This is a genomic window from Streptomyces sp. CBMA29, from assembly GCF_014596445.1.
Lineage (GTDB): Bacteria > Actinomycetota > Actinomycetes > Streptomycetales > Streptomycetaceae > Actinacidiphila.
In genome coordinates, this window is the sequence record NZ_MECL01000124.1 from 1 (window position 1) to 56,152 (window position 56,152).

The 56,152-nt window shown below is 70.9% G+C and carries 53 protein-coding genes and 1 pseudogene (1 of these 54 cut by a window edge); 35 read left to right on the forward strand and 19 right to left on the reverse strand.

What is annotated here, in order from left to right; genetic code table 11:
• The 5 genes and pseudogenes from BGM09_RS17205 to BGM09_RS17225 form a co-directional block, all read left to right on the forward strand.
• Positions 1–273 (forward strand): annotated as a pseudogene (locus BGM09_RS17205) (hypothetical protein); the annotation flags it as partial.
• Positions 274–361: 88 nt separating this feature from the next.
• Positions 362–1,099: a PadR family transcriptional regulator gene (locus BGM09_RS17210; RefSeq protein WP_188282488.1), complete on the forward strand. Its 738-nt coding sequence runs from the start codon at positions 362–364 to the stop codon at positions 1,097–1,099.
• A 150-nt stretch (positions 1,100–1,249) separates the two neighbouring features.
• Positions 1,250–2,008, forward strand: coding sequence for an ABC transporter ATP-binding protein (locus tag BGM09_RS17215; protein WP_188282489.1), 759 nt, complete (start codon positions 1,250–1,252; stop codon positions 2,006–2,008).
• Between the two features lie 128 nt (positions 2,009–2,136).
• Complete coding sequence (locus tag BGM09_RS17220) at positions 2,137–4,932, forward strand: FtsX-like permease family protein (RefSeq protein WP_188282595.1); 2,796 nt, start codon at positions 2,137–2,139, stop codon at positions 4,930–4,932.
• Between the two features lie 108 nt (positions 4,933–5,040).
• On the forward strand, positions 5,041–5,634 hold the full coding sequence (locus BGM09_RS17225) for a bacterial proteasome activator family protein (protein ID WP_188282490.1): 594 nt from the start codon (positions 5,041–5,043) through the stop codon (positions 5,632–5,634).
• A 56-nt stretch (positions 5,635–5,690) separates the two neighbouring features.
• Here the strand turns inward: BGM09_RS17225 and BGM09_RS17230 are convergent, their stop codons facing one another.
• On the reverse strand, positions 5,691–7,412 hold the full coding sequence (locus BGM09_RS17230) for a protein kinase domain-containing protein (protein ID WP_188282491.1): 1,722 nt from the start codon (positions 7,410–7,412) through the stop codon (positions 5,691–5,693).
• Positions 7,413–7,771: 359 nt separating this feature from the next.
• On the opposite strand from BGM09_RS17230, the gene BGM09_RS17235 reads away from it, so the two are divergent.
• Positions 7,772–9,289, forward strand: coding sequence for a protein kinase domain-containing protein (locus tag BGM09_RS17235; protein ID WP_223187163.1), 1,518 nt, complete (start codon positions 7,772–7,774; stop codon positions 9,287–9,289).
• 263 nt (positions 9,290–9,552) lie between these two features.
• Here BGM09_RS17235 and BGM09_RS17240 read toward each other — a convergent pair whose 3' ends face one another.
• On the reverse strand, positions 9,553–10,593 hold the full coding sequence (locus BGM09_RS17240; protein WP_188282493.1) for a phosphotransferase: 1,041 nt from the start codon (positions 10,591–10,593) through the stop codon (positions 9,553–9,555).
• 59 nt (positions 10,594–10,652) lie between these two features.
• Positions 10,653–11,312 (reverse strand): response regulator, encoded by a 660-nt coding sequence (locus BGM09_RS17245; RefSeq protein WP_188282596.1) that lies wholly within the window; start codon positions 11,310–11,312, stop codon positions 10,653–10,655.
• A gap of 427 nt (positions 11,313–11,739) precedes the next feature.
• Here BGM09_RS17245 and pdhA point away from each other — a divergent pair, with 427 nt between their 5' ends.
• From pdhA to BGM09_RS17275, 6 genes are all read left to right on the forward strand, one after another.
• On the forward strand, positions 11,740–13,002 hold the full coding sequence (gene pdhA, locus BGM09_RS17250) for a pyruvate dehydrogenase (acetyl-transferring) E1 component subunit alpha (protein ID WP_188282494.1): 1,263 nt from the start codon (positions 11,740–11,742) through the stop codon (positions 13,000–13,002).
• 1 nt (position 13,003) lies between these two features.
• A complete protein-coding gene (locus BGM09_RS17255) occupies positions 13,004–13,978 on the forward strand; it encodes an alpha-ketoacid dehydrogenase subunit beta (protein WP_188282495.1) in 975 nt (324 codons plus the stop codon).
• A 10-nt stretch (positions 13,979–13,988) separates the two neighbouring features.
• The gene (locus BGM09_RS17260; RefSeq protein WP_411158323.1) at positions 13,989–15,395 is read left to right on the forward strand and encodes a dihydrolipoamide acetyltransferase family protein; all 1,407 of its coding nucleotides are present in this window, start codon (positions 13,989–13,991) and stop codon (positions 15,393–15,395) included.
• A gap of 99 nt (positions 15,396–15,494) precedes the next feature.
• Positions 15,495–15,689 carry a hypothetical protein gene (locus BGM09_RS17265; protein WP_188282496.1) on the forward strand — a complete coding sequence of 65 codons (195 nt, stop codon included), beginning with the start codon at positions 15,495–15,497 and terminating at the stop codon, positions 15,687–15,689.
• 96 nt (positions 15,690–15,785) lie between these two features.
• The gene (locus tag BGM09_RS17270; protein WP_188282497.1) at positions 15,786–16,946 is read left to right on the forward strand and encodes an AAA family ATPase; all 1,161 of its coding nucleotides are present in this window, start codon (positions 15,786–15,788) and stop codon (positions 16,944–16,946) included.
• Positions 16,943–17,551, forward strand: coding sequence for a DUF4276 family protein (locus BGM09_RS17275; RefSeq protein WP_188282498.1), 609 nt, complete (start codon positions 16,943–16,945; stop codon positions 17,549–17,551). The genes BGM09_RS17270 and BGM09_RS17275 overlap by 4 nt, the downstream gene beginning before the upstream one ends.
• Before the next feature lie 6 nt (positions 17,552–17,557).
• Here BGM09_RS17275 and BGM09_RS17280 read toward each other — a convergent pair whose 3' ends face one another.
• Together BGM09_RS17280 and BGM09_RS17285 are read right to left on the reverse strand one after the other, a co-directional pair.
• Positions 17,558–18,313, reverse strand: coding sequence for a 2-phosphosulfolactate phosphatase (locus BGM09_RS17280; RefSeq protein ID WP_188282598.1), 756 nt, complete (start codon positions 18,311–18,313; stop codon positions 17,558–17,560).
• Between the two features lie 51 nt (positions 18,314–18,364).
• Positions 18,365–18,802, reverse strand: a complete 438-nt coding sequence (locus BGM09_RS17285) for an ATP-binding protein (RefSeq protein ID WP_411158324.1) — start codon at positions 18,800–18,802, stop codon at positions 18,365–18,367.
• Positions 18,803–19,016: 214 nt separating this feature from the next.
• Between BGM09_RS17285 and BGM09_RS17290 the strand changes: the two genes are divergently transcribed.
• Together BGM09_RS17290 and BGM09_RS17295 are read left to right on the forward strand one after the other, a co-directional pair.
• On the forward strand, positions 19,017–19,895 hold the full coding sequence (locus tag BGM09_RS17290; RefSeq protein WP_188282500.1) for a helix-turn-helix domain-containing protein: 879 nt from the start codon (positions 19,017–19,019) through the stop codon (positions 19,893–19,895).
• Positions 19,892–20,083, forward strand: a complete 192-nt coding sequence (locus BGM09_RS17295; RefSeq protein WP_188282501.1) for a DUF397 domain-containing protein — start codon at positions 19,892–19,894, stop codon at positions 20,081–20,083. Before BGM09_RS17290 ends, BGM09_RS17295 begins: the two co-directional genes overlap by 4 nt.
• A 309-nt stretch (positions 20,084–20,392) precedes the next feature.
• On the opposite strand, the gene BGM09_RS17300 is transcribed toward BGM09_RS17295, so the two are convergent.
• Entirely contained in the window at positions 20,393–20,611 is a 219-nt protein-coding gene (locus BGM09_RS17300; protein WP_188282502.1) for a Clp protease N-terminal domain-containing protein, read from the reverse strand.
• Between the two features lie 2 nt (positions 20,612–20,613).
• Positions 20,614–20,856, reverse strand: coding sequence for a hypothetical protein (locus BGM09_RS17305; protein WP_188282503.1), 243 nt, complete (start codon positions 20,854–20,856; stop codon positions 20,614–20,616).
• A gap of 709 nt (positions 20,857–21,565) precedes the next feature.
• On the opposite strand from BGM09_RS17305, the gene BGM09_RS17310 reads away from it, so the two are divergent.
• Positions 21,566–22,306 carry an MHYT domain-containing protein gene (locus BGM09_RS17310; RefSeq protein ID WP_317452745.1) on the forward strand — a complete coding sequence of 247 codons (741 nt, stop codon included), beginning with the start codon at positions 21,566–21,568 and terminating at the stop codon, positions 22,304–22,306.
• Positions 22,307–22,359: 53 nt separating this feature from the next.
• On the forward strand, positions 22,360–22,893 hold the full coding sequence (locus BGM09_RS17315) for a hypothetical protein (protein WP_188282505.1): 534 nt from the start codon (positions 22,360–22,362) through the stop codon (positions 22,891–22,893).
• Between the two features lie 244 nt (positions 22,894–23,137).
• On the opposite strand, the gene BGM09_RS17320 is transcribed toward BGM09_RS17315, so the two are convergent.
• The gene (locus tag BGM09_RS17320) at positions 23,138–24,487 is read right to left on the reverse strand and encodes a Fic family protein (protein ID WP_188282506.1); all 1,350 of its coding nucleotides are present in this window, start codon (positions 24,485–24,487) and stop codon (positions 23,138–23,140) included.
• 193 nt (positions 24,488–24,680) lie between these two features.
• Complete coding sequence (locus BGM09_RS17325) at positions 24,681–25,337, reverse strand: class I SAM-dependent methyltransferase (protein WP_188282507.1); 657 nt, start codon at positions 25,335–25,337, stop codon at positions 24,681–24,683.
• A gap of 111 nt (positions 25,338–25,448) precedes the next feature.
• Here BGM09_RS17325 and BGM09_RS17330 point away from each other — a divergent pair, with 111 nt between their 5' ends.
• Positions 25,449–26,129 carry a GntR family transcriptional regulator gene (locus BGM09_RS17330; RefSeq protein WP_188282508.1) on the forward strand — a complete coding sequence of 227 codons (681 nt, stop codon included), beginning with the start codon at positions 25,449–25,451 and terminating at the stop codon, positions 26,127–26,129.
• Positions 26,126–27,460: an MFS transporter gene (locus tag BGM09_RS17335; protein WP_188282509.1), complete on the forward strand. Its 1,335-nt coding sequence runs from the start codon at positions 26,126–26,128 to the stop codon at positions 27,458–27,460. Before BGM09_RS17330 ends, BGM09_RS17335 begins: the two co-directional genes overlap by 4 nt.
• Positions 27,461–27,727: 267 nt before the next feature.
• Here BGM09_RS17335 and BGM09_RS17340 read toward each other — a convergent pair whose 3' ends face one another.
• Positions 27,728–28,552, reverse strand: coding sequence for a maleylpyruvate isomerase family mycothiol-dependent enzyme (locus BGM09_RS17340; RefSeq protein ID WP_188282510.1), 825 nt, complete (start codon positions 28,550–28,552; stop codon positions 27,728–27,730).
• A gap of 133 nt (positions 28,553–28,685) precedes the next feature.
• Between BGM09_RS17340 and BGM09_RS17345 the strand changes: the two genes are divergently transcribed.
• The gene (locus BGM09_RS17345) at positions 28,686–29,489 is read left to right on the forward strand and encodes a carbon-nitrogen family hydrolase (protein WP_188282511.1); all 804 of its coding nucleotides are present in this window, start codon (positions 28,686–28,688) and stop codon (positions 29,487–29,489) included.
• Between the two features lie 176 nt (positions 29,490–29,665).
• On the opposite strand, the gene BGM09_RS17350 is transcribed toward BGM09_RS17345, so the two are convergent.
• On the reverse strand, positions 29,666–30,160 hold the full coding sequence (locus tag BGM09_RS17350) for an LURP-one-related/scramblase family protein (RefSeq protein WP_188282512.1): 495 nt from the start codon (positions 30,158–30,160) through the stop codon (positions 29,666–29,668).
• A 39-nt stretch (positions 30,161–30,199) separates the two neighbouring features.
• On the opposite strand from BGM09_RS17350, the gene BGM09_RS17355 reads away from it, so the two are divergent.
• Together BGM09_RS17355 and BGM09_RS17360 are read left to right on the forward strand one after the other, a co-directional pair.
• Positions 30,200–32,026, forward strand: a complete 1,827-nt coding sequence (locus tag BGM09_RS17355) for an NHL domain-containing thioredoxin family protein (protein WP_188282513.1) — start codon at positions 30,200–30,202, stop codon at positions 32,024–32,026.
• Between the two features lie 131 nt (positions 32,027–32,157).
• Positions 32,158–35,280, forward strand: a complete 3,123-nt coding sequence (locus tag BGM09_RS17360; protein ID WP_188282514.1) for a VCBS repeat-containing protein — start codon at positions 32,158–32,160, stop codon at positions 35,278–35,280.
• A 48-nt stretch (positions 35,281–35,328) separates the two neighbouring features.
• On the opposite strand, the gene BGM09_RS17365 is transcribed toward BGM09_RS17360, so the two are convergent.
• The 3 genes from BGM09_RS17365 to BGM09_RS17375 all read right to left on the reverse strand — a co-directional run bounded on the left by BGM09_RS17365 (position 35,329) and on the right by BGM09_RS17375 (position 39,136).
• A complete protein-coding gene (locus tag BGM09_RS17365; RefSeq protein WP_188282515.1) occupies positions 35,329–35,565 on the reverse strand; it encodes a hypothetical protein in 237 nt (78 codons plus the stop codon).
• A 146-nt stretch (positions 35,566–35,711) separates the two neighbouring features.
• A complete protein-coding gene (locus BGM09_RS17370; RefSeq protein ID WP_188282516.1) occupies positions 35,712–37,004 on the reverse strand; it encodes a M18 family aminopeptidase in 1,293 nt (430 codons plus the stop codon).
• Positions 37,005–37,309: 305 nt separating this feature from the next.
• Positions 37,310–39,136, reverse strand: a complete 1,827-nt coding sequence (locus BGM09_RS17375; RefSeq protein ID WP_188282517.1) for an acyl-CoA dehydrogenase — start codon at positions 39,134–39,136, stop codon at positions 37,310–37,312.
• Positions 39,137–39,295: 159 nt separating this feature from the next.
• Between BGM09_RS17375 and BGM09_RS17380 the strand changes: the two genes are divergently transcribed.
• The 9 genes from BGM09_RS17380 to BGM09_RS17415 all read left to right on the forward strand — a co-directional run bounded on the left by BGM09_RS17380 (position 39,296) and on the right by BGM09_RS17415 (position 45,403).
• On the forward strand, positions 39,296–39,739 hold the full coding sequence (locus BGM09_RS17380; protein ID WP_188282518.1) for an SseB family protein: 444 nt from the start codon (positions 39,296–39,298) through the stop codon (positions 39,737–39,739).
• Between the two features lie 102 nt (positions 39,740–39,841).
• Positions 39,842–40,804, forward strand: coding sequence for a pirin family protein (locus BGM09_RS17385; protein WP_188282519.1), 963 nt, complete (start codon positions 39,842–39,844; stop codon positions 40,802–40,804).
• A 131-nt stretch (positions 40,805–40,935) separates the two neighbouring features.
• Positions 40,936–41,151, forward strand: coding sequence for a hypothetical protein (locus tag BGM09_RS37765; protein WP_317452746.1), 216 nt, complete (start codon positions 40,936–40,938; stop codon positions 41,149–41,151).
• Positions 41,135–41,659, forward strand: coding sequence for a DUF6879 family protein (locus BGM09_RS17390; RefSeq protein WP_188282520.1), 525 nt, complete (start codon positions 41,135–41,137; stop codon positions 41,657–41,659). The genes BGM09_RS37765 and BGM09_RS17390 overlap by 17 nt, the downstream gene beginning before the upstream one ends.
• 99 nt (positions 41,660–41,758) lie before the next feature.
• Entirely contained in the window at positions 41,759–42,229 is a 471-nt protein-coding gene (locus tag BGM09_RS17395) for a DUF5753 domain-containing protein (protein WP_188282521.1), read from the forward strand.
• A 91-nt stretch (positions 42,230–42,320) separates the two neighbouring features.
• On the forward strand, positions 42,321–42,458 hold the full coding sequence (locus BGM09_RS17400; RefSeq protein WP_188282522.1) for a hypothetical protein: 138 nt from the start codon (positions 42,321–42,323) through the stop codon (positions 42,456–42,458).
• Between the two features lie 14 nt (positions 42,459–42,472).
• Positions 42,473–43,660 carry a cupin domain-containing protein gene (locus BGM09_RS17405; RefSeq protein WP_188282523.1) on the forward strand — a complete coding sequence of 396 codons (1,188 nt, stop codon included), beginning with the start codon at positions 42,473–42,475 and terminating at the stop codon, positions 43,658–43,660.
• Between the two features lie 29 nt (positions 43,661–43,689).
• Complete coding sequence (locus BGM09_RS17410) at positions 43,690–44,562, forward strand: aldo/keto reductase (RefSeq protein ID WP_411158326.1); 873 nt, start codon at positions 43,690–43,692, stop codon at positions 44,560–44,562.
• The gene (locus BGM09_RS17415; protein WP_188282525.1) at positions 44,543–45,403 is read left to right on the forward strand and encodes a hypothetical protein; all 861 of its coding nucleotides are present in this window, start codon (positions 44,543–44,545) and stop codon (positions 45,401–45,403) included. Before BGM09_RS17410 ends, BGM09_RS17415 begins: the two co-directional genes overlap by 20 nt.
• Before the next feature lie 14 nt (positions 45,404–45,417).
• On the opposite strand, the gene BGM09_RS17420 is transcribed toward BGM09_RS17415, so the two are convergent.
• Both BGM09_RS17420 and BGM09_RS17425 read right to left on the reverse strand, forming a co-directional pair.
• Positions 45,418–45,609, reverse strand: coding sequence for a hypothetical protein (locus BGM09_RS17420; protein ID WP_188282526.1), 192 nt, complete (start codon positions 45,607–45,609; stop codon positions 45,418–45,420).
• 11 nt (positions 45,610–45,620) lie between these two features.
• Positions 45,621–46,472, reverse strand: a complete 852-nt coding sequence (locus BGM09_RS17425; protein ID WP_188282527.1) for a helix-turn-helix domain-containing protein — start codon at positions 46,470–46,472, stop codon at positions 45,621–45,623.
• A 215-nt stretch (positions 46,473–46,687) separates the two neighbouring features.
• On the opposite strand from BGM09_RS17425, the gene BGM09_RS17430 reads away from it, so the two are divergent.
• The gene (locus tag BGM09_RS17430) at positions 46,688–47,143 is read left to right on the forward strand and encodes an ATP-binding protein (RefSeq protein ID WP_188282528.1); all 456 of its coding nucleotides are present in this window, start codon (positions 46,688–46,690) and stop codon (positions 47,141–47,143) included.
• On the opposite strand, the gene BGM09_RS17435 is transcribed toward BGM09_RS17430, so the two are convergent.
• Both BGM09_RS17435 and BGM09_RS17440 read right to left on the reverse strand, forming a co-directional pair.
• Positions 47,094–48,269 (reverse strand): acyltransferase family protein, encoded by a 1,176-nt coding sequence (locus BGM09_RS17435; protein WP_188282529.1) that lies wholly within the window; start codon positions 48,267–48,269, stop codon positions 47,094–47,096. The two genes, BGM09_RS17430 and BGM09_RS17435, sit on opposite strands and share 50 nt — an antisense overlap.
• 231 nt (positions 48,270–48,500) lie before the next feature.
• On the reverse strand, positions 48,501–50,642 hold the full coding sequence (locus tag BGM09_RS17440; protein ID WP_188282530.1) for a SpoIIE family protein phosphatase: 2,142 nt from the start codon (positions 50,640–50,642) through the stop codon (positions 48,501–48,503).
• A 161-nt stretch (positions 50,643–50,803) separates the two neighbouring features.
• Here BGM09_RS17440 and aspS point away from each other — a divergent pair, with 161 nt between their 5' ends.
• The 4 genes from aspS to BGM09_RS17460 all read left to right on the forward strand — a co-directional run bounded on the left by aspS (position 50,804) and on the right by BGM09_RS17460 (position 55,030).
• Entirely contained in the window at positions 50,804–52,591 is a 1,788-nt protein-coding gene (aspS, locus tag BGM09_RS17445; protein WP_188282531.1) for an aspartate--tRNA ligase, read from the forward strand.
• 297 nt (positions 52,592–52,888) lie between these two features.
• Positions 52,889–53,422: a SigE family RNA polymerase sigma factor gene (locus BGM09_RS17450; RefSeq protein WP_188282532.1), complete on the forward strand. Its 534-nt coding sequence runs from the start codon at positions 52,889–52,891 to the stop codon at positions 53,420–53,422.
• Positions 53,412–54,191 (forward strand): hypothetical protein, encoded by a 780-nt coding sequence (locus BGM09_RS17455; protein WP_188282533.1) that lies wholly within the window; start codon positions 53,412–53,414, stop codon positions 54,189–54,191. Before BGM09_RS17450 ends, BGM09_RS17455 begins: the two co-directional genes overlap by 11 nt.
• Before the next feature lie 29 nt (positions 54,192–54,220).
• Entirely contained in the window at positions 54,221–55,030 is an 810-nt protein-coding gene (locus BGM09_RS17460; RefSeq protein ID WP_188282534.1) for a hypothetical protein, read from the forward strand.
• A gap of 31 nt (positions 55,031–55,061) precedes the next feature.
• Here BGM09_RS17460 and metG read toward each other — a convergent pair whose 3' ends face one another.
• Positions 55,062–56,152: the 3' portion of a methionine--tRNA ligase gene (gene metG, locus BGM09_RS17465; protein WP_188282535.1), read on the reverse strand. The gene runs 643 nt beyond the window's last position; the window shows 1,091 of its 1,734 coding nt (coding positions 644–1,734); its start codon lies beyond the right edge, outside the window; the stop codon is at positions 55,062–55,064.

A 56,152-nucleotide genomic window follows, 5' to 3' on the forward strand; every position in this document is an offset into this window, starting at 1 on the left:
GCCGCCAAGCCGCCGCTCACTCCGCCCGTACGGTCCGCCTACGGCGCCGCGCGCTCCGCGCCCTCCCTGGTCCCCGACGCCGGACCCGCCCAGGCCCCGCCCCGGCCGTCGGCGCCCGCCGGCCCCGACGCCGCCCGCACCCAGGCCCGCGCGCAGACTCCCGCCGTCTACGAGCCCGCCCGCCGCGTCCTGCGCATCCTCCCCTTCGGCGCCGGTCTCGCCCTCGTCGGCCTGGGTCTCGGCTTCCTGGGCCTGCGCCTGCGCCGCGACTGACCCCGCGCGCCTTTTTTCCCGTTAAGCCCGTTCGGTCGGGTCGGGGCGGCCTTGAAAGGCGGCCCCATACTCGGTATACATACTCGGTATGTCGATCCGTCACGGCCTGCTGGCCCTCCTGGAGCGGGGGCCGCGCTACGGCTTCCAGCTCAGAACAGAGTTCGAGTCCCGCACCGGTTCCACCTGGCCGCTGAACGTGGGGCAGGTGTACACGACGCTGGCGCGGCTGGAGCGCGACGGGCTGGTGGTGCCGGCGGGCGAGGACGACGCCGGACACGCGCTGTACGCCATTACGGAGGGCGGGCGGGGTGAGCTGCGGGAGTGGTTCGCCCGGCCCGTGGACCGGACGAATCCGCCGCGGAACGAACTGGCGATCAAGCTGGCCATGGCGGTCGGGTCGCCGGAGGTGGACGTGCGGGCCGTCATCCAGGCGCAGCGCGCGCACACCATCCGGGCGATGCAGGACTACACCCGGCTGAAGGGCCAGGCGCTGGAGGCGGCGCCCGCGCAGAGCGGGACGCCGGACCGTGACGACGTGGCCTGGCAGCTCGTTCTCGACCAGCTCATCTTCCAGGCGGAGGCCGAGGCGCGGTGGCTCGACCACTGCGAGACCCGGCTCGTACGGATGGCGGCGCTGGCCCCGGCGGCCGAGCCCGCCGCACCGGTTCCGGCTCCCGATCCCGCCGGTTCCACCGGTTCCGCCAGTCCTGTCGGTTCCGCCGACCCCGCCGACCCCGCGGACGGCGGCGGCCGGGACGACGGGAAGGACGCCGCGCAGGACGGGGTGCTGCGCGGCGCGCTGCGTCGTTCCCGGGCCCGCCGCTAAGGCACGGGCCGACCCGCACCCGGCCCGGCCCGCCTGACCAGCGGCCGGACCACCGCCACCCGAGCACGCCACCGCACGAGCACGCCAGCACCTGAGCACCCGAGCACGCCACCGCACGAGCACTCCACGACCCTGGGGGACGCACCGCCCATGTCCGTAAAGCCGCACACCGAAGCCGCGCCGCCGGAAGCGCCCGTACTCCGCCTGGAAGCCCTCACCCGCGTGCACGGCACCGGAGCGACCGAGGTGCACGCGCTGCGCGGGATAGACCTGGACGTGTGTCCGGGGGAACTGGTCGCCGTGATGGGCCCCTCGGGCTCGGGCAAGTCCACGCTGCTGACCATCGCGGGCGGCCTCGACCTGCCGACGTCCGGCCGGGTGATCGTGGAGGGCACCGACCTGACCACGGCCAACCGCAAGGAGATCGCGGCCCTGCGCCGCCGCAGCATCGGCTACGTCTTCCAGGACTACAACCTGATCCCGGCGCTGACGGCCGCCGAGAACGTGGCACTCCCCCGGGAGCTGGACGGCACCGGCGCCCGCAAGGCGCGCCGTGAGGCGGTCGCCGCGATGGAGGAGATGGGCCTGGGCGAACTGGCCGACCGCTTCCCCGACGAGATGTCCGGCGGCCAGCAGCAGCGGGTGGCCATCGCCCGCGCGCTGGTCGGCGACCGCCGCCTCGTCCTGGCGGACGAGCCCACCGGCGCGCTGGACTCGGAGACCGGCGACACCGTACTGGCGCTGCTGCGCTCGCGCTGTGACGCGGGCGCCGCGGGCATCCTGGTGACGCACGAGCCGCGGTTCGCCGCGTGGGCGGACCGGGTGGTCTTCCTGCGGGACGGCTCCGTCGTGGACATGACGCTGCGCTCCTCCGCCGAGTCGCTGCTGACCGGCGGTGCGGCCCAGTGAGCGGCGCCACCTCCGAGGACCGCGGCCCGAGCGGCCGCACGGGGAACGTCAACTCGTGGCGCGCCGCCATCCGTATCGCCCGCCGCGACGCCTGGCGCTCCAAGGGCCGCAGCGCGATGGTGCTGGCGATGATCGCGCTGCCGATCATCGGCGTGAGCGCCGCCGACATCACCATCCGCAGCTCCCAGCTGAGCCCGGAGCAGAAGCTGAGCCGTGACATCGGCACCGCCGACGCACGTCTCACGGATGTCGGCACCAACGGACAGCCGATCTACCAGGACCCGCCCGCGAACATGTGGACCACGGTGGAGGAGGCCACCGCGGCCCCGGACGCCACATCGTCGTCGGTCGACACGGCGGAACGGGAGGAGGCCCCCAAGCCGGTCGACCCACGCGTCGGGCTGCCCCGGGGCGCACGCTGGATCTCCGACGCCCAGAGCTACGTCCGGTTCAAGACGAAGTACGGCCTGCTCGCCGCGCCCATAAGGGAGTTGAAGACGGCCGACCCGCTCGCGCGCGGCATCACGCACCTGGACCGCGGGCGCCACCCGGCGGCCGACGACGAGGTCATCGCGACCACCGCGTTCCTCAAGTCCGCGAACCTGAAAGTCGGTTCCAAGCTCGCCGTCCGCGACCTGGACCGTACGTACAGGATCGTCGGGGCGTACGACCTGCCGGACTCGCTCGGCGCCGAGGAGGTCATCGCGCGGCCGGGCGCGTTCCTCGCGCCCTACGCCGCCGCGCTCAAGGCGCTGAACGCCGACGACGAGCGGACCAACACCACCTACCTGGTGGAGATGCCGGACGGCGACTACACCTGGCAGATGGTGCGGCAGGCCAACGCCAAGGGCGTCTTCGTCAAGTCGCGCGCGGTGGTGCTGCACAAGCCCGACGCCTCCGAGGTTCCGCTCTACACCGCGTCGCACGGCAGCTTCACCCCCTACAACACCGGCGACTCGGTGAAGGCCGCGGCCGTCACCGTGGCGGCGACCATCGTCGGCCTGTCGATGCTGGAGATCTGCCTGCTGGCAGGTCCCGCCTTCGCCGTCGGCGCGCGCCGCTCGCGCCGCCAGCTCGGCCTGGTCGGCGCCAACGGCGGCGACCGCCGCCACGTCCGGGCGATCGTGCTCTCCGGCGGCCTGGTGATCGGCGTCACCGCGGCCGTCGTCGGCACCCTGCTCGGCCTGCTGCTCACCGTCCTGCTGCGCTCCCCGCTGGAGAATTTCGTCGGCAGCCGCTTCGGCGGGCTGACGCTGCGCCCGCTCGAACTGCTCGGCATCGCGGGCCTGGCCGTGCTCACCGGTCTGCTGGCCGCCGTCGTGCCCGCGGTCACCGCCTCCCGGCAGAGCGTGCTGGCGTCGCTGACCGGACGCCGCGGCGTCCGGCACGCCAACCGTCTGCTGCCGGTCATCGGGCTCGGCGCGATCTGCCTCGGCGTCGGCATCGCGGTCTTCGGCTCGCTGCGCACCGACAGCACCCTCGCGGTCGGCGGCGGCTCCGGCATCGCGGAACTGGGCATCGTCGCGCTCACCCCCACCCTGGTCGGCATGTTCGGCCGGACCGGCAAGTGGCTGCCGCTGTCCCCGCGGCTCGCGCTGCGCGACGCGGTGCGCAACCGGGGCCGTACGGCGCCCGCGGTCGCGGCCGTGCTGGCCGCCGTCGCCGGTACGGTCGCGGTCGCCACGTACTCCGCGAGCGCCGACCGGCAGGACAGGGACGCGTACGAGGCCCAGGTGCCGCGCGGCGTCGTGGCGGTGGCGGCCTACAGCGACCACGGCCGTGACCTCACCGCGGTGCGCGCGGCGATCGAGAAGCGCTACCCGGTATCCGGCCGGGCCGACGTGTTCGCGATGGTCATCGGCGGCAAGAACTGCCAGGCGGGCGGCGGTGGTGGCCCCGGCTGCGGCGGCGTCCAGCCGGTGATGCCGCCCGCCAACGTGTGCCCGACCGACCGGCCGGACGGCGCGACCGCGCTCACTTTGACCCAGCGCCGCGCCCTGGCCCACGACTGGCGCTGCGACTTCGTGGGCGGCATGAGCGCCATGCCCACCAGCAGCGCTGTCCTGATCGGCGGTCCGGCCGTCCTGCACGCCCTCGGCATCCGGGACGGCGACGCGGAACAGGCGCTGGCGCGCGGCGAGACCGTGCTGTTCGACAAGGGGTACCTCGACCACGGCGCGCTCAAGCTGAAGATCACCCTGGACTTGAACAAGCCGGTGCCCGACGGGCAGGAGCCGGTCGGCCCGGTGAAGTCGGTGCCGGTGCACCTGGCCGCCGAGGACCGCCACCATACCTACGGGATGCTGGCCGTGATGCCGCAGCAGGCCGCCGACGGTGCCGGGATCGCGACGATGCCGCTGGGCTCCTTCTACACCAACGCCCGGATGCCCAACGGCCCCGAGCGGCAGGCGCTGGACAGCGACCTCGCCAAGATCGGCACCGACACGGAGGTCTATCTGGAGCGCGGCTACACCAAGGACAACAGCCTGGTGCTGCTCGCCCTGACGCTCTTCGCGGGCCTGGTCACCATCGGCGCCGCGGGCATCGCCACCGGGCTCGCGCAGGCCGACGCCGAGCCCGATCTGAAGACGCTCGCCGCGATCGGCGCGCCGCCGCGGGTGCGGCGCACGCTCTCCGGGCTCCAGTGCGGGGTGATCGCCACGATGGGTGTGGTGCTCGGCTCGGCGGCGGGCGTGCTGCCCGCGGTGGGGCTGCGGCACACCGAGCGGCGCGAGCAGTGGAAGTTCTACCACCAGGCGCTGGACGGGGGCTGGGGCGGCGCGAGCAAGCTGCCGCACGTGCCGATCGTCGTCCCGTGGAGCACGCTGGCCCTGCTGATCGTCGCCGTACCGCTCGGCGCCGCTCTGCTCGCGGCCCTGGTCACCCGCTCGCGCACCCAGCTCGCCCGCCGCGCGGAGCCGTAAACGGCGTCGGAAGCGTAAGCGGGGCGTGAGTTCGGTGGCGTCGGCCTGGCCCGTACGGGAGACGGGACCTGGCCGACGCCGCGCCGCGTCCTAAGGGACAATGGCGGTATGGAGATGCCGATGAACGCGATGAACGAACGCTCGCCGGAAAGCTCGCAGAATCCGCAGAATCCGCAGCACTCACCGAATCAGCAGGTCCTGATCGTCGGCCCCGACGGAATGGCCCTGGGAGGCGCGCCGACCGGTGACGGCGGCGAGCACGGCGAGATCCCGGTGACGGAGATGGTCGAGCAGCCCGCGAAGGTCATGCGCATCGGCAGCATGATCAAGCAGTTGCTGGAGGAAGTGCGCCAGGCGCCGCTCGACGAGGCCAGCCGCGTACGCCTGAAGGAGATCCACGCCAGCTCGGTGAAGGAGCTGGAGGCCGGGCTCGCGCCCGAGCTGGTGGAGGAACTGGAACGGCTCTCGCTGCCCTTCAACGACGACAGCGTGCCCAGCGAGGCGGAGCTGCGGATCGCCCAGGCCCAGCTCGTCGGCTGGCTCGAAGGGCTCTTCCACGGCATTCAGACCGCGCTGTTCGCCCAGCAGATGGCGGCCCGCGCGCAGCTCGAACAGATGCGGCGCGCCCTGCCGCCCGGCGCCGGCGGCCACGAGGAGGACGACGGCGGCAACCAGGGCGCCCGCTCGGGCCCGTACCTCTAGGCCCGCTCGTCAATCCACGCGTGAGCCGGTGAGGTGTCGCACCGGTGGGGGCCCGGTCAGTTCGCGCTCTTGCCGGTGGACACCCAGATGGTGACCTTGCCGTCCTTCTTCGGGTTGTAGTCCTCCAGGTACTTCGGGGTCTGGCTGGTCACCGCGCCCTTGCCCCACTGCTGCTCGTCGGTCTGCTTGATCGTGTACTGCCAGCCCGCCGCCTTGATACAGGCGACGACCGAGTCCACGTAGATCGACGTGAAGTCCGGCATCGTCATGACGTCCGGGTCGTTCGAGATCAGGTCGTTGTGCGCCTTGGTGCACTTGTCGGGGTCGATCGTGCGGCTCTGGTCGCCGTTCACGACATCGCCCGCGCCGGTGCCCGTGGTCGGGTCCTCGGACGCCTGGGTCGAGGACGAGGTCGTCGGGCCGCCCGACTGGTCGTCCGCGCTGGGGCTGCCCTTGCCGCCGCCGCTGTTGGCCAGGACGATCGCGACGATCACCACGATGGCCACGACCACGACGGCCGCGCCCGCGATCAGCGGAGTGTTCGACTTCCCGCCGCCGCCGGGACCGCCGGTGCCGCCGCCGGGACCGCCGCCGGTGCGCTGCCCCGGCATCTGGTGCTGCTGCTGGTGCTGCATCTGGGGCGCCATGTTGTACGCCGGGGTGGGCGGCGGCGTACGGGACTGCTGCGGGTAGCCGTACGCCGAGGGCAGCGACGGGGACGGCGTGGGCTGCCCGTAACCGCCCTGCTGCGGATTGCCCGGCGCGTACGGCGTCCGAATCTGCGGCGCCGGGGTCTGGAGCGGGCCCTGCGCGTACGGGAAGACCGACGCCGCCACGTCCTCGCCGCGGTTGCCGGTGGCCGGCGCGGAGCCGGACATCAGCGGCATCGTGTCGCGCCGCGTGGCCGCCAGGACCCGGTCCGACTCGTCGTGCATCGCGTCCGCGGTCGGGAAGCGCTCGGCGGGGTTCTTCCGCAGCGCGCGCGCCACCAGCGCGTCCACGGCCGGGCTCAGCGCGTGGTTGAACGCCGACGGCGCGGGCGGGATCTCCTGTACGTGCTGGTACGCCATCGCCAGCGGCGAGTCCGCGTCGAAGGGCAGCCGCGCGGTCAGCAGCTCGAAGAGCATGCAGCCGACCGAGTACAGGTCGGAGCGCTCGTCCACACCGCGCCCCAGCGCCTGCTCCGGCGACAGGTACTGCGGAGTGCCGACCACCATGCCGGTCTGCGTCATCGAGGTGACACCGGACTGCATGGCGCGCGCGATGCCGAAGTCCATGACCTTGACCACACCGCGCTTGGTGATCATCACATTGCCGGGCTTGATGTCCCGGTGGACCAGGCCCATCTCGTGGCTGACCGCGAGCGCCGCCAGCACGTCCCCGGTGATCTTCAGCGCCTTGTCGGCGGGCATCGCGCCGTGCTGCGCCACATCGGCGGCCAGCACGTCGCCGAGCGGGCTGCCCTCGACGTACTCCATGACGATGTACGGCACGAGCTGGCCGTCGATGGTGTCCTCGCCGGAGTCGAAGACGGAGACGATGTTGGTGTGGTTCAGCTTCGCGACGGACTGCGCCTCGCGGCGGAAGCGCTCGCGGAAGGACTGCTCGTTGCCCAGGTTGGTGTGGAGGGTCTTGACGGCCACTGGCCGGTCGAGCACGGTGTCATGTGCCAGATGCACGGACGCCATGCCGCCCTGGCCCAGCAGGTCGCGCAGCACGTACCGCCCGCCGCCGACCGAGCGCCCCGTGTACCCGCCCTGCGTGGCGTCCCCGCTCATCTGTACCGCTACCCCCTGGAAAGTCCACCGGGGAGAGGGTCGCGTCAGTACCCGTACGGCTACCTGTGGCGATATTCGTCCCCGAGCTTGCCCGCCAAGTCTGGCCCATCGCACGGACACGTCAAGTTCGTTGACCATCTCGTCACCTGACGCACATCGGGCACGCACATGCTGTGTATCCCCGCAGGACCGCCGTATTGAGGGGCCGGGACGCGGACGAGTGCCCGGCGGAGCACCCGAAAGCGGTACGGTGGCCGCTCCGGGGCATCCGTACGATACGGGCGTCCGCGCGCGCCCGCCCGGACGATGAACCGGACGATGACCGCACGATGACCGCGTACGAACGACGGCGAGGACTGATGGTCGACCCCAAAGAGACGGCCCCGGGCCCCGGAGCGTCGGAGACATCCGGCCAGTGGGGCGTGGGCACCGTCGTCGGCGAGGGCCGCTACCGGCTGACCGGGCGGCTCGGCCGCGGCGGCATGGCCGAGGTCTTCGCGGCGGAGGACGTACGCCTGGGCCGGATCGTGGCGGTGAAGCTGCTGCGCACCGACCTCGCCGAGGACCCGGTCTCCAAGGCCCGCTTCACCCGCGAGGCCCAGGCCGTCGCGGGCCTGAACCACCACGCGGTGGTCGCGGTCTACGACTCGGGCGAGGACCGTGCGCCCACCGGCGCCGTCCCCTACATCGTGATGGAGCTGGTCGAGGGCCACACCATCAGGGACCTGCTCTCCAGCGCCGAGCCGCCGCCCGTGGACCAGGCGCTGCTCATCGTCTCCGGCGTCCTCGAAGCGCTGGCCTACAGCCACCAGCACGGCATCGTGCACCGCGACATCAAGCCCGCCAACGTGATCATCACCACGAACGGCGCGGTCAAGGTCATGGACTTCGGCATCGCGCGGGCGCTGCACGGCGCCCAGAGCACGATGACGCAGACCGGCATGGTCATGGGCACCCCGCAGTACCTCTCGCCCGAGCAGGCGCTCGGCAAGGCCGTCGACCACCGCAGCGACCTGTACGCGACCGGCTGCCTCCTCTACGAGCTGCTGGCGCTGCGTCCGCCCTTCACCGGCGAGACGCCGCTTTCCGTGGTCTACCAGCACGTCCAGGACGAGCCGCAGGTCCCGTCGCAGATCAGCGACCGGGTGCCGCCCGAGCTGGACGGCCTCGTGCTGCGCGCGCTCGCCAAGCAGCCGGACGACCGCTTCCAGAGCGCCGAGGAGATGCGCGGCGTCGTCCAGTACGCGCACCAGGCGCTCGTCCAGCAGGGCGGCTGGACCGGCGGCATGTGGAACACCGGCGTCATCACCCCCGTCGCGGGCACGCGTACCGGCGGCATGTCGCCGACCGTCGTGGCGCAGGGGCGCCCCGGCAACAGCACCACCGCCGAATTCGGCGCCCCGCTGCTCGCCGGCATCTCCGGCACCGGTGACGACGACGGCGGTCAGGGCTACGGCGAGCGGCCGCCGGGCGGCGGCGGCAACCGCTGGCTCAAGCCGGTGCTCTTCGCCATCGCCGCGGTGCTGGCCATCGCGCTGGGCGTCTACTTCGCCACGCGTGGTACCGGCGGCGACGGCGGCGCCCCCTCCAACTCCACGTCCCCGACGGTCACCCAGGACACGGGCACCCCGTCCGACCCGCCCACCACGGAGCCGACGGACACCGGGTCCGACCAGACCGACCCGCCCACGACTCCGGCGACGACCCCGGCCACGACGCCGCCCACGACCCCGGCGACGACCCCGCCGACCACTCCCCCCACGACCCCGCCGACGACTCCGCCCACCACGCCGCCGACGACTCCGCCGACCACTCCCCCCACGACCCCGCCGACGACTCCGCCCACCACGGGCGCCTCGGACCCCCCGGCGGAGTAGGCCCCCTGGGCCCCGTAGGGGCGCGGGGAACTGCGCGCTCAGCCAGCGCGGTGGCGCGGGCGAAAAACCGGCCCCAGCGGGGCAGATGCTGTTGTTTTCGGGCTGGCAGCCCGGTGGGGCTGGCCGCGCAGTTCCTCCCCCAGCCTTCGGCCGGGAGGTGCCCCCAGCGCCCCTAAAAACTCGGGGTACCGCCCTGCGCCAGGGCGCCCCTAAAAAGACCGGCGCGCCGCCCTGCGTAAGGGCGCCCCCTTGAGAGCCGGCCGTCAGGCCGTGAAGGCGTCGATGACGGCGCCGTATTCGGCCGTCCACCAGACGGCCAGGGCGGAGGCGGGCGGGAAGAGGGGATCGCTGCGGGGGTCACGCCGCTGATAACGCCACTGGAGCATCCAGAAGTCGTTGAGGCGTTCCCACCAGACGCGGTGGACGGCGGCGGCCAGCTCGGGGACGGGGACACCCGCCGCGGAGCGGTAGGCGCGGGCGTACGAGCGGATCTTCGGCAGGTCGAGGCGCCCGTCCAGCGGGTGGACGAAGAAGATGGCGGCGGCGCGTACCGCCTCCTCGGCACGCGGCTGCACACCGAGCCGGTCCCAGTCGACGATGGCGGCGGGCTCCTCGCCGCGGTAGAGCAGGTTGAGGGGGTGGAAGTCGCCGTGCACCCAGCCGCTGGCCGACCCGTCGGCGTCCGGCGGGCGGCGGTGGGCGTGCCGGCGCAGCAGGGCGCGGCGCTCCAGCAGCCGGTGCTCGGCGAGTCCGTCGAAGGCGTCGCGTGGCCGGTGCCCGCGGACCAGCGCGAGCAGTTCGTCGATCTGCGCGTACGTACGGTCCGGGTCGGCGCTCGGGTGGTGGCGCTGGTCCTCCGGCGGGGGCGGCTGCACGCGGGCGAGTCCGGCGTGCACCATGCCGAGCAGCGTGCCGAGCCGCCGCGACTGCGTGGCGGTCAGTTCGGTGCCCTCGCGGTGCCTGCCCTCGATCCAGGGGAAGAGCGCGTAACCGTGGCCGCCGAGCCGCGCGACCGTACGCCCGCGGGAGTCCGGCAGGGGCGCGGCGGCGGGCAGTCCGAGGCCGACCAGACCCCGCGTCGCGCGGTGCTGGCGGGCGATCACGCCGGGGTCCGCGGTGTCCCGGGCGACGTACTGCTTGAGGAAGAACCGGCCGCGGGTGGTGGTCACCTCGTAGCCCTTGTTGAGCAGGCCCCGGGGAACGGGTACGCAGGTCAGCGGGGTGCCCGCGTTCTCATAGCGGCGCAGCAGAGCGGGCAGCGAACCCGGCGTCGGAGGCGCCTTTGCCGTGCCCGTCACGAGCAAAAGGTTAGATCACCGCGACACTCCGGCCGCACAGACTGGCGATCACCCCGGTGAACGTGCTAGGGCATATGCCTCCGGCTGCCCTCGGCCTGCATGCGGGCCACGTACGCGGCGGCCTGGGTGCGCCGCTCCATGCCGAGCTTGGCGAGCATCGAGGACACGTAGTTCTTCACCGTCTTCTCCGCCAGGTGCAGGCGCTCGCCGATCTGGCGGTTGGTGAGGCCCTCGCCGATCAGGTCGAGAATGCGGCGCTCCTGGGCGGTCAGGTCGGCCGTACGGTCGGCGCCCTCGGAGCGCGCGCCGCCGTGCCGGAGCCGGTCCAGGACCTTGGCGGTCGCGACCGGGTCCAGCAGGGACCTCCCCGCGGCCACGTCGCGGATGGCGTCGATCAGGTCGTTGCCGCGGATCACCTTGAGCACGTATCCGGCGGCGCCCGCCATGATCGCGTCGAACAGCGCCTCGTCGTCCGCGAAGGACGTCAGCATCAGGCACTTGACCGACGGGTCGTGCGAGCGGACCTCGCGGCACACCTCGACGCCGCTGCCGTCGGGCAGCCGTACGTCGAGCACCGCGACGTCCGGGCGGGTGGCCGGAATGCGCGCCACCGCCTCCGCGGCGTTCCCGGCCTCGCCCACTATCTCGATTCCCGGCTCGGCCGAGAGGAGTTCGTGCACCCCGCGCCTGACCACCTCGTGGTCGTCGAGCAGGAACACGCGGATTGTGGGGCTGTTTCCTTCTGCCGTTACTTCTACCGTTCCTTCTACAGGCACCTGCCCAGCCTCGCACCGCCGGGAGCTCCCCGCCTCTTACGGGCGAGGGCTCCGCCTCTTACGGACGACGGCTCCCGCCTCTTACGGACGAAGCCTCCGCCTCTTACGCACTTTCCGTATCCGGGATACGGTGCGGTTGTCCCGGTGGCCTGCGGTAACGCGTATTTACTAGGAACTCCAAGCAAAACCGCAGGTCGGACGGCTTCGCGCGATTGCGTGGGTTATAGGTAACGTCTCTGTTGCAGGCCACTTAGCCGGGGCACTGTCACGCCTGGCTCGGCCATGCCGCACACACCCCGTGCGCCGCGTCGTACCAGGTGAGCCGCACACTGGCTGCCCGGCGGATCCCGGGGGCCGGACAGACGGAGGAGCGAACGTGAGCGTGAAGAGCACTGCCGCTGGGGCCACCCCCGCCAGGAGCGGGGGGCGTAGCACCGCCGCTCCCGCGAAGGCCAGGGGGCGGACCGCCCGCGCAGCAGGCGCCAAGCGCCGTGGCACCGAGCCCGAACTCGTACAGTTGCTGACGCCCGAGGGCGAGCGCGTCGAGCACGGCGAATACTCCATCGACCTGACGCCGGAAGAGCTGCGTGGCCTGTACCGCGACATGGTGCTGACCCGCCGTTTCGACGCCGAGGCGATCACCCTGCAACGCCAGGGCGAGCTGGGCCTGTGGGCCTCACTGCTCGGCCAGGAGGCCGCGCAGATCGGTTCGGGGCGGGCCACCCGCCCGGACGACTACGTCTTCCCGACCTACCGCGAGCACGGTGTGGCCTGGACCCGTGACGTGGACCCGCTCAACCTGCTCGGCATGTTCCGTGGTGTGAACCACGGCGGCTGGGACCCCAACGAGAACAACTTCCACCTCTACACGATCGTCATCGGCTCGCAGACGCTGCACGCCACCGGCTACGCCATGGGCGTGGCCAAGGACGGCGCGGATTCGGCCGTCATCGCGTACTTCGGCGACGGCGCCTCCAGCCAGGGCGACGTGGCGGAGGCGTTCACCTTCGCCGCCGTCTACAACGCGCCGGTCGTCTTCTTCTGCCAGAACAACCAGTGGGCGATCTCCGAGCCGACCGAGAAGCAGTCCCGCGTGCCGATCTACCAGCGCGCCGCCGGATACGGCTTCCCCGGCGTCCGCGTCGACGGCAACGACGTCCTCGCGGTGCTCGCCGTCACCCGTGCGGCCCTGGAGCACGCGCGCAGCGGCCAGGGCCCGATGCTGGTCGAGGCGTTCACATACCGGATGGGCGCCCACACCACGACCGACGACCCGACCCGCTACCGCGCCGACGAGGAGCGCGAGCAGTGGGAGTCGAAGGACCCGATCCTGCGGCTGAAGACGTATCTGGACAAGCAGGGCCTGGCCGACGAGGCGTACTACGCCTCGATCGAGCAGGAGAGCGACGTACTCGCCAAGCGGGTGCGCGACGGCGTACGCACGATGGAGAACCCGGACACCATGGCGATCTTCGAACACGTCTACGCCGACGGGCACGCGCTCGTCGACGAGGAGCGCGCGCAGTTCGCCGAGTACCTGGCCTCGTTCGAGTCCGAGTCCGAGTCGGAGTCGGAGTCCGAGTTCGAGTTCGAGTCCGAGTCCGAGTCCGAGGGCGCCGCTTCCGGAGAGGGACGCTGACATGACCCAGATGTCCATCGCCAAGGCCCTGAACGAGTCGCTGCGCACAGCGCTCGACAACGACCCGAAGGTCCTCGTCATGGGTGAGGACGTCGGCAAGCTCGGCGGCGTCTTCCGGATCACCGACGGCCTCCAGAAGGACTTCGGGGAGGGGCGCGTCATCGACACCCCGCTCGCCGAGTCCGGCATCGTCGGCACCGCCATCGGCCTCGCGCTGCGCGGCTACCGCCCGGTGGTCGAGATCCAGTTCGACGGCTTCGTCTTCCCGGCCTACGACCAGATCGTCACGCAGCTCGCGAAGATGCACGCCCGCGCGCTCGGCAAGATCAAGCTGCCGGTCGTCATCCGTATCCCGTACGCGGGCGGCATCGGCGCGGTCGAGCACCACAGCGAGTCGCCCGAGGTGCTGTTCGCGCACGTCCCGGGCCTGAAGGTGATCACGCCTTCGAACCCCTCCGACGCGTACTGGATGCTCCAGCAGGCCATCGAGTGCGACGACCCGGTGATCTTCTTCGAGCCGAAACGGCGCTACTGGGACAAGGGCGAGGTCGACACCTCGGCCGTGCCCGGCTCCCCGCACAAGGCGGTCGTGGCCCAGGAGGGCACCGACCTCACGCTCGCCGCGTACGGTCCGATGGTGAAGGTCTGTCTCGAGGCCGCCGCGGCTGCCTCGAATGAGGGCCGTAGCCTGGAGGTCGTGGACCTGCGCTCGCTCTCGCCCCTCGACTTCGACACTCTCCAGACGTCCGTGGAGAAGACCCGCCGCCTGGTCGTCGTGCACGAGGCCCCGGTCTTCTACGGCACGGGCGCGGAGATCGCGGCCCGGATCACCGAGCGCTGCTTCTACCACCTCGAGGCCCCGGTACTGCGGGTGGGCGGCTTCCACGCCCCGTACCCGCCGGCCCGCCTGGAGGAGGAGTACCTGCCCGGCCTGGACCGCGTACTCGACGCCGTCGACCGCGCGCTGGCGTTCTGAGGAGAGGGTTGTGACGACCATGACCGCACAGGCGCAGTCGCGGGGGCCGCAGGCACAGCGCTTCCGCGAATTCCGCATGCCGGATGTCGGCGAGGGCCTGACCGAGGCGGAGATCCTCAAGTGGTACGTGGCCGTCGGTGACACCGTCACCGACGGGCAGGTCATCTGCGAGGTGGAGACGGCGAAGGCCGCCGTCGAGCTGCCCATTCCGTACGACGGGGTGGTCAGCGAGATCCGCTTCGGCGAGGGCACGACGGTGGATGTCGGTACGCCGATCATCGTGGTGGACGCCGGGGGCTCCTCCTCCGGAGGGGAGGCCGGGGCCACGGCTCCGGAGCCGCCCGCCGTGGAGGCTCCCGCCGCCCCTGCGGCGGCCCCGCCTGAAGAGCCCAAGCGGCAGGCGGTGCTCGTCGGATACGGCGTCGCGCCGTCGGCCACGACGCGGCGTCCGCGCAAGGCTTCTTCCGTACCGGCTCCTGTACCTTCCCAGGCCGCCGAGCTGAACGGGCACGACCGTGCGGCGGCGGCGGACCGGCCGCTGGCCAAGCCGCCGGTACGGAAGCTGGCCAAGGAACTGGGCATCGACCTGGCGACCGTGGTGCCGACCGGGCCGAACGGCGTGGTGACCCGCGAGGACATCCGCGCGGCGGCGGCCCCGCCGGCGCCGCTGCCGCCGGTGGCTGCCGCGCCCGAACCCTTCTCCGCGACCGCCGGTGCCCGGGAGACGCGTATCCCGATCAAGGGCGTCCGCAAGGCCACCGCCCAGGCGATGGTCACCAGCGCGTTCACCGCGCCGCACGTCACGGAATTCGTGACGTTCGACATCACGCGGACGATGAGGCTGGTCCAGGAGCTGAAAGAGGACCGCGCCTTCACGGGCGTCCGGGTCGGCCCGCTGCTGCTGGTCGCGAAGGCCCTGCTCGTCGCCCTCAAGCGGCACCCCGAGGCGAACGCCGCGTGGGACGAGGCCGCGCAGGAGATCGTCCACAAGTCGTACGTCAACCTGGGGATCGCCGCCGCCACCCCGCGCGGTCTGATCGTCCCCAACATCAAGGACGCGCACGACAAGACGCTCCCCGAACTGGCGTCCGCCCTCGGCGAGTTGGTCGCCACCGCCCGTGACGGCAAGACCTCGCCCGCCGCGATGCAGGGCGGCACGGTGACCATCACCAACGTCGGTGTCTTCGGCGTGGACACCGGCACGCCCATCCTCAACCCGGGCGAGTCGGCGATTCTCGCCTTCGGCGCGGTCAAGCTCCAGCCCTGGGTCCACAAGGGCAAGGTGAAGGCGCGTCAGGTCACCACGCTCGCCCTCTCCTTCGACCACCGCCTGGTCGACGGCGAACTCGGCTCCCGCGTGCTGGCCGACGTGGCCGCCATCCTCGAACAGCCCAAGCGGCTGCTCACCTGGGGCTGACACCGTCACCCGCACGGAGGGCCCGGACGCACAAACGTCCGGGCCCTCCTTCGCGCGTGCATCCCACCCATTCGTCCCCTTTTGTGCTGCCATCACCCCATGGCCGTCTCCGTCTCCGTCGTCCTGCTGCTCCTCGTCCTCGCCGCCCTGATGATGCGCAACAAATCCCTCAAGCCCAGCCACGCCGTCCTCTGCGTCCTCCTCGGCTTCTGCCTCTCCTCCACCAGCCTCGCCCCCACGATCCAGTCCACGATGAACTCCACCGCGTCCCTGGTCAGCACCATCCGCCCCTAACGGGGCGGGTCTCGGTACGCTGGCCAGCAACGCGGCACCACCGGCCCGCGCCGAACCGAGGACGGGTAATTCGTTGAGCGACCGAGGCGCGAGGCCATGACGTTCATCACGCGGGTGCGGATCGAGAACTACCGCTCCATCGCGTCCTGCGACGTTCGGCTGGGTCCGCTGACGGTCCTCGCGGGCCCGAACGCGTCGGGGAAGTCGAACTTCCTGGACGCCGTCCGCTTCGTGCGGGACGCCGTTCATACCTCGCCGGAACGGGCGCTGGAGTCGCGTGGGGGTCTGGACGAAGTCCTGCACCGGTCGGGCCCTGATCGGCAGGCGGAGTCCTTCCGGATCAGCTTGGACACACGCGTCCTGGTACACGGCGGGTCCGGGTCGGAGCCCGTCTTCGAGGACTGCCGCTACGTACTGGAAATCGGTACTGACCCGGCCGGGGGCCGCCAGCCGGTCGTGCGCGTCGAGGAATTCACCAACGCCGAACGCGACGGGGGCGTATACCGGACCCCGAATCAAAACCGTTCGCCAACTGACCTCGTTCTTCCGTTCGTCGCCAGGGAACGGCCCGACACCATCGCGCTGTACAACAGCCTGGACATGACCCGGTTCTACGAACTGATCACCCCAGTACTCAGGGCCGTCGATGACACGCCGAAGCGCAGGGGTAGTTCGAACCTCGGGGAGAGCGGGGAGCGTCTGCCAAGAGTGCTGTGGACGTTGGACCAAAGACTCCCGTGGGTTAAGGAAGTCATCGATGGCTACCTCCGCACGATGATCGACAACGCCGTCGGCGTGGACGGGATCGACGTGCCGGAAGGGGACCTCGGCTTCGTCGTCGGCCGCTTCCGCAACGAAGTGGGCGACGTACGCAAGGTCGACCGCCGTTCGCTGTCGGAGGGAACCCTCCGCCTCACCGGCGTCCTCGCCGCCCTCTTCCAGCCGCGGGCCCTCAACGGAACATTCCCGCTCATCGCCATCGAAGAACCGGAAATCTCCTTGCACCCGCCCATGGTGGGCGCCCTCTACGACGCCCTGGTCGCCGCTTCCCGCAACACCCAGGTCATGGTGACCACTCAGAGCGCCGACCTGCTGGACAACGCCGCCGCCGACCCGGCGCACGTGCTGGTCGCCCGGAACGACGGCAGCGGTACGGTCATCGGCCCGATCGACAGCGCGGGTCGGCAACTTGTCGCGGACGGCGTGCTGACCCTCCCGGAGCTGCTGCGCAGCGGCGAGATGAGGCCCGAGCGGTGACCAACCCCCACCCGGTGATCGCGTCGATCGTCGAGGGTCACGGCGAGGAGAAAGCACTCCTCGGCCTCCTCCACCGGCTGGTCCCGCACCTCCAGTCCGGGGCGTACGCGGAGATCCAACGCCCCCACCGCGTCCCGCGCGACCGGATACTCAAGCCCGAGCATCTGAACAAGGCGCTCTCCATCGTCACCGCCCGCGTGCCCCGGCCGACCGGCATCCTGGTGCTGCTCGACGCGGACGACGACTGCGCCGTCGAGTTGGCCCAGCGAATCAAGGACCAGGCGCAGGCGACCCACGCGCACGTACCGTTGCTGGCGGTTGCCGCGGTGCGCGAGTTCGAGGCGTGGTTTCTGGCCGGTGCCACCGGTCTCGCGGGTCACGCGGGACTACCGGCCGACCTTCAGCCGCCTCCGCAGCCCGAGACGATCCGCGGGGCCAAGGAGTGGCTCACGAAGCGGATGCCGCGCGGCAGTTCATACCAGGAGACGGCCCACCAACCGTCCTTCGCCCAGCTCTTCGACCTCGATGCGGCCCGCACGGGCGCTCCGTCGTTCGACAAGTTCTGCCGCGACGTGCACCGGCTCCTGACCCGCGCGCCCTCATAGGTCCAGCTAGGCTTCTGCCTCTCCTCCACCAGCCTCGCCCCCACGATCCAGTCCACCATGAACTCCACCGCGTCCCTGGTCAGCACCATCCGCCCTTGAAGCCCGCAGGACCATGAGCGGGCCCTCCACTGCCGCCACCATGGCGAAGGGGAACCGGTCGAGTTCGAGGCAGAGCGCGATGTCGTCGGGGTGCACTCCTTGGCGCACCCCATCGGCCAGTTCGGCGGCGGCGCGCGACGTGGCGGCGCGGCGCAGGAACTCGGCGGCGTCCGTCCCGGCCCCGGCGGCCCTCCCGGCGATGTACTGAGCGCACGCCAGGTCTTCGTCGGCCCGCCCGACCTCGCCGGTGACCACGAAGGTGACGCTGTCGCCCGCGTGCGCCCGCAGGTGGTCGGCCGTCGCCTCCGCCACCACGAACGCCGCGCACAGCACCAGCGGCGCGTCCTTCACCGCGAGGGCGCCGACCGTCCCCGCCGTGGTCTTCTGCACGACGGTCCGTCCCTCCAGGTCGAGCGTCCGCATCAGGCCCGGTGAGTTGACGGTGTCGAACCCCGGCGCGGGTGCACCGTCCTTGACCGCCACCCAGTCCGGATGCCGGGCCTTGTGCGCCAGCGCCTCGTCCAACGACCCGGCCAGCACGACCTTCTCCGCCCCGCGCCCGAGCGCCCAAGCGGCGACGGTGAACGCCCGCATGACGTCCACCACCACCGCCACGGCCGGCGTCCCGCCCAGCCCGTCGATCCCCACGAAGTCACAGTCCATGCCGCTCATGCTCGCGCCTGCTCGGCCCAGCCGCCCGGGGATTACCGCGGCTCACCCGAGCGTCTTCAGGTCCAGTTCGGCCCAGACCGTTTTGCCCACGTCCAGCGGCAGTACGCCCCAGCGGGCGGCGACGGCTGCGACGATCAGTAAGCCGCGGCCGGACTCGTCGTCGTCGCCCACGGCCTCGGGCACCTGGGGTCGCCGCTCGCCGCGCGCGTCGGTGACGCCCACCCGCAGCGCACCCCCGGCCAGCCGCACCTCGACCCGGAACAGCCGCCCGGCCACCCGCCCGTACCGCACCGCGTTGGTCGCCAGCTCGCTCACCAACAGCCCGGCGTCCTGGGCCACTTCGGGGTGCCCCCACTTCTGCACCACCTCGGCGGTCCGCACCCGCGCCCTGCTCACACTCCGCGCCGTCGGTGCGTACAGGCATGTGTCATACGTCGTCTCCGCGTCGCCCATCCCGGCCGACCTCCCAGCCTCGCGCATCAGCCCGCGCGCGGCCCCCGGCAGTGGCGTTGCCCCCGCGCCCCACCTGCGGTGGGCATGACGTGACGGTGCACTTCCGCCGTGCGGCGCCGCTGTGCGAGCGGGTCGTCACCGACGGTAGAGGGTAAGTCGGTTGTGCAGCAACACGAATGAGCAGAAAATTCTACTCGAATTGAGTTGTGCCTCTCCGGGGCGGCACCACAGACTGTGCACTATGAACGACCGTGCGAACCGGGGTACTTCGATCTCCACCGTCCTGGGCCGCAAGCTCGGCGGCGACCTCCTCCGCATGCGCGAGACCTGCGGACTCAAGCAGTCCCACGCGGCCGAGGCCCTGACCGCCTCGGTCCCCAAGGTCGCGAAGATGGAACGCGGACTCGTCCCGATGCGCGACCCGGACATCCGCGCGCTGTGCCATCTCTACGGTGTCGAGGACGAGACCGTCATAGCTGGCCTGCTGCAAATCGCCCGACTGGACCGGGAGCGCCGCAGGGCGAAGGGCTGGTGGAAGCCGGATGCGGGCAACCTCAGCGAGTACATCGCGATGGAGGACATCGCCGTTCGCGTCCGGACATGGCAACTGTCCCTGATCCCCGGCCTGTTCCAGACACCCGACTACGTGCGGGCCCTCGCCGTCAGCGGCGGCATCTGGGAGGACCCGGACGCCATCGAACGCCTCGTCGCGGTCAGGCTGAAGCGCCAGGCTCGCTTGCAGGGCGAGAATCCGCTGAGCGTGCACGCCGTGATTTGGGAGGGGGCCCTGCGTCAACTCGTCGGCGGCGCCGAGGTGATGCGCGAGCAGTTGTCGCACATCTACGACCTGGCCAAGCTTCCGAACGTCCACATCCAAGTGCTTCCGTTCCGGGCGGGTGGGCACCCCAGCATCTCCGGTCCGTTCAGCATCCTGTCGTTTCTGGACAGTGCAGCGATGGACGTAGTGCACACAGATACGATTGCTTCCACGCAGTGGGTGGAGGACTCGGCGCAGGGCGCTGTCTACGCGTCGTTCTTCGCCGCAACGGCTCGGCTCAGCCTGTCTCCGTACGGGTCCTCGCGGCTGATCGATGACATTGGCAAGGGGTTGCACGAGTGACGTTGTTCGAATTCACGAAGTCGAGCTACAGCTCATCGGGAGGCGAATGCGTCGAGGTCGCCACCAATGTCCCCGGAACCGTAGCGATACGCGACTCCAAGAACCCCGAGGGGCCCACCCTCACCTTCACGCCCGCCGAGTGGACGTCCTTCCAACGGGCCCTCGCCGCAGGCGACTTCACCGGCTGACCAGCACTGACCCAACACTGACCGGCAGCCGCCGGTCACGGCGCCCGCACCACAGAACCACCTCGGCGTGCGCGCCCCACGGTGTCAGCGGTCGGCGTACAAACCGTCACCCGTACGGCACCGGCCCCGTCAAGGCCGCACGTCACCGCGACCACCCCCGGCCCGAGCCCGCCCGCCCCGCCCCTACCCGCCCCCCTCCCCACCGCAGCCAGCCGCAGTGCGCCCGCAGGGCGCGAGACGAACCCGCCAGGGCCCCACCGACCGGGGGACGGTCCGCCCGACCGGGGGACGGCCCGCCCGTTGCTAAGACTAAGAGGCTTCCCGGGCCACCCGGGCGAGTACCGCCTCGCGCAGGGCGACGGGGGCCACCCCCAGGGCGGCCAGCACGTCGAGGCCGCGGCCTTCTCCCGCTGAGAGCAGGCCGAGCAGGATGTGCTCCGTACCGATGAAGTCATGTCCGAGGGCGATCGCCTCGTCCTGGGACAGCACCACGGCGCTCCTGGCGCGGTCGGTGAAGAACTCGAACACCTCTACTCCTCCTTGCCCATGGCTTTGCGCCTGCTCGCGTGCTTCTCGTGCACCGACTGCCTGCTGACGTTCAGCGACGTGGCGATGTTCTGCCACGCCCAGCCCTGGTCACGTGCGTTGTCGACGTGAACCCGCTCAAGCTCTTCCAGCAGACGGCGCAGCGCGACGACGGCTTGCAGCCCCACGGCGGGGTCCTTGTTGGTGACCTGTCCGGCCAGCGAGGCCGGTGTGTCCTCAGCTCCCATGCGTGTCAGGTTGCCCTGACACGACGAGGATGTCAAGGAACCCTGACAAGCCATCGACGACCGCGACCGTAAGAGCGGCGCGTCCGGCCGGCGCAGAAGCGAGTTCGTCTTCATCCGTGCGGAGAAACCCAGCCGGTGATACCGAACGGGCATATGACGTAAGGGATATGGCGAATCGAATATGCCGGAAAATATCTCGGGGCGGGACGGGAATCATGCGGGTGACCCCGGGTGGGGGAAATCGGCTGTTCGGGACGGGCGTACGGACGGCGACCGTTGGGAACCGGACAGGCGTGGGCGGGCTGAAGTGGCCTGCAAACCAGGCGAGTTGGGTGAGGCGACCGGCCGGGGGAGCAGGGGTCGGGCTGGTCAGGACCGGCGTGGGCGCGGTGGCCGCTGCTCCCGGCGGGGGAAAGTCGATCTTGGCCGGAAGGGGCGAAAACTTGCCTCGGCGACGTGACCCCGCGGGTGCCTCGAATTGCGCACGAGTGGTATCGCGTCACACGCGCCCCCACTGTGTACCAATTTCGAAGATCAATATCGCCGAATGGCCGTATAGGTGATACAAGGTCGTACACCTGTGCGCGCGTGCCTCTTCGGCCTGCGCTGTCGTCACTTCACTCAGCAGGCAGGAAATCCTGAGAGGGCCGCTCAAATGCAACACCACGAACCACTCTGGTCCAACTCCCTTTATCCGACGTTCGCTTACGTGATCGCCTTTGTCGGCTCCGCGCTCGGCCTGGCCTGCTCGTCCCGGCTGCACCTCGTGGGATTCGGCCGGGGCAAGAACTGGCTCGGGTCGGGAGCCGTCGCGCTGGGCACCGGAATCTGGGGCATGCACTTCGTCGCGATGCTCGGCTACGACGTGCAGGGTGTGTCGCTGCACTACGACGTGACGCTGACCGTACTGAGCTGGGTGCTCGCGGTCGTGGTCGTCGGCGTCGGGATCTACGTGGCGGGCCGGGACTCGTCGTGGCCGTCGCTGCTGGCGGGCGGCCTGCTCGCCGGGATCGGCGTGGCGGGGATGCACTACCTCGGCATGGCGGCGATCATCATGCCCGGCACCCTGAACTACGACACCGGCACCGTCGCGCTGTCGGTCGTCATCGCCATCGTGGCCGCCACGGCGGCGCTGTGGGCGACGCTCCGCGCGCGCGGCCCGCTCTTCATCACCGCGGCCGCGCTCGTCATGGCCTTCGCGATCAGCGGCATGCACTACACGGGCATGGCGGCGGTCAGCTCCACCATCACCGACCACACCGACCCGACCACGGGCGTCGCGGCCTCCGCCTTCGTCCTGCCCCTCATCGCGGGTCTGAGCCTGATCATCTTCGTGGTCACCTTCGCGGTCCTGATGAACCCGACCGAGGAACTGGCCGCCGAGAATCCGGCTCCCGTCCGCCAGGCCCCGCCCCAGCCCGCGACGACCCACGGCGACTGGCCGTCCTGAAGCGCGCCCTCGCCCGGGGCGGGACTGTCCGAGCCGACTGGTAGGGATTTCCCATGCCCAGTACCGATACGGTCCGCACCGCCCTCGAAGCCGTCGCCGCTCTCCTGGCCCCCGGCCACCCGGCGGTGGCCGCCGACGTACGCCTGGCTGTGGACGACCCCGACGGGTACGTCAGGACGTACGCCGACCGCCTCGACGAGCGCGGCATCGACGAGCCGTTCCCGCACCTGCCCTGGATAGCCCTGGTCGACGCGCTGGAGGCCCGCCGGCTGCTCGCCGAATTCGACTGGAAGGAAGCCCCGGACGAGATCCAGGCGCGCCTGCGCCGCCTGGACTCGCGGCCGGTCATCGACCCCTGGGACGACCTTCCCGACGTCCCGGCCGACGAACTCGGCCTCCAGACCCACGAGTTCCTGGCCGCCTGCGGTCGGCGCTACCACGAGTACGGCAAGGCCCTCGCCGTCCTGGACATCGAGTCCGACTGCTACCCCGTCGTCTGCCTGCCCGCCTCGCGCGCGGCCGAACTGACCGCCCTGGCCACCCGAGCGGGCTTCGCGGCCCACCCTCTCGGCCCAACTCCCGCCTGATCCGAGCCCGTTCCCCAACACGGCCTCGGCGCAGCTACGTTGCCCGTACGGACCCCGACGAGCGGAACGACCACGTACGTCTCAGCTCCTCGTTCGGCACCGCGGCCGACGCCTATGCCGACCACCGGCCGGACTACGCGGGCGAGTTCGTCCTGCCCCCGCTGACCTGTGTGCTGCGCGCGCGGCGGCTGTGAGCGCTCGCCGCCTGGACCCGCGCCCCCGCCTGAACCTGTGGCCGGTCGGCTCAGGCGCCCAAGGCGTGGATCCTCGTCCGGAAATCCGCCACGGGCGTCCACACGTACGCCTTGCCCGAGCGCCGTTTGACGAACAGCCCGGACTTCTCCAGCCCCATCAGATCCTGACGGGCCGTCTCGTAGGCGACGTTGTGACTGGTCATGTGCGAATGGGCGGTGACGGCCGCCGCCGGGTTCTTCATCGCATATTGGAGCAGTGCGATCTGCCGGTGATTGAACCCGGTGTCGCTCCGGGAGATCTTCGTCTGAAGGGTCTGGACTTCGCGGGCCTTGTCCGCCAGATAGGTGTGCAGGTTGTCGATCGACCGCTGAAGGACATCGAGCTGGTGGAGATAGAAGTACGTCAGGTCGTTCTCGTCGTCCTCGGTGTACAGGTAGCTGAGGGCGTACGGGACCGGGGCGTTCTTGAGGATCTGCGAAATGGCGACGAACTCGGTCAGCCAGTAACCCTGGTTGAGCATCGACCAGTAGAAGAGCGCTCGTGCGGTACGGCCGTTGCCGTCCTCGAAGGGATGGTCGTAGCCCATCATGAAGTGGACTGTGATCGCCCGGAGCACGGGTGGGATGTAACTCCCCGCATCGAGCGTGCCGTTCGCGAAGTCGCACAGCCGAGAGACACGTTCGGGAAGGGTGTCTGCCGGAGGTGGCGTGTGCAGCAGTTCGCCGTCGTCGGTGTGCACGGAAACCCGCTCCTCGTCGGGTCGTTGGAAGCGGCCCGCGGCGTCGGGGTTGTCGAGGGTGCCTTCGGTGACGATCCGATGGATCTCACAGATCAGCTCGGGGCTGAGGCGCTCGTCGCGAAGCTCGCCGATCAGGCGCATGGCTCCGTAGTTGTTGACGATCATCCGCTCGTCACGCGACCGTGGCGGACGCCCGGAGCGCAGCATCTCTTTTGCCACGAGGCGCGTGGTGGAGGCACCTTCGAGCTGACTGGAGTTGATCGCTTCCTCGATCAGTGAGTGGACGAGGTAGCGGTCGCGCGTCCCCGGATTCGTCACCTCTTCGCTGATCTTGATTTTTCCGCTGGAGTCCCGGGTGATCTGTTCCAGCGCTTTGAGGACTCTGTCCGGCAGGGCGAAGCTGAAGGGCCGGCCGCTGATGTCCTCAAGCGGGAGGAGGCGCTTCATCTGGTGGCGGGTGAATCTGATACCCGCCCACCACTCCTCATGGGTGATGCCGGGCGGCGGCGTCTTGAACCGGATCTTGTCCCAGGGAAGATACGGGTCCTGCGGGCCCGCGCCCGGATTCACGAAGATGCGAGCCAGCTTCTCCGGAGTCGCATTCTCGAGCACTGACCTCATGAGAGCGTCCTGCTCAGGGGGTGGCATGGGTCGCCGCATGCTGGAGCCAGCCCTTCCTCGGTCGATCCGCGGCCAGCTCAGCTACCACCGATCTACTTCTTTCTCCCAGACTAGTAGTACTCGCTCCAGGGTGCCTGGCTCAACTACCACTGATCTACTTTTTTCTCCCAGACTAGTAGATCAGTACCTGTGAGCTGGTCTTTTGGTGCCGGGCGCAGGGAGGTGGGGGGCCTCATGGCCCCGGGGCCGGTTGGGGGCGGGCGAGGAGGAGGGCGCCGGGGGTGGGGGAGTCGGGGGAGATCAGGGTCTCGGTCTCGATCGTGAAACCGGCCTCGCGGAGCCAGGCGGTCATCCGGGCGGGCGGGCGTTTGTGGACGTGGACCTTCATGGGGTGGCCGCCGTAGCCCTCCGTCTTGAGGCGGGAGACGGAGCCGGTGTGGAAGCCGGTCAGCAGTGGGGCGCCGGGGCGCAGGACGCGGCGGAAGCCGGAGAGGACGGCCGGGACCTCGTCGTCGGGGATGTGGATCAGCGACCAGAAGGCGACCAGGCCGGCGAGTGACGCGTCGGCGAGGTCGAGGGCGGTCATCGAGCCGACCTCGAACCGGAGTCCGGGGTGGTCGGAGCGGGCCACGTCGACCATGCCCGGGGAGAGGTCGATACCGAAGGCGTCGACGCCCAGGCCGTGCAGGTGGGCGGTGACGTGGCCGGGGCCGCAGCCCACGTCCGCCACGGGGCCGCCCCCGGCGCCGGTGACCTCGGCGGCGAACAGGCTGAGCGCCGTACGCAGGGCCGGTGCGCCGTCCAGCGCCTCCCGTACGAAGTCGGCGTAGCTCACCGCGACCGTGTCGTACGAGGTTCGGGTGTCCGCCAGCCAGCCGTCCGCAGTCATGCTCCGACACGGTAGTCCCGCGGCCCGCGCCCGCGGAACGGGCTCCTGGCACGTCCACATCCCGGACGCCCGTACCGTCCGCGAAGCTGTTGTATCTATGATGCGTGCATCATGGATGCCAGCACTCTCACCGTCGCCGCGCCCGGCCCCGCCGCCAAGGCGCCGCCCGCCGCCGAGCGGGTCTATCTGCATGTCAAGTCCGGTGTTCTGGACCGGAGTTACGAGGGCGGGACGCTGCTCACCGAAGGGGATCTCGCCGACGCGGTGGGGGTCTCGCGCACGCCGGTGCGCGAGGCGCTGCTGCGGCTGGAGGCGGAGGGGCTGATCAAGCTCTACCCGAAGAAGGGCGCGCTCGTGCTGCCGGTGTCGGCGCAGGAGATCACCGACGTGGTGGAGACCCGGCTGCTGGTGGAGCAGCACGCCGTGGCGAAGGTGGTCGGGGCGGTGCCGCCGCGGCTCATCGCGCGGCTGGAGGAGTCCCTGGCCGAGCAGCGCGGGCACGCGGAGACCGGGGACCTGGCGGCCTTCGCCGTCGCGGACCGCTGCTTCCACGCGGAGATCGTCCGCGCGGCGGGCAACCGTATCCTCACGCACCTCTACGACCAGCTCAGGGACCGTCAGTTGCGGATGGGGGTGGCCACCATGCACGCCGAGCCGAGCCGGGTGGCGAAGAACATCGCGGAGCACACGGAGATCCTGGACGCGCTCAGGGACGGCGCGGCCGGCACGGCCGCCGACATCGTGGACCGGCACGTCTCGTGGGTGAAGGTGCTCGCCAGGGGCGAGTCGTGAGCCGGAGCCCGGCCACGGAGAAGGTTCTGCCGGGCGACCCGCCCGGCGGACGGCGCGCCGCCCTCGTCTGGGGCGTCGGCACCTCCGTCTACCTCGTCGCCGTCGTCCACCGCACCAGCCTCGGCGTCGCGGGCATCGACGCCGCCGACCGCTTCCACATCGGCGCCTCCGCGCTCTCCAGCTTCTCGATCCTCCAGGTGCTGGTCTACGCGGGCATGCAGATACCGGTCGGCCTGATGGTGGACCGGCTCGGCACGAAGAAGGTCCTGCTGCTCGGCGCCGTGCTGTTCACCCTCGGGCAGGGGGCGTTCGCGCTGTCCCACTCGTACGGCATGGCGCTGGGCGCCCGCGCCGTGCTGGGCTGCGGCGACGCCATGACCTTCGTGAGCGTGCTGCGGCTCGGCTCGCGCTGGTTCCCCGCCAGACGCGGTCCGATGATCGCCCAGGGCGCCGCCCTGTTCGGCGTCGCGGGCAACCTCGTCTCGACCGTCGTCCTCTCCCGCGTCCTGCACTCGGCGGGCTGGACCCCGACCTTCCTCGGCACCGCCCTGGTCGGCGCGCTCGTCCTCGTCCTGGTCGCCCTCTTCCTCAAGGACCACCCGGAGGGGTACGAACCCGCGCCCGTCGAACACGCGGGCCTGACGTACGTACGCCGCCAGATCGCCGCCGCCTGGTCGGAACCCGGCACCCGGCTCGGCATGTGGACGCACTTCACCACCCAGTTCTCGGGGATGGTGTTCCTGCTGCTGTGGGGGCTGCCCTATCTGGTCGAGGACCAGGGGCTCTCGCGCGGCACGGCGGGCGGGCTGCTCACGCTCGTCGTCGTCGCCAACATGTTCTTCGGCATGGTCTTCGGGCAGCTCATCTCCCGTCACCACGGCGCCCGCATGCCGCTCACCCTCGGCGTGATCGCGGCCACCGCCGCCGCCTGGGCCACCACCCTCGCCTGGGGCGGCGGCCACGGCCACGACCCGATGTGGCTGCTGATCGCCCTGTGCGTCGTCCTCGGCGCCTGCGGCCCGGCCTCGATGATCGGCTTCGACTTCGCCCGTCCCGCCAACCCGCCCGAGCGCTTCGGCACCGCCTCCGGGATCGTCAACATCGGCGGTTTCACCGCCTCCGTCCTCACCCTGCTGGCCGTCGGCCTGCTCCTCGACGCGACCGGCGACAACTACCGGATCGCCTGGAGCAGCGTCTTCGTACTCCAGGCGGTCGGCACCGCCCAGATCCTCCGGCTCCGCCGCCGTGCGCAACGGCTGGAGCGGGAGCGGATCGCGGTGAGCCGCGTCGAGAGTGTGCACCGCCTGCCGGCGGCGGTCACCTCGGAGTAAGGCCCTCCGGGCCGCGGTTGAACGACGGTTCGCGGCCGGCCCCCAGCGACCCCGGCCGCCCCAGCGGCGGTCTGCCCCGCCGTCTCGCGGTCCCCCGGTCGGTCTGCCCCGCCGTCCCTCGGTCCGCCGATCTGCCGGGACCGGGCTTCGGACCGCCGGGACCGGGCTTCGCCCGTCGGCGGCTCCGCATCCGCCGCCACCGCGGCCTCGGCTCCGCTCGCGGGGCGGCGCCCCGCACTCCCCGAACGGCGCCCGAGGCGCTACGCGTTACTTCGTGACCGCGATGTGCGACAGGATCGCGTCCGCCAGTTGCCGGTCGCCCTCGATCTTGAGCTGGTCGACGAGCGCCGCCGGACGCGCGCGGCCGGTGAGCAGCCGCAGGAACGTCTCCCAGTCCACGACGAAGGTGACGGCCGGACCGAGCGAGACGGCCGAGTCGATGCTGCCGTGGCCCTCGGCGTTCACCCGTACGGTCCGCATGAACTCCAGCGGGCCGTGCACGTCGAAGACGACCGCGGAGCCCGGCTTGGCGCCCGCGTCCTCGGCGACCACCTTCGGCAGCGAGCGCAGGACGTAGTCACGGGCCAGTACGGCCGCGGGGGAGGCGAGGTTGCCGGGGGCGTCGAGGGCCCGGCGCAGATCCTGCTCGTGCACCCACACGTCGAAGACGCGGCCCCAGAGCTGTTCCTCCAGGGTGACCTCGCCGCCGCCGATCGCGCGGACCTCGGCGTCGGGCTGCCGCGACTCGTTCCTGAGCTGCCGCGAGCGGCGGATGATCGTGTACTCCAGCTCCGACGTCATCTCCGGCGCCGTGTGGTGGCGGCGGATGTCGACCGGGACCTCCGTGTAGCGGGCCGTCTCGCTGGTGATGTGCCGGAGGTCGCTGGGAAGGGTGTGGATGGGGCGCGGGTCGCCCAGCAGCTCGCACTCGAAGCCGATGATGTGGGACACGACATCGCGCACCGACCAGTACGGGCACTCGGTGTGGCGGTTCCACGCGCCGTCGGGCAGCGGCGTCACCAGTTCGTTGACGGATTCTATGGAGTGGGTCCAGGCGTCGATATACGGCTGGAGCTTGCTGTGGACGGTCACGGGACCCCTCGACGGTCGGTGCGCGGTCGTGGCGGTTGGCGCCTAAGTTACGCTGCGCGCGGGCGCCCACGCAGTGCTTTCGAGTGACGATGGTAGGCCCGGCTTGACGACCCAACGTATGGGCGGTGTCCGAGTGCGCGCAACGCTTCTTCAGATCGACGTGGACCAGAGGGAACCGGTCGCCTCGCGACGCGACCGTGTGGCCGCGATGGTACGTGACCACGCGGGCGCGGATCTTGTCGTGCTGCCCGAACTGTGGCCGGTCGGCGCCTTCGCCGCGGAGGACTTCGCGGCCGAGGCCGAAACGGCGGACGGCGGGCCGACCGCCGAGGCGATGGGCGCGGCGGCGCGCGACGCCGGGGTGTGGCTGCACGCCGGGTCGATCGTCGAACGCGACGCCGTCGGAGGTGAGCTGTTCAACACCTCGCTGCTCTTCTCCCCCGACGGCGATCTCACGGCCGTCTACCGCAAGATCCACCGCTTCGGCTTCGACCAGGGCGAGGCCGTCCTCATGTCCTCCGGGCACGACATCGTCACCGCCCGCGTCCCCGGCACCGTCCTCGGCCTCGCCACCTGCTACGACCTGCGCTTCCCCGAGCAGTTCCGGCTCCTGCTCGACGCCGGGGCGCAGACGCTGGTCGTTCCGGCGGGCTGGCCCGCGCGGCGGCTCGCCCACTGGCGCCTGCTGGTGCGTGCCCGCGCCGTCGAGTCCCAGTCGTACGTCCTCGCCTGCGGGACCGCCGGCACCCACGCCGGGGTGGAGCAGGCCGGGCACAGCATGATCGTCGATCCCTGGGGGGAGATCGTCGCCGAGGCCGGGCCCGCCGAGCAGGCGCTCTCCGCCGAGATCGACGTCTTTCGCGTCGACGTCACCCGCGCCGATTTCCCCGTCCTGCGCGACCGCGTCCTCGGGGTCCCCACCCCGAAGCCCCACTAACCGGTCGGCGGTTCGCCGATCTTTTCAGGGGCGCGGGGAACTGCGCGGCCCGCCCCCCACCGGCCCGGTGGTCGGGAAACCACCGAACTGCCCCTCCGGGACCGGTGGTGACCTGCGCGAGCCGCGGGCACAGGGGCGGCGCCCCTTAGAAGACCGGGTCGCCGCCCTGCGCAGGGCTAATCGTCGTCGTGCTCCTTGTCGACCATGCGGTCGACACACACCGCCACCGCGATCAGCATCGCGGCATCGGCGTCCTCGCGCTCGATGTCGATGGCGTAGGCGTCACGGAGGGTGAACCACTTGCGGGAGATGCGCGCGAGGCGCTCCCCCTCGTACTCGATGTCGAACTCCTTGTCGATGATGTCGCCGCGCACTTCGAGTTCCTCGCCGGAGGCGAGCTCGGCGCGGAAGACGTCGCGCAGCAGGTGGAGGCGCTTCTTGCGGACGGTGACGAGGACGTCACCGTCGCGCTCGATGGTCATGGTGTCCCGCAGGGACACCAGCTTCTTGCGGATGACGGCGACCTCGTTGCCGTCCGGGTCCTGGAGTTCGAGGGTGTCGCGGATCCGGAGGACCTTCCCGTCGACGTAGAAGGCCCTGCGGCCGTGCTCGTCCTCGATCCAGTAGTCGTCGCCGATGGCGAACATCTTCTCTCGCACCACGTATTTCATAGGGAATGCCTACCCCGGCGGATGCTGTTGGATGGGGATATGACTGCACGCGCACGTGTCCGGGCGCCCGAGCTGACCGGCGAGGGCGGCTGGCTGAACACCGGCGACAAGCATCCGACCCTCGCTGACCTGCGGGGCAGCATCGTCATTCTGGATTTCTGGACGTTCTGCTGTGTGAACTGTCTGCATGTCCTGGACGAGCTGCGCGCCCTGGAGGAGCGGCACAGGGACACCGTGGTGATCGTCGGCGTGCACTCGCCGAAATTCGTGCACGAGACCGAGCACCAGGCGGTCGTGGACGCGGTGGAGCGGTACGGCGTGCACCACCCGGTGCTGGACGACCCGCGGCTGTCGACGTGGAAGCAGTACGCCGTACGGGCCTGGCCGACGCTGGTGGTGATCGACCCCGAGGGGTACGTGGTCGCGCAGCACGCGGGCGAGGGGCACGCGCACGCGCTGGAGCAGCTCGTGACGGCGCTGGAGAAGGAGCACGCGGCCAAGGGCACCCTGCGCAGGGGCGACGGCCCGTACGTACCGCCGGAGCCGGTCGCGACCGACCTCCGCTTCCCCGGCAAGGCGCTCGCGCTGCCGGGCTCCGGGCACTTCCTGGTGTCGGACTCGACCCGGCACGCCCTGGTGGAGCTGGCGGCGGACGCCGAGAGCGTGGTGCGGCGGATCGGCACCGGCACGCGCGGGCTGGCCGACGGCAACGCGGAGACGGCCCGCTTCAGCGAGCCGCAGGGCCTGACGCTGCTGCCCGACAACAGCGTGATCGTCGCCGACACCGTCAACCACGCGCTGCGCCGCGTCGACCTGGGGACCGGACACGTGACGACGGTCGCGGGCACCGGAAAGCAGTGGTGGCAGGGCTCCCCGACGTCCGGTCCGGCCCGCGAGGTGGACCTGTCGTCGCCGTGGGACGTGGCCTGGTTCGACGGCCGGGTGTGGATCGCGATGGCGGGCGTGCACCAGCTGTGGACGTACGACCCGGAGACGGAGACCGTACGGGTCGCGGCGGGCACGACCAACGAAGGGCTGGTCGACGGGCACGCGGCGCAGGCGTGGTTCGCCCAGCCCTCGGGGCTCGCGGCGGCCGGGTCCAGGCTGTGGATCGCCGACTCCGAGACCTCGGCGCTGCGCTGGGTCGAGCGCGGCGAGGACGCGGCGGGCGGCTACATCATCCGTACGGCCGTCGGCACCGGCCTGTTCGACTTCGGCCACCGCGACGGCCCCGCCGGGCAGGCGCTGCTCCAGCACCCGCTGGGCGTCACCGCGCTGCCGGACGGCTCGGTCGCGGTCAGCGACACGTACAACAACGCGCTGCGCCGCTACGACCCGGCGACCGGCGAGGTCACCACGCTCGCGACCGACCTGCGCGAGCCCTCGGACGCGGTGGTCGTGGACGGCGACATCGTGGTGGTGGAGTCCGCCGGGCACCGGCTGACCCGGATGCACCTGCCGGAGGAGGCCGTCCGCGTGGAGGCCGTCGCCCACCGTACGCAGCGGGACGCGACCGACGTGGCGGCCGGTGCCTTCCGGCTCGACGTGGTGTTCACCGCGCCCGAGGGGCAGAAGCTCGACGAGCGGTACGGGCCCTCGACGCGGCTGCTGGTCAGCGCCACCCCGCCGGAACTCCTCGCGGAGGGCGCGGGCAAGGGCACCGACCTCTTCCGCGACCTGGTCCTCGCCCCGTCCGTCACCGAAGGCGTCCTGCACGTCTCCGCGATGGCCGCGTCCTGCGACGACGACCCGGCCAACCCCTACCCCGCCTGTCATGTGCACCAGCAGGACTGGGGCGTCCCGGTCCGCGTCGGCACCGACGGCGACTCCCGGCTGGCGCTGGTCCTGGCGGGCCTGGACGCCTAGGGCGTACGGGCGCGGCGGGCCTGGACGCCTAGCCCGTACGGGCGCTGTACGGGCGCGGCCGGGTGGTGAGTATGCTCCGGCCATTGATCGTGATCCGCCGGGGGGCGGAGCTTCACCTGGGGAGGGACCGAGTGCCTCGTCGCGCTCTCACACGCGGCTCCGTCGCGGCGGCCATCGTTGTCGTCATGGCCGCCGGGCTCGCCCCGGCCGTGACCGGCGGCACGGCGTACGCGGACGGTGCGCCAGGTACGCCGAGTACGTCGAGTACGCCGAGTGCGTCCGCCACGGCGTCGCAGGAGACCGTCATACCCGCCGGTTCGCGGTGGCTGCCGCAGAGCGAGCCGCTGATCACCGCCGGGAACGACGGATACCTGGTCAGGGGGGCCAACGGCGCCCGCTGGGTGAATCCGGCGGACGGCAGCGAGGGCCCGGCGCTGCCGGTGCCCGCGCAGCCCGTGGTCAACACTGGCCTGTACGCGAACCTCATCCGCAACTTCCCGTCCCAGTCGGTGACGATCACCGACTACGACACCAACATGTTCCGCACGGTCACCGCGCCCGAGGGCCAGCGCTGGGTGGCGTGCGGCTTCAGCGCCGACCGCGTCCTCACCGGCGAGACCGCCGCCGACGGCACGCTCGCCGCACTGCACCTGATCGGCAACGGTAACGACGGTTCCGCCGACCTGACCGTCACCGGGCTGCCCGCGGGGACCGCCGTGCCCGACTGGACCGACCTGCTCGCGCAGAACCGCGACTACGCCGTCCTGCGGCTGACCTCGGGCGCCGCGCCCGGGACCGCGCCCGGCACCGCGCACACCTACCTGCTCGACTACCGCACCGGCACGCTGCGCGCGATCCTCGCCGACGTGCCCGCCGCCGAGCAGACCGCCGCCGTCCTCGGCAGGGACCGGGTGCTGGTGTACGGCGGCGCGGTCACGACGGCGTACACCGTACGGCTCGACGACCCGGCGGCCACCGTCGAGAAGACGCCGCTGCCCGCCGCGGGCCGGGACGGTACGCCGAAGCTCGCCGTCACCGGGGACCGCGTCCTGATGCTGGAGCGGTCGACGGACAGCCAGTCCACGGGACTTCCGCTGCTGGCCGTGCCGGTCGGCGGCGGCGCCGCACGGACCCTGCTGGCCAAGGTCGCCATGGAGTACGCGACCGCGCCCGACGGCTCGGTGCTGGTCGAGGGCGGCACAGGACCCGACGACTGGGCGGTGCGCCGGATCACCGCGGCGCCCGGCGCCGACGCGACCGTCACCGACCTCAAGACGCTGCCGCCGGTCGCGGCCAGGGTCTACGGACTGTCCTACAGCGCCGGGCGGTTGGCGTACTCCGACACCACCCGCTCCTACCCGGCCCTGGTACGGCGCGACGTGGCCGGGGGCGCGGCGCCCGCCGTGTCGGCACCCGAACTGCTGTGGAGCAACGGCCCGAAGCCCGCCGACTGCGGCTCCGGCGTCTCCTGCGTGCACCTCCAGGGCACCGGCACCGGCTCGGTGGCCTTCTCCGCCGGCAACATCATCACCGTCCCCCAGCCGCCGTCCCCGACCGATTCGCGCGCCGTCTTCCTCGACGCGCCCGGCACGGTCACCGGCGCCGCGGGACCCTACGTCGTGGTGAACACCGGCACTCCCGCGCGGCAGAAGGTCTTCGACCTCCGCTACGACGGCGCCCTGTTCGACGGCCCGGTCACGGCCTCCGCGCTGTGGGGCCACACCCTGTGGGTGCCCGGCAGCGCCTCCGGCACCGTCCGCCCGTACGACCTGGAGCGGCGGACGTACGGCGCCACGGTCCAGACCGGCGCGCCGTGTGTGCCCAAGGAGCTCCAGGCGGACGGGCGTTGGCTGTACTGGTCGTGCGGCACCAGCGCCGGGGTCCACGACCTCACGACCGGCAAGAACGTGCCGGTGCCGACCGGGGACGCGCTGCTCGGCGACGGTTACGTCGTCCGGCACGACACGGCGGCGGGCCGTCTGATGCTCACCGACGTGCACACCGGCTCGGCCGTCAGCAGCAACCTCGCAGAACTGGCCGCGAGCGACCTGGCCGACGACCGCGGCGTGACGTGGACGGTGGACAAGTACGGCGGCGGTGTCGCGTACGTCGATCCGGGGCAGCGCGTCCACGTCCAGCCGTTGACCTCGATTCCGCGCGGCGCGGTGTCGGTGCTGAGCAGCGACGTCGGCCCGGCCACCGTCGACGTCCTGGAAACCCCCGGTGACTGGCAGGGCAGTTGGACGCTGTCCCGGCCCGTCGCGGGCTGGAGCCTGACGGTCACGGACGAGGCGGGGAAGACGGTCGCCACCCGCAACGGGCCCACGGGCACGCAGGTGGCGGCGAGTTGGAATCTGAAGGGCTCCGACGGGTCGTGGGTGAAGAACGGCCGCTACACCTGGAAGCTCACCGCGGCCCCGGCCGACGGCGGCTCCGGCGGGCTCTCCCTCACCGGCCGGATCACCGTCACGGGCGCCGCGGGCGTGCACGACTTCACCGGTGACCGGATCGGCGACTTCTTCGGCCTCACCCCGTCCGGCCGCCTGGACCTGCGCGTCGGCAACGGCAAGGGCAACGTCAACGCGGCCCGTTCCACGTCCGGTTGGCCGACGTCCTCGCTGTACGTGCCCTACGGCGACCTCGGCGGCGACCGGGTCAACGACCTGCTGGTCAGGGACGCCTCGGGCCAACTGTGGCGCTACGACGGCGCGGTGGGCACGAACTTCACCCCGTCCCGGCCGCGCACGCTCATCGGCCCCGGCTGGAACGCGTACGACGCACTGGCCTCGGTCGGCGACCTGACCGGTGACGGCCGCGCGGACCTGGTGGCGCGTACGCCGTCCGGCAGCCTGTACCTCTACGCCGCCGACCAGAACGGCAAGTTCGGGCCCCGCACGCTCATCGGCGGGGGCTGGAACACGTACGACCTGCTGATCGGCTCGCAGTACTCCGATTCCCTCGGCTGGGGCCGGCAGCTTCTGGCCCGGGACAGGACCGGGGTGCTGTGGGCCTACAACGGCGACGCCAAGGGGCACTTCGGGCCGCGCGTGAAGATCGGCCCCGGCTGGAACGTCTACGACTCGATCGTGGGCGTCGGCGAACTCCAGCCGGTCCGGGGGGCGTACCTCACCGGACTGGTCGCCCGTGACGCGGCGGGCAACCTGTGGCGCTACGACGGCCACAACGGCGACCCGGGCTTTGCCGCCCGCGTCAGACTCGGCGCGGGCTGGCAGATGTACACGTCGCTGTTCTGAGATCCGGGGCTGACCTCGCGTCAGAACGCCGGTGGTACTGGCCTGGTGTCAGTACCGCCGGTCACCCGGGTAGTAGCGCTCCTCGACCGGCGGGATGTCGCCGTCGGCCGTCGGGGGAATCCGGCGGCGCTTGAAGATGCTGACGTAGGCGGCGAGTCCGATGATGCCGACGGCCATCATGATCAGGCCGAGCAGATCCATGTTGACGCCCTTGGCGTGCCAGTCGGTGGCGAACGTGATGATCGCACCGACCGCGATCAGAATGATGCAGCCTCCGATGCCCACAATTACCGCTTCCTTTGGCCTAGTTGTGCTCCGGCGTTCTGAAGCAGCGTCTACCCCGGACCTCGGGGCACAAGCAGGCGCATCGGGGCGGGGGCGGGCCGGGGCGCGGGCCCCGGCCCCGGAAGGCGCTCCGGAAGGCCCCGGAATCAGGCCGCCAGGAAGGCCGTCAGGGCGCCGGCCAGCAGATGCGGGTCGTCGGCGCCGGACATCTCGCGGGCCGAGTGCATCGAGAGGATCGGCACCCCGACGTCGACCGTGGTGATGCCGTGCCGGGCAGAGGTGATCGGGCCGATCGTCGTCCCGCACGGCATCGAGTTGTTCGACACGAAGTGCTGGTAGGGGACGCCCGCGGTGTCGCAGGCCGCCGCGAAGACGCCGCGGCCGGTGCCGTCGGTGGCGTACCGCTGGTTGACGTTGGTCTTCAGGATCGGGCCGCCGTTGGCGCGCGGGTGGTGCGTCGGATCGTGCCGCTCGGCGTAGTTGGGGTGCACGGCGTGGCCGGAGTCCGACGAGACGCAGACGCTCGCGGCCAGCGCGCGCTGCCGCTCCTCGAAGCCGCCGCCGCGCGCGTGCACCGAGCGGCTGAGGACGTTGCCGAGCAGCGGTCCCTGGGCGCCGGTGTCGGACTGGCTGCCGTTCTCCTCGTGGTCGAAGGCGGCCAGTACCGGGATGTACGTGAGGTCCTGGCGGGCCGCGGCGGCGGCCAGCGCGGCCGTGCCCGCGTGCACCGACAGCAGATTGTCCAGCCGGGGGCAGGCGAACAGCTCCTCGTCGCGCCCGAGGAAGGCGGGCGGCTGCGTGTCGTGCGTCATCAGGTCCCAGCCGACGACGTCCTCCGGGTCGAGGTCCGCCCGCTCGGCGAGGTAGCCGATCAGGTCGCCATCCTGCGCGTCGCCCAGGCCCCACACCGGCTGGAGGTGGCGCTGCTTGTCCAGCGTCAGCCCGTCGTTCACGCCCCGGTCCAGGTGGATCGCGAGCTGCGGCACCCGCAGCAGCGGGCGGTCGGTCGCGACCAGCCGCGTACTGCCGTCGCGCAGCGTCAGCCGGCCCGCCAGGCCCAGGTCCCGGTCCAGCCAGCTGTTCAGCAGCGGGCCGCCGTAGATCTCCACCGCCACCTGGCGCCAGCCCTGCGCCCCCATGTCCGGGCGCGGCTTCACCCGCAGATTCGGTGAGTCCGTGTGCGCGCCCACGATCCTGAACGGTGTCTCCGGGCGTGCGCCGTCCGGCACGAACCACGCCACCACCGCGCCCCCGCGCAGCACGTACCGCCCGCCCGGCTCGGCCCCCCACTTCTCCGTCTCCGCCACCCGCCGGAACCCGGCCCCCTCCAGCCGCTCCGCCACGGTCGCCACCGCGTGGTACGGCGTCGGACTCGCCTGCACGAATGCGGCCAGATCTTCGGTGTGCTTACGGCCAAACGCCGGACGCTGAGAGCTCATGCCCTCAGCTTAGTTTCAGCCACGACGCCTCCCCCTGAGGGTGCGCCCGAGTCCGCGCCCCCTGTGCGTCCACTCTGCGCAGGACCTGGCTTTAGGGGCGCGCCCCCTGTGCGTCCACCTTGCGCAGGACGTGGCTTTAGGGGCGCGGGGAACTGCGCGACAAGCCCCCACCGGCCGGTGGTCCGGCGACAACCAGACTGCCCCGCCGGGGCGGGTGGTGACCTGCGAGAGCGTCGTGCCGGGCCGCGCAGTTCCCCGCGCCCCCAAAAGATCGGCTCGCCGCCAGGCGTACGGCGAGCCGCAGGCTAGAAGGAGTCCTCCGGGAGGTCCATGAGGGTGAGGTCGACGGATTCGGCCAGGGAACGAGCCGTACCCACTCCTGGAAGGACATTGGCGGCGAAGAACTTCGCGGCGGCGACCTTCCCGGCGTAGAAGGCGGCGTCCTTGGCGGAGGCCCCGGAAAGCTTCTCGGCGGCGACGCCCGCCCCGCGCAGGAGCAGGTATCCGATGACGACGTCGCCCGAGGCGAGGAGCAGCCGCGTGGTGTTGAGCCCGACCTTGTAGATCGAGCGGACGTCCTGCTCGGTGGCCGACAGGTCGGTCAGCATGGCCCCGACGATCGCTTCGAGGTCGACGGCCGCCGTGGCGAGCTGGTCGCGGGCGGCGGCCAGCTCCTCCCCGCCGGTCGCCTCGGCGAGGAACTTCTTGATCTCCTCGCTGAGCGCCGTCATGGCCTGGCCCTGGTCCCGGACGATCTTCCGGAAGAAGTAGTCCTGGCCCTGGATGGCGGTGGTGCCCTCGTAGAGCGTGTCGATCTTGGCGTCCCGGATGTACTGCTCGATCGGATACTCCTGGAGGTACCCGGAGCCGCCGAAGGTCTGGAGGGACTGGGCGAGCTGCTCGTACGACTTCTCGGAGCCGTAGCCCTTGACGATGGGCAGCAGCAGGTCGTTGAGCCCGTGCAGCCGCGTGGCGTCCTCGCCGCCCGCCTCGGCGACCTGGATGGCGTCCTGGACGGAGGCGGTGTAGAGGACGAGGGCGCGCATGCCCTCGGCGTACGCCTTCTGCGTCATGAGCGAGCGGCGGACGTCGGGGTGGTGGGTGATGGTGACCTTGGGCGCGCTCTTGTCCATGAACTGCGCGAGGTCCGGGCCCTGCACGCGCTCCTTGGCGTACTCCAGCGCGTTCAGGTAGCCGGTGGAGAGCGTCGCGATGGCCTTCGTGCCGACCATCATGCGGGCGAATTCGATGATCCGGAACATCTGCCGGATGCCGTCGTGCTTCTCGCCGATCAGCCAGCCCTTGGCGGGGAGCCCGTCGCCGAAGGTCATCTCGCAGGTGTTGGACGCCTTCAGGCCCATCTTGTGCTCGACGTTGGTGGCGTAGACGCCGTTGCGCGTCCCCAACTCGCCGGTCTCGAAGTCGAACTCGTACTTCGGGACCATGAACAGCGACAGGCCCTTGGTGCCGGGTCCCGCGCCCTCGGGGCGGGCGAGTACGTAATGGATGATGTTCTCGGACATGTCGTGCTCGCCCGAGGTGATGAAGCGCTTGACGCCCTCGATGTGCCAGGTGCCGTCGTCCTGCTTGACCGCCTTCGTGCGGCCCGCGCCGACGTCCGAGCCCGCGTCGGGCTCGGTGAGGACCATGGTGGAGCCCCACTGCTTGTCGACCATGATCGCGGCGATCTTCTTCTGCTCCTCGGTGCCCTCCTCGTAGAGGATTCCGGCGAAGGCCGGGCCCGAGGTGTACATCCACACGGCGGGGTTGGCGCCCAGCACCAGCTCCGCGTAGGACCAGATCAGGGAGCGCGGCGCGGTGGTGCCGCCGATCTCCTCGGGCAGGCCGAGGCGCCAGTACTCGGCGTCCATGAACGCCTGGTAGCTCTTCTTGAAGGACTCCGGCACCGGGGCGGTGTGGGTCTTCGGGTCGAAGACCGGCGGGTTGCGGTCGGCGTCGGCGAAGGACTCCGCCAGCTCGTTCTCCGCCATGCGCGCCAGCTCGGCGAGGACGTCCTTCGCGGTCTCCACGTCCATCTCGGCGAACGGACCCGTGCCGTAGAGCTGGTCGCGGCCGAGCACCTCGAAGAGGTTGAACTCGATGTCGCGGAGGTTCGACTTGTAGTGGCCCATGACGTCGGCTCCGTATCGCAAGTGGGGTGGTCGTGGCACTCGTAGAAAATAATGCTACCCGTCGGTAATAAGAAGCAACCCCGGAAGGGTCGGATGTGACCGTTTCCTCTTCCCCGGGGGCGCCTCCAGGGTGTCCGCGGGGCCGTTACTCTTGGGGCCGTGTACGGCTACGAGCAGAGCGTGAATCCCGGACCCGGCCCGGTCCAGGGCGCCGCACCCATGCCCGGTGGCTATCCGGAGCCCTCCCCGCCGTCGCTGGCCGACGCGGTCCGCGCCTTCACCACGGGATCGATGGCCGCCGAGGACTTCCAGGCGATCTTCGCCACGTCCAAGGTGTACTGCCCGCGCGGCGACAACCCGGGCTTCCTGGCGCTGCACGACACCCAGCAGCCGGTCATCCCGATGTTCACCTCCCTGAAGGAGCTGCGGCGGTACGCGGGCAAGGAGTCCAAGTACTTCGTGATCACCGGCGCCGAGGTGCTGGACCTGCTGCCCACCGGCTACGGCTTCGTCCTGGACATCGACGGCCAGCATCGCATGGTCTTCGACGCCAAGGCGGTCGAGCAGATGGTCGACTTCACGATGCGCCGGATGTACGGCTGAGGCGGTCCGCCCACCCCTCCAGTGAGTGCTGGAATAGTCACGCCTTGCGAGATGTTCAGTGTTCAACTACTTTGGAACCGGAGCATCCCGAAGGAGGCAGTCATGCCCGCCGTGACCGTAGAGAACCCGCTGACCCTGCCGCGTGTGAGCGCGGCCGACGACGCCCAGCCCCGCAAGGCGCTACAGGTGTCCACCGCGCCGAGCGGTTTCGAGGGGGAGGGCTTCCCCGTGCGCCGCGCCTTCGCGGGCATCGACTACCGCAACCTCGACCCGTTCATCATGATGGACCAGATGGGTGAGGTGGAGTACGCGCCGGGAGAGCCCAAGGGCACCCCCTGGCACCCGCACCGCGGCTTCGAGACCGTCACGTACATCATGGACGGCACCTTCATTCACCAGGACTCGCACGGCGGTGGCGGCACGATCACCAACGGCGACACCCAGTGGATGACCGCCGGGTCCGGGCTGCTGCACATCGAGACCCCGCCGGAGTCCCTGGTCACCAGCGGCGGCCTCTTCCACGGCCTCCAGCTCTGGGTGAACCTGCCGAAGGCCGACAAGATGATGCCGCCCAAGTACCAGGACATCCGGGCGGGCGGCCTGAAGCTGCTCACCTCCGGTGACGGCGGCGCGCTGATCCGGCTGATCGCCGGTGACCTCGCGGGCCACGAGGGCCCCGGCGCGACGCACACGCCGATCACGATGATCCACGTCTCGGTGAACCCCGGCGCCTCGGTCACCCTGCCCTGGCGCGCCGACTTCAACGCCCTCGCCTACGGCCTCGCCGGCCGCGGCTTCGCGGGCCCCGACGCCCGCCCCTTCCGCATGGGCCAGGCTGTCGTCTTCGGCAAGGGAGACTCCCTCACCATCCGCGCCGACGAGACCCAGGAGTCCCGCTCGCCCAACTTCGAGGTCGTGCTCCTCGGCGGCCTCCCCATCCGCGAGCCGATGATGCAGTACGGCCCCTTCGTCATGAACACCCACGCCGAACTGGCCCAGGCGTTCGACGACTTCCAGGCCGGCCGCCTCGGTACCATCCCCGCCGACACCCCCCTCGGCCGCTGACCCCACCCGCCCCCCGCCGGGGGTTTATGCGACAACGTGCATAGTCGCTTGCATGCATGGACGCAGTACGTCACCCCCTCTACCGTCGTTGGTCAGGCAGCCCCACCAGGGGCGGTGCGAGGGGGTTTGACGTGTCCGAGCGTGCGGCTCTTACCCGGCTCACGGGCAACGGCAACGGCAATGGCGAGTGCGGAGAGAAGGACTGTCCGAACGTGTACCGCACGACGACTGGGTCTTTCGTCGTGCAGGGTGACGTGTCCGAAGCCTTCACCCCGCCCGTCGGGGAAGGGCTCGTGGAAATTCCGGAGTCGGTTCTCAGGGAGGCGGTCCGTGCACTTGGATGGTGACGCGTGGAATGCCTGCTTCGATTCCATGGAGCGCGAGGCGTGGCGACTGGAAACTCGGCCCGTCTACACCATGCCCCAGGAGGCGGAGAAGCTGAAGCGCTTTCTCGCCGGGGAGAAGTCGCCCGAAGACTACGCCTCGGGCTGGATGGACGAGGTTCGGCAATGGACCTCTGCCGGAAAGAGTGTCGGCAGGGTGCATATCGTGACCCGTCCTCTCTCGGACTACCTCCGGTTCGAGTTCGAGTACTACTACCGGCATCACGTCACAGTGGGCGAGGACATTCGAATCCTCGACCTCACCGACCGCGAAAACCCGGGTCTGCCGGATCACGATTTCTGGATGTTCGATGATTCCACGGTGGTCCGGATGAACTACAGGGCGGACGGTACGCAGATCAATCGGGAGCTTGACGAGGGCAGCCCGGAACCGTATCGGCAGTGGAAGCGTATTGCCGTTGCCGAATCCGTCCCGTTCCTGGAATACGTGAGCGGTGACGTTCGAACCTGAACAGTTGGGGCGGCCGAAACAGGAACTGGCGGTCCTGCTGAAAGAATTACGCAAGCGGGCCGGTCGTCGTGTACGGAGTTCCGGTTCTTTCTGCTGTCGATGATCACGGGACTGTTGTCCACTCCTGAGTATATTCGGGCCAGTCTTGCCCATTCTCCTGCTGACGTCAGCAAGACGACAGCGAGGAAACTGGAGCGGCAGGAGGTTCTCTACAACACGGCGAAGCGGTTCACTTTCATCATTACCGAGCAAGCCGTCAGGTGGCCGCTTCTTCCGCCTGCCGCGATGGCGTTGCAGATCGACCGACTGGCTTCGCTCAGCCACCTGGCAAACATCAGATTCGGTGTTATCCCCATGGCCGGATACAAGCCGGTGGCTCCGATGGACACGTTCACTGTGTACGACAACTCCCTGGTCACTGTGGAGAACACCACGGGTGTCGTGGTCCTCAGGGACCCAAGAGACATTGAAATGCATCTGGAGCTGTTTTCCATACTTGGGGGTTACGCGCTTTTCGGCGACGAAGCCAGGGTGTTGTTGGCTTCATGGTCCGCCGCGTACCGTTCATGATCTTTAGTCGTCAACGGGAAAGAACTGTCCGGTCACCCTATTCCGGGTGAATCATTTTCTCCATCGAGTTCTCACGAGGAGAGGCAGTCCGATGGCGGAAGAGATCATCAGCCCGACGGCCCCGGAGAGGGGTGAACTGCTCGTCGCGAAGCGGAAGATCGTCGCCGCGCGCACCCGCGCCGAGCAGGAGTCCGACGTCAGCAGCGGCCGTTCCGACGGCAACGACTGACGGGGCCGCCCACGATGCGTGACGCGGCCTCGTGGGCGGGGCGTCTGGGCGGGGACACGTTCCTCGCCCGGACGTACCACCGCTCGTACGCGCACATCCCCGGCGCCGCCGACACGGCGGGCCTGTTCTCCTGGGACGACCTGAACCGGATCATCGCGACGCAGCGCCTTGAGCCGCCCCGGCTGCGCCTGTCAGTCGACGGCGAGATGATCCCCACCCACCGCTACGCCATACCGACCACGAACCGCCGTGCGGTCACCTGGTCCCGCATTCTGCCCGCCGACTTCCACACCCAGCTCAAAGACGGGGCGTCGCTGGTCGTCGACGCGGTCGAGAAGATCCACCCCGCCGTGGGCGTGGCCGCCGAGGAACTTGAACGTTTTCTCGGGACGTCCGTCCAGGCCAACGTCTACGCCTCGTGGACCGAGCGGGAAGGCTTCGGCCTGCACTGGGACGATCACGATGTCGTCGTGGTCCAGTTGCACGGCTCGAAACGGTGGCGTCTGTACGGGGCCACCCGCGAGGCCCCGACCTTCCAGGACGTGGAGTCGCCGGAGAAGCCGGAGGGCGACCCGGTGGCGGACATCGTCCTCGCTCCCGGTGACGTGCTCTATCTGCCGCGCGGCTGGTGGCACGCGGTCACCGCTGACCAGGGGACGGAGTCCCTCCACCTGACCTTCGGCATGGTCCCGCACACGGGGGCGGACCTCCTGCTCTGGCTGGTGGATCAGCTCAGGACATCTCTCGCGCTGCGCAAGGACATCCCGCGCTTCGGATCTCCGGCGGAGCACTCGGACTTCATCGACGCGCTCCGCCGCGAGGTCGTGGGCGAACTGGCGGACCCCCGGTTGGTGGACCGGTGGGCGGAGTCGATCGACACGACCGACCTGGGCCACGCGATTCCGTCCCTGCCGTACGTGGACGGGCTCCCCGCGCGGAAGGAGATCACCGTCAAACTCACCGCTCCGAGGAGCCGCCTGACACCGAACCCCGCGCAGGGCACGGTCACCTTCTCGGCGGTCGGTACCGCCTGGGACTTCGCCGAGTCCGCCGCCTCAGCTCTGGGCGCGCTCCTGACCAATCGGCCGACCACACTCGGCGCACTCGCCGACTCCGCCGGACTCGAGGTCGGGGACGTGGCCGCACTGGTCTCCACCCTCATCGAAGGCCATGCCGTCGCAGTCGTGAGGGCCGCGTGGTGACCGCTGCTCTCTCCCTGGGGACCCATCGCGTGCGTGCCGTCGGCCATGCGGCACGCACGGCCATGGCGGCCGGTGCTCCGTGGGTGGACACCGCACCCAACTACGCACAGGGCAGGGCGCATGAGGAGTTGCGCCCGGTCCTCGGGGAGTACCCGACCGTTCGGGTGGCCACGAAGGCAGGGTTCTTCACCAGGGAACAGGGGCGCACCGCTCTTGCCGAGGGTGTGCTCACCCGGCAGGAGGCCGACGGTGGGCACAGCCTTGAACGCGGCTTCGTCCGCTGGCAGACGGAGCGCTCACTGGCCGTGCTCGGCCGTGTGGACCTGGTTTTCGTCCACAACCCGGAGCACCGTGGGCATGGCCTTGACCGTGCCGCTCTGCACGGGCGTCTGTGGGAAGCCTTCACCGTGCTGGAGGAGTTCGCCCACGCTGAAAGGATCGGCGGATACGGCGTTGCCACGTGGTCGGGCTTCGGCTGCGGAGCGTTCAGCGTTTCCGAACTGCTCGCGCTCGCCCGACAGGCGGCGGGTTCCGCCGAACATCACTTCACCGGCTTGCAGATGCCCGTGAGCCTGATCATGGACGACCCGATCAGGCGGGCACTCGACGGCGGGGGACCGCTGGTGCGGGCGAAGGACGCCGGGCTGATCACGTTCGGCTCCGCTCCCCTGCACGGTGGCGAACTCCTTGATGCCATGACACCCGACCTGGTGAACTTCATCCGCCCCGGTCTGTCTGCCGCAGCCGCCGCCCTCCTGCCTGTCGGGTCGTGCCCCGGCCTGGATGTCGTCCTGACCTCCGCGAGTACCCGCGCACACTGGGACGATGCGGCGAAGGCGCTGGCCGCGCCCCTGACAGCCGAGGAACTCAGGAGACTGACCGATGAACTCGCCTCTGAATGAGGGGGTACGGACCCTGATGGAAGCCGCCCACGACCGGGCGGCCAAGGCTGTGGGGCTGGTCTGCACGGGTCCACCGGCGTGGGGGTTCCTCGGTGTCACGCTCGGACGCCGAGCGGGCGACCGCTGGCTACGGGTAGGCCGGACGGCCAGGGTCAACGCGGGCAGGAAGCAAGGGGAGGGAGTCGTCGGAGCATCCGAGCTGGTGCCTGACGGCGTCCCACGCCCGCGCCTGTACGAGCTGCACGACTGGACTGACGGAGACTGGACGTTCGAGGCCGACGTCCTTGACTACGTGACGCAACCTGTCGTGTCCCCGGAGCGGGCCGACATCGACCGCGACCCCGGACTGCCCGACGAGTGGTGGGCCGAACTGCGCCGGGCCCTTGCCCTGCTGGCTCAGGCAGAAGGCGTGAAGACCACGGTCCGGGACACGTGGATCGAACGTGCCTTCCCCCAATTCCTCGGCATCCCGGCTCCCGCCCACGTGGGGCGGGCGACCGGTCACGGTGACCTGCACTGGGGCAACCTCACCGGCCCGCCGCTCGCTCTGCTCGACTGGGAGCGGTGGGGCCGAGTGCCCATTGGCTACGACGCCGGGCTTCTCTACGTCAACAGCCTGCTCGTACCTGACGTAGCCGCCCGCGTCCGGCGGGAGTTCGCCGCCGTCCTGGACACCGCTGCCGGCCGGATCGGAGAACTCGCGGCCCTTGCCGAGATGCTTCAAGCCGTCGCCCGTGGCTGGTACCCCGACCTCGCACCGCAGCTCCTCGCCCGCGCCGAGGCGCTCACCGGCATCCGGCCACCGACCCCCCAGCGCTCCGAGGTCACCCCCCGGGCCTGAGGGGCCTGCGGCGTCTACAGCAGGTGGTCGGCTTTGCCGGCCTTGATGTCGGTGATGAGGGTGCGGAGGGCTTCGCGGGTGTCGGTGAGGTATTCGTCCTCGCGGCCGTTGAGGGCTATGTAGGCGTTGCCTTCGGGGTCGGTGCCGAGGCGGAAGCAGTTGCTGCCGTCCTGGCAGAAGGGGGCTTCCCAGGTGATGTCGGGCACGGGTAGTTCTCCTAGAGCTGGGACGCGATGGCATGTATGAGGTCGAGCGTCTTCTCCGGCGGGAGGGCGATGCGTTGCATCTCGTCCAGTTGCAGCCGGTACTTGCACAACTGCGCCTCTGCGTGGATGAATTCCACGACCGTCGCGCGATCCAGCTCGGCCGTGTCCAAGCGGGCGACCTGGCCGCGCGCGTACAGGATGGACTGACCCGAGCCGGGAAAGGCGCCGGCGGAGAACGGGATGGCCTGGACCGTGACGTTGTCGCGTTCGGCGGCGGTCATCAGGTGGTTGAGCTGGTCGCGCAGGACCGCGCGGCCGCCCACCTCGGTCCGGAGGACTCCCTCGTGGACGACGAGTTCGTACGGCGGGGCGTCGGGGCGGTCGATCGCCTCGTGGCGTTGGACGCGGTGGGCGACCCTGGCCTCGTACTCGGCCGGGGGCAGCGCCGGGATGGCGGCGTCGAACAGGGCGCGGGCGTAAGCCTCGGTCTGGAACTGGCCGGGCATGTGCGTCATCGTGCTGACGCGCAAGCCCTGGGCGTGCCACTCCAGTTCGGCGATGTCGAGGAAGGTCGACGGCAGGACGTCCTCGTACGCCTCCCACCAGCCGCGCACGCGGTCGCCGCACATCGCCACCAGTGCGCCGATCAGCGCTTGGTCGGTGCACTCGTAGACGAATGCGATCCGGCGCACCCGTTCGGGACTGGTCCCGTGACGACCGGCCTCGGTGCTGGAGATGACGGTCCGCTTCGTGTCCAGCAGGGCGGCGGCCTGCTCGGTGGACAGGCCCGCGTCCTCCCGTAGCTTGCGGAGCTCCGCACCCAGACGCTGCTGGCGTGCTGTCGGGTTGCTTCTCGGCGGCATGGGCTCCCTCCCCTCCGTGGCCCAGTCTGCCTTGCGGTGAGAAGCCCGGTCCAACGGGTCATCGGCGAATCGGTAGCACACGTACCCCCGATGCCCTACCGTAGTAGCGCGCAGCTACGCACGACTACGTCGGAAGCGCACCGCGAGTGACGGCGGCATGCCACCGGCGAACCCTCAGGAACCGACAAGTCCCCTTCGACGTAACGGAGTTCGTCATGCCTGAAATCCCCCGCTTACCAGCGCTGTGGCGCTTCCCGGCGCGGCCGGAGTCCGTGCGGCGGGCGCGGCATGCCGTCGCGGAGGCGCTGGAGGCGCTGCCGTGCGGGGTGGAGCCCCAACTGGCCGCGGATCTGGGGCTGGTGACCAGTGAGCTGGTCACGAATGCCGTGCGGCACGGGGCCCGGTGCGAGGAGGACGCGGTCATCGAGCTGGTGCTGTGGCCCGCCGACGGGCACTACTGGGTGGCGGTGTCCGACGGCGGGGCGGAGAAGCCGGAGTTGGCCGAGGCCGGGCCGGAGTGCGAGGGCGGGAGAGGGCTGGTGCTCATCGACGCGCTCGCGGAGGTCTGGGGGGTCGTGCCCCGGCCGGTCCGGGGGAAATCCGTGGTGGCCGGGCTGGGCGTCAGGTCCGGGCCGGGCGGGGTTCGGACAGGCGGTTGGCCTGGTGGGTGAGCGCGCGGCGCAGCACCGGGGTCAGGGGGCGTTCGACCAGGCGGTAGATCAGGTAGGCGAGCAGCAGCATCGAACCGATGGCGAGGGCGAGCACGCCGTAGTTCGGGATGCCGGTATGGATCTTCAGCTTCTCGATGACGAGGGTGCCCAGGATCTCGTGGACCAGGTAGAAGGGGTACGTCAGGGCGCCCGCCGTGGTCAGCCAGCGCCAGTCGACGTCCGCGACGCGGCGCACGAGCGTCACCGCGGCGATGGCGGCGAAGCCCGCGGCGACCAGGGCGATGACGACGGTCGGGGAGCGGTGGAAGGCGACGTGCATGCCGGGCGGCGCCACCAGGGCCTTGACCGCGTAGTGCTGGCCGAGCAGGAAGCCGCCCGCGACGACGCCCCAGGTCAGCAGGTCATGGCCGAAGCGCCGCAGCAGGTAGAGGCCGATGCCGCCGACGAAGAAGGGCGCGTACTCGGGCATCAGCACCACCTTCAGGAACTCCTGGCCGGAGGAGTCCGCGTACAGGGCGCCGATCGTCCACAGGGCGCAGAAGGCCAGGACGCGCTTGCGGGTGGCGCCGCGCCACAGGACGGTGACGGCGAAGAGCACGTAGAAGCGCATCTCGGCCCACAGCGTCCAGGAGACGCCCAGGACGCGCTCGGAGCCCGCCGGGGTCTGGAGCATCGTGAAGTTGGTGAGCAGGTCGGTGCGCGAGACGGTCTTGTAGCCGAGGACGAACAGGACGGCGGTCACCAGGATCAGCGCTGCCCAGTAGGCCGGGTACAGGCGGCTGATCCGGGAGATCGCGAACGCCTTGACGCTGCGGCCCCAGCCGCTCATGCAGATCACGAAGCCGCTGATGATGAAGAAGAACTGCACGCCCAGCGGTCCGTACGCGGCGGCGTGCGACAGGTGCGGGAAGATCTCCAGCGTCTGCCCGCGCCAGGCCCCGCTGCCCCGGAAGGCCAGGTGGTAGATCGCCACCATGAGCGCGGCCACCAGCCGCAGCCCGTCCAGCGCCCGCAACCGTCCCTTCCCGCCGCTCCGCACGTCGGCGGGTGCGTCGGCGGGTGCGTCGGCCAGAGGGACCGGGCCGGACATCGTCGGGTCGCTGGGTGCGGGGAGTTTCAGGCTCATCCCATTGCTGCCTTTTCGCCGGCGTGAGTGTCGGGGCGCGCACGGTCGGCCATTCGATCGCCCGTCACGTAGGCGTTCAGGCTAGGTGGACGCACAGGCTCCGCGGGGCGTTGGAGCAGGTCCAACAGGTCTGTGCGACCACTGTTTTCCTCGGTTTCACGGCCGGTTCACATGACCGTGACGGATTCGAATCCGTGGGCGCCCCCCACGGGACGGTCACGCCGCGGACGGTCACACCGCGGACGGGCTCGTCGCCTCGTACAGCTCGAACCAGATGGACTTGCCGTCGCCGCGCGGGTCGACGCCCCAGGCGTCGGCGAGCTCCTCGATGAGCATCAGGCCGCGGCCGGAGGACGCCATCTCGCCGGGAGAGCGGCGGTGCGGCATGTCGTCGGAGCGGTCGCCGACCTCGACGTGGAGGCGGCGGGTGCCGGGCATGCCGGTGACCATGGCGGTCAGTACGGCGTCCTCGTCGGTGTGCACCAGCACGTTGGTGACGAGTTCGGAGACGAGCAGGACGGCGGACTCGACCTGGTCGGCCGAGGTCCAGTCGTGCAGCAGGGCGCGGATGTCCTCGCGGGTGGCGCGGATACGGCCCGGGTCGGTCTGCGAGACGGTCAGCACCGCGCGCCGGACCGGGACCGCGCAGGTCGGGCCGTCGGGGTCGCGGCGCAGCAGGACCAGCGCGATGTCGTCCTCGCGGCGGTCGGCCAGCGGCCCGGTGGTGTGGTGGGAGGCGGGCCCGTGCACCGCGCGGATCAGGGAGTCGGCCAGCTCCTCCAGGTCGTCGGCGGGCCCGGCCTCCAGGACGTTGCGCAGCCGCTGCCAGCCGGTCTCCAGGTCGTGCCCGCCGGTCTCGATCAGGCCGTCGGTGCACAGCAGCAGCACCTCGCCGGGCTCCAGGACCATCCGGGTCGTCGGGTAGTCGGTGTCCGGCTCGATGCCCAGCGGCAGACCGCCCGCCGTACGCCGGACGATCGTCGTACCGTCGCCGAGCCGGATCGCGGGCTCCGGGTGCCCGGCGCGGCAGACGTCGAGCGTGCCGGTCAGCGGGTCGGCCTCCAGGTAGAGGCAGGTCGCGAAGCGTACGTCGGCGGACTCGTCGGCGTGCAGTCCGGCGTGCAGGCCGTCGTGCAGCCCCTCGCGCAGGCCGTCGCGCAGCCCGTCCGCGGGCCCGTCGGGGAGCCCGTCGTGCAGCCCGGCCAGGAAGCGGGAGGTGCGCGAGAGCACCGCGTCCGGGTGGTGGCCCTCGGCCGCGTAGGCGCGCAGCGCGATCCGCAGCTGGCCCATGATCCCGGCGGCCCGTACGTCATGGCCCTGGACGTCGCCGATGACGATCGCGGTACGGCCGGACGGCAGCCCGATCACGTCGTACCAGTCGCCGCCGACCTGGAGGCCGCCGCCGGTCGGCACGTACCGGGCGGCCACCGCCATGCCCTCGATGCCGGGCCTGCGGGCGGGCAGCATCGTGCGCTGGAGGCCGTCGGTCAGGGCGCGCTCCGACTCGTGCAGATGCGCGCGGGACAGCGCCTGCGCGAGCATCCGGGCGACCGTGGTGAGCACCGAGCGCTCGTCGGGCGTGAAGACCACCGGGTCGCGGAAGGCCGCCATCCAGGCGCCGATCGTGGACCCGGCCACGACCAGCGGCAGATACGCCCAGGAGGAGCGGCCGAACGGTTTCACCAGCGGCCAGGTGACCGGGAAGCGGTCCTCGTACGCGGCGGGCGACGGCAGATAGACCGCCTGGCCGGTACGGACCACCAGCGCGGCCGGGTAGTCGGTGTCCAGCGGCATGTCGAGGAAGGGGTCCTCGGTGCCCGCCGCCTGCCCGTGGTGGCCGATCACCGACAGCCGGTCGCCGTCCGTGCCGAAGACGGCGAGCCCGTCGGGCGAGAAGCCGGGCATCGACAAGGTGGCCGCCACCCGCAGCACCTCGGCGGTGGAGTCGGCCTCGGCCAGCGCGCGCCCCGCGTCCAGCAGGAACGCCTCCCGGGCCCGCCGCCAGCCGCCGCCCGCCTGCGCCGCCGCCCGTGAGGGCCCGCCGCGCACCTCGTGCAGCGTGCCCGTCATCACCGTGCCCTGCGGGCGCACCCTGGCCCGTACCGTCCGCAGGATCGTGCCGTTGTCGCCCACCACCCGCACCAGCGCCTCGGCGACCGTGCCCTCGGAGTAGGCGAGCGAGACCGCGCCGGACAGCGATACGTAGTCGGCTGCGTGCAGGCACGCCCGAACGGCGGACGTCCGGTGCTCGGCCGGGCCGCCGGACAGCCCGAGCAGGCGCGCGGCGCGGGCGTCGACCGTCACGGTGCCGGTGGCCTCGTCCCACTGCCACAGCCCGGTGCCGACGGCGGCCAGGACGTCCTCGGTGCGCATTTTGCCAGTTTATGAGAATGAGGACGTTATGGCCCAGTAGAGCCGCATACGTGGCCTTATGCCCCACCGAATCCGGAGTGAGGACGGTGTACGCGCGCCGGTAAGCTGTGCTGGGCCGCTGGCCCGGCCACCCACCCACCATCCAGCGTCGAGGACGAATGATGCACCGGTACCGGTCCCACACCTGCGGCGAGCTGCGCGCCACCGACGTCGCCACCGACGTCCGCCTGTCCGGCTGGCTGCACAATCGCCGCGACCTGGGCGGCATCCTCTTCGTCGACCTGCGCGACCACTACGGCTTCACCCAGCTCGTCGTCCGTCCAGGATCTCCGGTGTACGACCAGCTCAGCGGCCAGTCCAAGGAGTCCGTGGTCCGCGTGGACGGCCGGGTCCTGGCCCGCTCGGCGGAGAACGTCAACCCGGAGCTGCCGACCGGCGAGGTCGAGGTGGACGTGGCCGCCCTGGAGGTGCTGGGCGCGGCCGACCCGCTGCCCTTCCCGGTCTTCCCCGAGGACAACGCGAACGAGGAGATGCGGCTCACCAACCGTTTCCTCGACCTGCGCCGCCAGCGCATGCACCGCAACATCATGCTGCGCACCCAGGTCATCTCCTTCCTGCGCCGCGAGATGACCGCGCTCGGCTTCAACGAGATGGCCACCCCGATCCTGTCGGCCACCTCCCCCGAGGGCGCCCGCGACTTCCTGGTGCCCTCCCGCGTGCACGCCGGGAAGTTCTACGCGCTGCCGCAGGCCCCGCAGCAGTTCAAGCAGCTCCTGATGATCTCCGGCTTCGACCGCTACTTCCAGATCGCGCCCTGCTTCCGCGACGAGGACTCGCGCGCCGACCGCTCGCCCGGCGAGTTCTACCAGCTCGACGTCGAGATGAGCTTCGTCGAGCAGGAGGACGTCTTCGGCGTCATCGAGAAGGTCATGACCGACCTCTTCACCGAGCTGGGCGGTGGCCGCACCGTCACCTCGCCGTTCCCGCGCATCCCCTTCCGCGAGTCGATGCTCAAGTACGGCAACGACAAGCCGGACCTGCGCACCGCGCTCGAACTGGTCGACGTCTCCGAGGTGTTCGCCGGGTCGGGCTTCAAGGCGTTCGCCGACAAGCACGTCCGCGCGCTGGCCGTGCCCGGCACCGCAGAGCAGTCGCGCAAGTTCTTCGACCAGCTCGGCGAGTACGCTGTCTCGCTCGGCGCCAAGGGCCTGGCCTGGGTCCGGGTCGGCGGCTCCGCCGACAAGCCCGAGCTGACCGGCCCGATCGCCAAGTTCCTTACGGCGGAGGACGTTACGGCGCTGCTCGCCGCCGTCGGCGCCGAGCCCGGCACCGCGATCTTCTTCGGCGCCGGTGAGTTCGACGAGGTCTCCAAGATCATGGGCCCGGTCCGGGTCGAGGCCGCCAAGCGCACCGGGCAGTACGAGGAAGGTGTCTTCCGCTTCTGCTGGATCGTCGACTTCCCGATGTTCGAGCGCAACGAGGACACCGGGGCGGTGGAGTTCTCGCACAACCCCTTCTCCATGCCGCAGGGCGGCCTCGAAGCCCTCAACTCCAAGGACCCGCTGGACATTCTCGCCTGGCAGTACGACATCGTCTGCAACGGCATCGAGCTGTCCTCCGGGGCCATCCGTAACCACGAACCCGCCGTCATGTACCGCGCGTTCGAGATCGCGGGCTACACGCGCGAGACGGTGGAGGCCGAGTTCGGCGGCATGCTCCGCGCCTTCCACTTCGGCGCGCCGCCGCACGGCGGCATCGCGCCGGGCGTCGACCGTATGGTCATGCTCCTCGCCGACGAGCCCAACATCCGCGAGACCATCGCGTTCCCGCTCAACCAGAATGCCCAGGACCTTCTCATGGGCGCGCCCTCCGAGGTCGAGGACGCGCGGCTGCGCGAGCTCCACATCCAGCTCCGCCCTTCCGCAGGGCGCCCTTCCGCTGGGCGCTGAGCCGATCTTTTAAGGGGCGCGGCCCCTGGGCGTCTCCTTTGCCGGGGGCGGCAGGCCGATCTTTTCAGGGGCGCTGGGGGCACCTCCCAGCGGTAGCTGGGGGAGGAACTGCGCGGCCCGCCCCCACCGGCCGGTGGTCGGGACACCACCGAATTGCCCCTCTGGGGCCGGTGGTGACCTGCGGGAGCGTCGTGGCTGGCCGCGCAGTTCCCCGCGCCCCTAAAGACTCGGCGAGCCGCCCCCGGCAAAGGAGACGCCCGGGGGCAACCGCGGGGGAGGGTCACCGCGTTTAGGGGGGTGTGGAGAGGAAAAACGGTGTCGCACCCCGGTTTCGAGGAGTTCGTGGCGGCCCGCGGCCCCAGACTGCTGCGGGTCGCCTGGCTGTTGACCGGCGACCCGCACCTCGCAGAGGACCTGTTGCAGACGGTGCTGGCCAGGGTGTGGCCGAAGTGGCACCGGATCGCGGGCGACAGCCCGGAGGCGTACGTACGCAAGGCGCTGGTGCACACCCACGCCTCGTGGTGGCGGCGGCGCTGGCGCGGCGAGGTGCCGCACGGCGAACTGCCCGACCGCCCGCAGCCGGCGGACCCGTACGGGGACGTGGACCTGGAGCAGGCACTGGCGGCGGCGATACGGGAACTGCCGGTACGCCAGCGCGCGGTGGTCGTGCTGCGCTACTTCGAGGACCTGAGCGTGGCCGACACCGCGGATGTCCTCGGCTGCACGGAGGGCACCGTCAAGAGCCAGGCGTCCAAGGCGCTGCGGGCGCTGCGCGGACGGCTGCCGGAAGCCGTGGGCATGGGCGTCGGAGGTGAGCGCCATGACGGATGAGCGTTTCTCGGAGGACGACCTGCGCGCCCTGCTGGAGCGCGCGGTGCCCCAACTGCCCGCCCCCGTACAGCGGTTGGAGCGGGTCAAGGAGCGTGCGCTGCGCCGTCGCAGGCGCCGCGCGGCCGGGATGTCCGCCACCGTCGTGGTGGCGGTCGCGGCGGCCGGGCTCGTCCTGCCGGGCCTCGGCGGCACGTCGAGCGCCCCGCTGCCGCCCGCCGTCACCTCGCTCGCGCCGCCCGCGTCCGGCAGCGCCCCGACGGAGCCCGCTCCGGCGGACCCGACTCCGACCCGCGACGCGGCCGAGCCGCCGTCCGCCGCGTCGGCGGCGGTCACGTACCACTTTCCCGAACTGGCCGGTCTCGACCTGCGGTTGCCGCCCGGCTGGACGACGCTCGTCGCGCCCAAGACCGGTGACGTCTTCGCGTCCTCGCAGGCGCTCGGCCTGCCGACCGACGGCTGCGTCAAGCCGCTGGACGGCTTCTGCACCCCGCTGGTCCGCACCCTGACCCGCGGCGGGGTGCTGATGATGCTGACGCTCCGGCACAGCAAGGTCACGGTGGACAAGCTCAACGCCGCCAGCCGCCCGGTCACTTCGTCCGTCGTCCTCAGCGCCTGCCGGGCGGTCGGCGGCACCGCGCAGACCAACGCCCTGCTCACCGACGCGTCCGGCTCCGACGTCCTGATCGACGTCTCGGTGTGCCTGGCCGACGCCACCGACGCGCAGCGGTCCCGGATCAACGACGCGCTGAAGAACGCCGTCTTCTCGTGAAAGCTCCCGTGAAAGGCCACCATCCCGTCATGCGCGCCACCCGCCGCCCCCGCCGTCTCCTGGCCGCCGCCGTACTGACCGCGCTGGCCGCCGCCCCGCTGGTGTCCGGCTGCGTGGGCGGCGGCACGGGGGTGCGGGTGTCGAAGGTCGGCGACGAGGGGCCGCTGAGCACGGTGGTGAGCGGACCCGCGGGCCGGGCGGGCAGGTCCGCGCCCGAGCCGGTGCGGACGACACCCGCGCCGCCCGCCCAACTGCCGGGCCTGGGGCCGAGAACGCGCTCGCAGATCCCCGCCGACGCGCGGCAGGCCGTCCTGGTCACCGGCGCGGGACCCGACTCGCCGGACGCGAAGGTCACCTTCTACACCCGTGAGGACACGGCCGGCTGGCGGCCGTCGGGTCCGGTGTGGGCCGCGCACAACGCGCTGCGCGGCTGGACCGACACGCACCACACCGGCGATCTGCGCTCACCGGTCGGCGTCTTCGGCCTCACCGACGCGGGCGGCCACCTCCCCGACCCCGGCACCGCACTCCCCTACGACCACGCGCCGATCGGCTTCAGCGTCTCCGGCACCGGCTTCAGGGGTGAGCCGCTGGCGGGCTCCTTCGACTACGTCATCGCCGTCAACTACAACCACCTGCCCGGCACTTCACCGCGCGACTGGACGCGTCCGCTGGGCGCCTCGCGCGGCGGCGGCATCTGGCTGCACGTGGATCACGGCGGCCCGACCCAGGGCTGTGTCTCGCTGCCGCGGCAGGCCATGCGGACGCTGCTGCGCACCCTGGACCCCACGCTGCACCCGGTGGTGGTGATGGGAGACGGGGCCGCGCTGGCGCGCTGAACGGCCGTACGCACGGCCCCGGTCGCGTTCCTCAGGCGGCCGGTGCGTCCGGGTCGCCGCCGAACCGCTCGATGTACGACGCCAGGTCCTCGTCGGAGATCTTCGCGAAGAGCACCGGCGGGACCGTGAAGGAGGTGCCCGCGGGCACCGCGTCCAGCGCGCGGGCCTCGTCGGCGGTGACCCAGCGGGCGTCGTCGGCGGGCAGCGCGAAGGCGGCCCGCATGGCGGCGGCCGAGGCCGGGATGAACGGCTCGGACACCACCGCGTAGAGGTGGATGAGATTCATCGCGGTACGCAGCGTGAGCGCGGCGCCGTCCTGGTCGGTCTTGATCTCCATCCAGGGGGCCTTCTCCTCCAGGTAGGAGTTGCCCGCGCTCCACAGTGCCCGCAACGACTGCGCGGCCTTGCGGAATTGCAGCGTCTCCATGTGGTCCTCGTATTCGGCGAGCAGCGCGGCGATCTGCTCGCCGAGCTTCGCCTCGGCGGCGCCGGCCGCCGAACCCGCGGGCACTTCGTCGCCGAATCGCTTGCGCGAGAAGGACAGGACGCGGTTGACGAAATTGCCGAGGGTGTCGGCGAGGTCCTTGTTGACGCCCGCCGCGAACAGCTCCCAGGTGAAGGAGGTGTCGTCGGACTCCGGCGCGTTCGCGATGAGGAAGTAGCGCCAGTAGTCGGCGGGCAGCAGCTCAAGGGCGGCGTCGGTGAAGACACCGCGGCGCTGCGAGGTGGAGAACTTGCCGCCGTAGTAGTTCAGCCAGTTGAAGGCCTTGACGTAGTCGACCTTCTTCCACGGTTCACGGGTGCCCAGTTGGGTCGCCGGGAACATCACGGTGTGGAAGGGCACATTGTCCTTGGCCATGAACTCGGTGTAACGGACCGTGTCGTCGGCCTCGTACCACCACGACTTCCAGTCCCGTACGTCACCCTCGGGCGCGGCGTCGGCCCACTCCTTGGTGGAACCGATGTACTCGATGGGTGCGTCGAACCAGACGTAGAACACCTTTCCGTCCGCGGCCAGCTCTGGCCAGGTGTCGGCCGGTACGGGAACGCCCCAATCCAGGTCGCGGGTGATCGCCCGGTCCTGGAGTCCCTCGGTGAGCCATTTCCGCGCGATGGACGAGG

What these genes read in the sequence shown, in the direction of transcription:
- BGM09_RS17210 (WP_188282488.1), top strand. Translation starts at nt 362, where the DNA reads ATGTCGATCCGTCACGGCCTGCTGGCCCTCCTGGAGCGGGGGCCGCGC.
- BGM09_RS17215 (WP_188282489.1), top strand. Translation starts at nt 1,250, where the DNA reads ATGTCCGTAAAGCCGCACACCGAAGCCGCGCCGCCGGAAGCGCCCGTA.
- BGM09_RS17220 (WP_188282595.1), top strand. Translation starts at nt 2,137, where the DNA reads ATGATCGCGCTGCCGATCATCGGCGTGAGCGCCGCCGACATCACCATC.
- BGM09_RS17225 (WP_188282490.1), top strand. Translation starts at nt 5,041, where the DNA reads ATGGAGATGCCGATGAACGCGATGAACGAACGCTCGCCGGAAAGCTCG.
- BGM09_RS17230 (WP_188282491.1), bottom strand. Translation starts at nt 7,412, where the DNA reads ATGAGCGGGGACGCCACGCAGGGCGGGTACACGGGGCGCTCGGTCGGC.
- BGM09_RS17235 (WP_223187163.1), top strand. Translation starts at nt 7,772, where the DNA reads ATGGTCGACCCCAAAGAGACGGCCCCGGGCCCCGGAGCGTCGGAGACA.
- BGM09_RS17255 (WP_188282495.1), top strand. Translation starts at nt 13,004, where the DNA reads ATGACCCAGATGTCCATCGCCAAGGCCCTGAACGAGTCGCTGCGCACA.
- BGM09_RS17265 (WP_188282496.1), top strand. Translation starts at nt 15,495, where the DNA reads ATGGCCGTCTCCGTCTCCGTCGTCCTGCTGCTCCTCGTCCTCGCCGCC.
- BGM09_RS17270 (WP_188282497.1), top strand. Translation starts at nt 15,786, where the DNA reads ATGACGTTCATCACGCGGGTGCGGATCGAGAACTACCGCTCCATCGCG.
- BGM09_RS17280 (WP_188282598.1), bottom strand. Translation starts at nt 18,313, where the DNA reads ATGGACTGTGACTTCGTGGGGATCGACGGGCTGGGCGGGACGCCGGCC.
- BGM09_RS17285 (WP_411158324.1), bottom strand. Translation starts at nt 18,802, where the DNA reads ATGCGCGAGGCTGGGAGGTCGGCCGGGATGGGCGACGCGGAGACGACG.
- BGM09_RS17290 (WP_188282500.1), top strand. Translation starts at nt 19,017, where the DNA reads ATGAACGACCGTGCGAACCGGGGTACTTCGATCTCCACCGTCCTGGGC.
- BGM09_RS17305 (WP_188282503.1), bottom strand. Translation starts at nt 20,856, where the DNA reads ATGGGAGCTGAGGACACACCGGCCTCGCTGGCCGGACAGGTCACCAAC.
- BGM09_RS17315 (WP_188282505.1), top strand. Translation starts at nt 22,360, where the DNA reads ATGCCCAGTACCGATACGGTCCGCACCGCCCTCGAAGCCGTCGCCGCT.
- BGM09_RS17320 (WP_188282506.1), bottom strand. Translation starts at nt 24,487, where the DNA reads ATGCGGCGACCCATGCCACCCCCTGAGCAGGACGCTCTCATGAGGTCA.
- BGM09_RS17325 (WP_188282507.1), bottom strand. Translation starts at nt 25,337, where the DNA reads ATGACTGCGGACGGCTGGCTGGCGGACACCCGAACCTCGTACGACACG.
- BGM09_RS17330 (WP_188282508.1), top strand. Translation starts at nt 25,449, where the DNA reads ATGGATGCCAGCACTCTCACCGTCGCCGCGCCCGGCCCCGCCGCCAAG.
- BGM09_RS17350 (WP_188282512.1), bottom strand. Translation starts at nt 30,160, where the DNA reads ATGAAATACGTGGTGCGAGAGAAGATGTTCGCCATCGGCGACGACTAC.
- BGM09_RS17355 (WP_188282513.1), top strand. Translation starts at nt 30,200, where the DNA reads ATGACTGCACGCGCACGTGTCCGGGCGCCCGAGCTGACCGGCGAGGGC.
- BGM09_RS17370 (WP_188282516.1), bottom strand. Translation starts at nt 37,004, where the DNA reads ATGAGCTCTCAGCGTCCGGCGTTTGGCCGTAAGCACACCGAAGATCTG.
- BGM09_RS17375 (WP_188282517.1), bottom strand. Translation starts at nt 39,136, where the DNA reads ATGGGCCACTACAAGTCGAACCTCCGCGACATCGAGTTCAACCTCTTC.
- BGM09_RS17385 (WP_188282519.1), top strand. Translation starts at nt 39,842, where the DNA reads ATGCCCGCCGTGACCGTAGAGAACCCGCTGACCCTGCCGCGTGTGAGC.
- BGM09_RS17395 (WP_188282521.1), top strand. Translation starts at nt 41,759, where the DNA reads ATGATCACGGGACTGTTGTCCACTCCTGAGTATATTCGGGCCAGTCTT.
- BGM09_RS17400 (WP_188282522.1), top strand. Translation starts at nt 42,321, where the DNA reads ATGGCGGAAGAGATCATCAGCCCGACGGCCCCGGAGAGGGGTGAACTG.
- BGM09_RS17405 (WP_188282523.1), top strand. Translation starts at nt 42,473, where the DNA reads ATGCGTGACGCGGCCTCGTGGGCGGGGCGTCTGGGCGGGGACACGTTC.
- BGM09_RS17415 (WP_188282525.1), top strand. Translation starts at nt 44,543, where the DNA reads ATGAACTCGCCTCTGAATGAGGGGGTACGGACCCTGATGGAAGCCGCC.
- BGM09_RS17425 (WP_188282527.1), bottom strand. Translation starts at nt 46,472, where the DNA reads ATGCCGCCGAGAAGCAACCCGACAGCACGCCAGCAGCGTCTGGGTGCG.
- BGM09_RS17430 (WP_188282528.1), top strand. Translation starts at nt 46,688, where the DNA reads ATGCCTGAAATCCCCCGCTTACCAGCGCTGTGGCGCTTCCCGGCGCGG.
- BGM09_RS17435 (WP_188282529.1), bottom strand. Translation starts at nt 48,269, where the DNA reads ATGAGCCTGAAACTCCCCGCACCCAGCGACCCGACGATGTCCGGCCCG.
- BGM09_RS17440 (WP_188282530.1), bottom strand. Translation starts at nt 50,642, where the DNA reads ATGCGCACCGAGGACGTCCTGGCCGCCGTCGGCACCGGGCTGTGGCAG.
- aspS (WP_188282531.1), top strand. Translation starts at nt 50,804, where the DNA reads ATGCACCGGTACCGGTCCCACACCTGCGGCGAGCTGCGCGCCACCGAC.
- BGM09_RS17455 (WP_188282533.1), top strand. Translation starts at nt 53,412, where the DNA reads ATGACGGATGAGCGTTTCTCGGAGGACGACCTGCGCGCCCTGCTGGAG.
- BGM09_RS17460 (WP_188282534.1), top strand. Translation starts at nt 54,221, where the DNA reads ATGCGCGCCACCCGCCGCCCCCGCCGTCTCCTGGCCGCCGCCGTACTG.